This is a genomic window from Paraburkholderia sp. GAS199 (assembly GCF_050436585.1).
Classification (GTDB): Bacteria; Pseudomonadota; Gammaproteobacteria; order Burkholderiales; family Burkholderiaceae; genus Paraburkholderia.
In genome coordinates, this window is the sequence record NZ_JBNDMM010000004.1 from 1 (window position 1) to 56,767 (window position 56,767).

52 protein-coding genes, 1 tRNA gene and 1 rRNA gene (1 of these 54 cut by a window edge) are annotated in these 56,767 nt (G+C 62.8%); 32 read left to right on the plus strand and 22 right to left on the minus strand.

The window, feature by feature from the left end; translation table 11 throughout:
• From rrf to P3T18_RS16995, 4 genes are all read left to right on the plus strand, one after another.
• Positions 1-83: ribosomal RNA gene (gene rrf, locus P3T18_RS16980) — 5S ribosomal RNA — on the plus strand; the annotation flags it as partial.
• 633 nt (positions 84-716) lie between these two features.
• Positions 717-1,556, plus strand: coding sequence for a translesion DNA synthesis-associated protein ImuA (imuA, locus tag P3T18_RS16985; protein ID WP_429301128.1), 840 nt, complete (start codon positions 717-719; stop codon positions 1,554-1,556).
• Complete coding sequence (locus P3T18_RS16990) at positions 1,456-3,225, plus strand: Y-family DNA polymerase (RefSeq protein WP_429301129.1); 1,770 nt, start codon at positions 1,456-1,458, stop codon at positions 3,223-3,225. Before imuA ends, P3T18_RS16990 begins: the two co-directional genes overlap by 101 nt.
• A gap of 5 nt (positions 3,226-3,230) precedes the next feature.
• Positions 3,231-6,683 carry an error-prone DNA polymerase gene (locus P3T18_RS16995; protein WP_429301130.1) on the plus strand — a complete coding sequence of 1,151 codons (3,453 nt, stop codon included), beginning with the start codon at positions 3,231-3,233 and terminating at the stop codon, positions 6,681-6,683.
• Positions 6,684-6,760: 77 nt separating this feature from the next.
• Here the strand turns inward: P3T18_RS16995 and P3T18_RS17000 are convergent, their stop codons facing one another.
• Together P3T18_RS17000 and P3T18_RS17005 are read right to left on the minus strand one after the other, a co-directional pair.
• Positions 6,761-7,669 carry a dTDP-4-dehydrorhamnose reductase family protein gene (locus tag P3T18_RS17000; RefSeq protein WP_429301131.1) on the minus strand — a complete coding sequence of 303 codons (909 nt, stop codon included), beginning with the start codon at positions 7,667-7,669 and terminating at the stop codon, positions 6,761-6,763.
• A gap of 12 nt (positions 7,670-7,681) precedes the next feature.
• Positions 7,682-7,900: a heavy-metal-associated domain-containing protein gene (locus P3T18_RS17005; RefSeq protein ID WP_429301132.1), complete on the minus strand. Its 219-nt coding sequence runs from the start codon at positions 7,898-7,900 to the stop codon at positions 7,682-7,684.
• 133 nt (positions 7,901-8,033) lie between these two features.
• On the opposite strand from P3T18_RS17005, the gene cueR reads away from it, so the two are divergent.
• The 4 genes from cueR to P3T18_RS17025 all read left to right on the plus strand — a co-directional run bounded on the left by cueR (position 8,034) and on the right by P3T18_RS17025 (position 10,792).
• The gene (gene cueR / locus P3T18_RS17010; RefSeq protein WP_429301581.1) at positions 8,034-8,456 is read left to right on the plus strand and encodes a Cu(I)-responsive transcriptional regulator; all 423 of its coding nucleotides are present in this window, start codon (positions 8,034-8,036) and stop codon (positions 8,454-8,456) included.
• 295 nt (positions 8,457-8,751) lie between these two features.
• Positions 8,752-8,898, plus strand: coding sequence for a DUF3563 family protein (locus tag P3T18_RS17015; RefSeq protein ID WP_429301133.1), 147 nt, complete (start codon positions 8,752-8,754; stop codon positions 8,896-8,898).
• Between the two features lie 226 nt (positions 8,899-9,124).
• Positions 9,125-9,475, plus strand: a complete 351-nt coding sequence (locus tag P3T18_RS17020) for a hypothetical protein (protein ID WP_429301134.1) — start codon at positions 9,125-9,127, stop codon at positions 9,473-9,475.
• 267 nt (positions 9,476-9,742) lie between these two features.
• Entirely contained in the window at positions 9,743-10,792 is a 1,050-nt protein-coding gene (locus tag P3T18_RS17025) for an ABC transporter substrate-binding protein (RefSeq protein ID WP_429301135.1), read from the plus strand.
• A gap of 43 nt (positions 10,793-10,835) precedes the next feature.
• Here the strand turns inward: P3T18_RS17025 and P3T18_RS17030 are convergent, their stop codons facing one another.
• Positions 10,836-11,681, minus strand: a complete 846-nt coding sequence (locus P3T18_RS17030) for a 23S rRNA (adenine(2030)-N(6))-methyltransferase RlmJ (RefSeq protein WP_429301136.1) — start codon at positions 11,679-11,681, stop codon at positions 10,836-10,838.
• Between the two features lie 208 nt (positions 11,682-11,889).
• Positions 11,890-12,861, minus strand: coding sequence for a potassium channel beta subunit family protein (locus tag P3T18_RS17035; RefSeq protein WP_429301137.1), 972 nt, complete (start codon positions 12,859-12,861; stop codon positions 11,890-11,892).
• A 214-nt stretch (positions 12,862-13,075) separates the two neighbouring features.
• Between P3T18_RS17035 and P3T18_RS17040 the strand changes: the two genes are divergently transcribed.
• Both P3T18_RS17040 and P3T18_RS17045 read left to right on the plus strand, forming a co-directional pair.
• Positions 13,076-13,873 carry a 3-hydroxybutyrate dehydrogenase gene (locus P3T18_RS17040; RefSeq protein WP_429301138.1) on the plus strand — a complete coding sequence of 266 codons (798 nt, stop codon included), beginning with the start codon at positions 13,076-13,078 and terminating at the stop codon, positions 13,871-13,873.
• Positions 13,874-13,883: 10 nt separating this feature from the next.
• Complete coding sequence (locus P3T18_RS17045) at positions 13,884-15,119, plus strand: DUF3734 domain-containing protein (RefSeq protein ID WP_429301139.1); 1,236 nt, start codon at positions 13,884-13,886, stop codon at positions 15,117-15,119.
• Between the two features lie 114 nt (positions 15,120-15,233).
• On the opposite strand, the gene P3T18_RS17050 is transcribed toward P3T18_RS17045, so the two are convergent.
• Complete coding sequence (locus P3T18_RS17050; protein WP_429301140.1) at positions 15,234-16,433, minus strand: amino acid aminotransferase; 1,200 nt, start codon at positions 16,431-16,433, stop codon at positions 15,234-15,236.
• A 457-nt stretch (positions 16,434-16,890) separates the two neighbouring features.
• On the opposite strand from P3T18_RS17050, the gene uvrB reads away from it, so the two are divergent.
• The 5 genes from uvrB to P3T18_RS17075 all read left to right on the plus strand — a co-directional run bounded on the left by uvrB (position 16,891) and on the right by P3T18_RS17075 (position 22,629).
• On the plus strand, positions 16,891-18,981 hold the full coding sequence (uvrB, locus tag P3T18_RS17055; RefSeq protein ID WP_429301141.1) for an excinuclease ABC subunit UvrB: 2,091 nt from the start codon (positions 16,891-16,893) through the stop codon (positions 18,979-18,981).
• 350 nt (positions 18,982-19,331) lie between these two features.
• On the plus strand, positions 19,332-19,880 hold the full coding sequence (locus tag P3T18_RS17060) for an iron transporter (protein WP_429301142.1): 549 nt from the start codon (positions 19,332-19,334) through the stop codon (positions 19,878-19,880).
• Between the two features lie 122 nt (positions 19,881-20,002).
• Positions 20,003-20,335 (plus strand): cupredoxin domain-containing protein, encoded by a 333-nt coding sequence (locus P3T18_RS17065; protein WP_429301143.1) that lies wholly within the window; start codon positions 20,003-20,005, stop codon positions 20,333-20,335.
• Positions 20,336-20,380: 45 nt separating this feature from the next.
• Positions 20,381-21,226: an FTR1 family iron permease gene (locus P3T18_RS17070; protein WP_429301144.1), complete on the plus strand. Its 846-nt coding sequence runs from the start codon at positions 20,381-20,383 to the stop codon at positions 21,224-21,226.
• Positions 21,223-22,629, plus strand: coding sequence for a 4Fe-4S binding protein (locus P3T18_RS17075; protein ID WP_429301145.1), 1,407 nt, complete (start codon positions 21,223-21,225; stop codon positions 22,627-22,629). The genes P3T18_RS17070 and P3T18_RS17075 overlap by 4 nt, the downstream gene beginning before the upstream one ends.
• Before the next feature lie 302 nt (positions 22,630-22,931).
• Here the strand turns inward: P3T18_RS17075 and hemP are convergent, their stop codons facing one another.
• The 4 genes from hemP to P3T18_RS17095 all read right to left on the minus strand — a co-directional run bounded on the left by hemP (position 22,932) and on the right by P3T18_RS17095 (position 25,243).
• Positions 22,932-23,189, minus strand: coding sequence for a hemin uptake protein HemP (gene hemP, locus P3T18_RS17080; protein WP_429301146.1), 258 nt, complete (start codon positions 23,187-23,189; stop codon positions 22,932-22,934).
• Between the two features lie 127 nt (positions 23,190-23,316).
• Positions 23,317-23,799 (minus strand): SRPBCC family protein, encoded by a 483-nt coding sequence (locus P3T18_RS17085; RefSeq protein WP_429301147.1) that lies wholly within the window; start codon positions 23,797-23,799, stop codon positions 23,317-23,319.
• A 64-nt stretch (positions 23,800-23,863) separates the two neighbouring features.
• A complete protein-coding gene (locus P3T18_RS17090) occupies positions 23,864-24,262 on the minus strand; it encodes an OsmC family protein (protein ID WP_429301148.1) in 399 nt (132 codons plus the stop codon).
• 102 nt (positions 24,263-24,364) lie between these two features.
• A complete protein-coding gene (locus P3T18_RS17095) occupies positions 24,365-25,243 on the minus strand; it encodes a pirin family protein (protein WP_429301149.1) in 879 nt (292 codons plus the stop codon).
• A 122-nt stretch (positions 25,244-25,365) separates the two neighbouring features.
• Between P3T18_RS17095 and P3T18_RS17100 the strand changes: the two genes are divergently transcribed.
• The gene (locus P3T18_RS17100; RefSeq protein WP_429301150.1) at positions 25,366-26,355 is read left to right on the plus strand and encodes a LysR family transcriptional regulator; all 990 of its coding nucleotides are present in this window, start codon (positions 25,366-25,368) and stop codon (positions 26,353-26,355) included.
• A gap of 383 nt (positions 26,356-26,738) precedes the next feature.
• Here P3T18_RS17100 and P3T18_RS17105 read toward each other — a convergent pair whose 3' ends face one another.
• The 9 genes from P3T18_RS17105 to P3T18_RS17145 form a co-directional block, all read right to left on the minus strand.
• A complete protein-coding gene (locus tag P3T18_RS17105; protein WP_429301151.1) occupies positions 26,739-27,158 on the minus strand; it encodes an ExbD/TolR family protein in 420 nt (139 codons plus the stop codon).
• Positions 27,159-27,174: 16 nt separating this feature from the next.
• Positions 27,175-27,906 (minus strand): MotA/TolQ/ExbB proton channel family protein, encoded by a 732-nt coding sequence (locus P3T18_RS17110; RefSeq protein ID WP_429301152.1) that lies wholly within the window; start codon positions 27,904-27,906, stop codon positions 27,175-27,177.
• 26 nt (positions 27,907-27,932) lie between these two features.
• Positions 27,933-28,667, minus strand: a complete 735-nt coding sequence (locus tag P3T18_RS17115; RefSeq protein ID WP_429301153.1) for an energy transducer TonB — start codon at positions 28,665-28,667, stop codon at positions 27,933-27,935.
• Between the two features lie 254 nt (positions 28,668-28,921).
• Positions 28,922-29,158 (minus strand): (2Fe-2S)-binding protein, encoded by a 237-nt coding sequence (locus tag P3T18_RS17120; RefSeq protein ID WP_429301154.1) that lies wholly within the window; start codon positions 29,156-29,158, stop codon positions 28,922-28,924.
• 216 nt (positions 29,159-29,374) lie between these two features.
• Complete coding sequence (gene murI, locus P3T18_RS17125) at positions 29,375-30,280, minus strand: glutamate racemase (protein WP_429301155.1); 906 nt, start codon at positions 30,278-30,280, stop codon at positions 29,375-29,377.
• A 121-nt stretch (positions 30,281-30,401) separates the two neighbouring features.
• Positions 30,402-30,881, minus strand: a complete 480-nt coding sequence (gene bfr / locus P3T18_RS17130; RefSeq protein ID WP_429301156.1) for a bacterioferritin — start codon at positions 30,879-30,881, stop codon at positions 30,402-30,404.
• Positions 30,882-31,075: 194 nt separating this feature from the next.
• Positions 31,076-32,599: a fumarate hydratase gene (locus P3T18_RS17135; RefSeq protein WP_429301157.1), complete on the minus strand. Its 1,524-nt coding sequence runs from the start codon at positions 32,597-32,599 to the stop codon at positions 31,076-31,078.
• 54 nt (positions 32,600-32,653) lie between these two features.
• Positions 32,654-33,265, minus strand: a complete 612-nt coding sequence (locus P3T18_RS17140; RefSeq protein ID WP_429301158.1) for a TIGR00645 family protein — start codon at positions 33,263-33,265, stop codon at positions 32,654-32,656.
• Positions 33,266-33,520: 255 nt separating this feature from the next.
• Complete coding sequence (locus P3T18_RS17145; protein WP_429301159.1) at positions 33,521-34,414, minus strand: DMT family transporter; 894 nt, start codon at positions 34,412-34,414, stop codon at positions 33,521-33,523.
• A gap of 589 nt (positions 34,415-35,003) precedes the next feature.
• On the opposite strand from P3T18_RS17145, the gene acs reads away from it, so the two are divergent.
• The 12 genes from acs (at position 35,004) to P3T18_RS17205 (ending at position 48,018) form a co-directional block, all read left to right on the plus strand.
• The gene (gene acs / locus P3T18_RS17150) at positions 35,004-36,986 is read left to right on the plus strand and encodes an acetate--CoA ligase (protein WP_429301160.1); all 1,983 of its coding nucleotides are present in this window, start codon (positions 35,004-35,006) and stop codon (positions 36,984-36,986) included.
• Positions 36,987-37,086: 100 nt separating this feature from the next.
• Positions 37,087-37,500: a DUF4212 domain-containing protein gene (locus tag P3T18_RS17155; protein WP_429301161.1), complete on the plus strand. Its 414-nt coding sequence runs from the start codon at positions 37,087-37,089 to the stop codon at positions 37,498-37,500.
• A gap of 4 nt (positions 37,501-37,504) precedes the next feature.
• Complete coding sequence (locus P3T18_RS17160; protein WP_429301162.1) at positions 37,505-39,523, plus strand: sodium:solute symporter family protein; 2,019 nt, start codon at positions 37,505-37,507, stop codon at positions 39,521-39,523.
• An 84-nt stretch (positions 39,524-39,607) separates the two neighbouring features.
• Positions 39,608-39,698: transfer RNA gene (locus tag P3T18_RS17165), tRNA-Ser, on the plus strand.
• A 182-nt stretch (positions 39,699-39,880) separates the two neighbouring features.
• Positions 39,881-40,204 carry a hypothetical protein gene (locus P3T18_RS17170; RefSeq protein WP_429301163.1) on the plus strand — a complete coding sequence of 108 codons (324 nt, stop codon included), beginning with the start codon at positions 39,881-39,883 and terminating at the stop codon, positions 40,202-40,204.
• A gap of 157 nt (positions 40,205-40,361) precedes the next feature.
• On the plus strand, positions 40,362-40,790 hold the full coding sequence (locus tag P3T18_RS17175; protein WP_429301164.1) for a GFA family protein: 429 nt from the start codon (positions 40,362-40,364) through the stop codon (positions 40,788-40,790).
• Positions 40,791-41,159: 369 nt separating this feature from the next.
• Positions 41,160-41,396 carry a DUF2934 domain-containing protein gene (locus P3T18_RS17180; protein ID WP_429301165.1) on the plus strand — a complete coding sequence of 79 codons (237 nt, stop codon included), beginning with the start codon at positions 41,160-41,162 and terminating at the stop codon, positions 41,394-41,396.
• Between the two features lie 264 nt (positions 41,397-41,660).
• Complete coding sequence (locus P3T18_RS17185; protein WP_429301166.1) at positions 41,661-42,923, plus strand: MFS transporter; 1,263 nt, start codon at positions 41,661-41,663, stop codon at positions 42,921-42,923.
• A gap of 163 nt (positions 42,924-43,086) precedes the next feature.
• Positions 43,087-44,007: a LysR substrate-binding domain-containing protein gene (locus P3T18_RS17190; RefSeq protein WP_429301167.1), complete on the plus strand. Its 921-nt coding sequence runs from the start codon at positions 43,087-43,089 to the stop codon at positions 44,005-44,007.
• Between the two features lie 165 nt (positions 44,008-44,172).
• Entirely contained in the window at positions 44,173-45,480 is a 1,308-nt protein-coding gene (locus P3T18_RS17195; protein ID WP_429301168.1) for an MFS transporter, read from the plus strand.
• Between the two features lie 71 nt (positions 45,481-45,551).
• Positions 45,552-46,799 carry an amidohydrolase family protein gene (locus tag P3T18_RS17200; RefSeq protein WP_429301169.1) on the plus strand — a complete coding sequence of 416 codons (1,248 nt, stop codon included), beginning with the start codon at positions 45,552-45,554 and terminating at the stop codon, positions 46,797-46,799.
• 121 nt (positions 46,800-46,920) lie between these two features.
• A complete protein-coding gene (locus P3T18_RS17205; protein ID WP_429301170.1) occupies positions 46,921-48,018 on the plus strand; it encodes an asparaginase in 1,098 nt (365 codons plus the stop codon).
• A gap of 29 nt (positions 48,019-48,047) precedes the next feature.
• On the opposite strand, the gene P3T18_RS17210 is transcribed toward P3T18_RS17205, so the two are convergent.
• Positions 48,048-49,004: a chemotaxis protein gene (locus P3T18_RS17210; RefSeq protein ID WP_429301171.1), complete on the minus strand. Its 957-nt coding sequence runs from the start codon at positions 49,002-49,004 to the stop codon at positions 48,048-48,050.
• A 445-nt stretch (positions 49,005-49,449) separates the two neighbouring features.
• On the opposite strand from P3T18_RS17210, the gene P3T18_RS17215 reads away from it, so the two are divergent.
• The 3 genes from P3T18_RS17215 (at position 49,450) to P3T18_RS17225 (ending at position 53,055) form a co-directional block, all read left to right on the plus strand.
• Positions 49,450-50,010, plus strand: a complete 561-nt coding sequence (locus tag P3T18_RS17215; RefSeq protein ID WP_429301172.1) for a DUF4142 domain-containing protein — start codon at positions 49,450-49,452, stop codon at positions 50,008-50,010.
• A 172-nt stretch (positions 50,011-50,182) separates the two neighbouring features.
• Positions 50,183-51,925, plus strand: a complete 1,743-nt coding sequence (locus P3T18_RS17220; protein ID WP_429301173.1) for a tetratricopeptide repeat protein — start codon at positions 50,183-50,185, stop codon at positions 51,923-51,925.
• Positions 51,926-52,029: 104 nt separating this feature from the next.
• Entirely contained in the window at positions 52,030-53,055 is a 1,026-nt protein-coding gene (locus tag P3T18_RS17225) for an aldo/keto reductase (protein ID WP_429301174.1), read from the plus strand.
• Positions 53,056-53,149: 94 nt separating this feature from the next.
• Here P3T18_RS17225 and P3T18_RS17230 read toward each other — a convergent pair whose 3' ends face one another.
• On the minus strand, positions 53,150-53,893 hold the full coding sequence (locus P3T18_RS17230; protein ID WP_429301175.1) for an SDR family oxidoreductase: 744 nt from the start codon (positions 53,891-53,893) through the stop codon (positions 53,150-53,152).
• A 135-nt stretch (positions 53,894-54,028) separates the two neighbouring features.
• Here P3T18_RS17230 and P3T18_RS17235 point away from each other — a divergent pair, with 135 nt between their 5' ends.
• Positions 54,029-54,937, plus strand: a complete 909-nt coding sequence (locus tag P3T18_RS17235; protein ID WP_429301176.1) for a LysR family transcriptional regulator — start codon at positions 54,029-54,031, stop codon at positions 54,935-54,937.
• 29 nt (positions 54,938-54,966) lie between these two features.
• On the opposite strand, the gene P3T18_RS17240 is transcribed toward P3T18_RS17235, so the two are convergent.
• Positions 54,967-55,650, minus strand: coding sequence for a glutathione S-transferase family protein (locus P3T18_RS17240; RefSeq protein WP_429301177.1), 684 nt, complete (start codon positions 55,648-55,650; stop codon positions 54,967-54,969).
• Between the two features lie 159 nt (positions 55,651-55,809).
• Positions 55,810-56,767: the 3' portion of a glutathione S-transferase family protein gene (locus tag P3T18_RS17245; RefSeq protein WP_429301178.1), read on the minus strand. It continues 44 nt past the right edge of the window; 958 of the gene's 1,002 nt are visible here — the last part of the coding sequence; its start codon lies beyond the right edge, outside the window — the gene reads right to left on this strand; the stop codon is at positions 55,810-55,812.

Sequence of the window (56,767 nt, forward strand, 5' to 3'; positions counted from 1 at the left end):
CTTCCCATCCCGAACAGGACCGTGAAACGACTCCACGCCGATGATAGTGCGGATTCCCGTGTGAAAGTAGGTAATCGTCAGGCTCCCTAGCAGCAGACAGAAACCCCGCCCCAAAAGGCGGGGTTTTTGCGTTTGGGACGCACAAAAACAAAGCAAAGCGCACGTCTGTCAAACCGGCCCCTGAAGCCGCGCGTGGCACAAAGCAAATTTGTTTGTCGCCAATACCATAGGCTTTGGATAGCACTGCAGTCGTAGTCTGCCAATAATTGGTGCGGCGGCCGCCCCTATTGCGCGGCAATAGCACAGCCATGACAAACACGTTCGACTAGAACTCTTCCCACTAGCCTCCTTTGGCATGGAGGCCTTCAATCCGCCACATAGCTAGTCAAAAATTCTCATGCTTCTGCGTTCACCGCCCACTCGGTGAGGCGCACTACAGCTAGTTAGCGCGTCGCACAGATTTGCGCTAAATCCGTTCAGAGATCCGCGTTGCTCAAGCACCCCGTTCATCCTGAATCGTCGGCAGACCCACTTCACGCCCACCTCGTCAGGCAACCTGCCAATAGCTACAACGCCTCGCCGAATCCGCTCCCACCACCTCGCCGTTTCCTTAACATTCACCCCAAAATACTGTATAAATATACAGTAAAACTCGTTGCCGTTTGCTTGCCTGATGCCGGGCAGGGCGGAGCTTTCCCTATTGAAAGAGCGTGTCTATGGCAGCAGCAATTCAGCTTGCAACGACTACGCTGTCGTCGCAATTACGGCGTCAGGTGTGGCAGGGCAATGAACTCGCCGGGTCGGATGCGAGAGTGATCCCTACGGGCTACGCCGAGCTGGATCAGTCGCTGCCCGGGCGGGGCTGGTCGGCGGGTGGGCTGACGGAGCTTTTGATCGAGCATGAAGGTGTGGGCGAAGTGCGCCTGCTGGCTCACACCCTTCGGCATCTGACGGCCCAAACCGGACGGCATGTCATGCTGGTCGCGCCGCCTTATGCGCCATGCGCGTCGGCGCTGCGCGCATGGGGCGTCGATATCGAGCGCGTCTTATGGGTGCGTTCGGGCGAAGACCAGGCTATCTGGGCTGCCACGCAAGCTTTAAAACAAAGTGGCATCGGCGCGGTGCTGGTATGGCTGCGCAATGCCCGTGCCGATAAGGTCCGGCGTCTGCAAGTCGCGGCTCAGGAGTCGGCGTCGCTGGCATTCGTGATCAGGCCGAGCGAGGCGGCGACGCAATCCTCGCCGGCTCCGCTGCGGATGCTTTGCGCGCCGATCTTGCCAGCCAATGCGCAGACGATCAACCGTCGTCAGTGGCTGAAGGAGATCGGCATGTCCATCGACATCTTCAAACGCCGCGGGCCACCGCTCGCCGAACCTGTGCAACTCCTCCTGCCGTTACAAAGTGTCTCGTTGCCGGAAAACGGAGCCGGTAGCAAACAACAACGAGAGATTAAACATGTTGTGGATCGCGGTCACATTGCCACTCTTGCCACTGGAAGCGGTGAAGCCTCTCGTCCCGTTCCCGGATGGTTTGCCCGCGCAATCGAATCGGCATGAGCCGGACGATCAGGCGGAGCAGCAACCCGATGGTGAAAACGCCATCGGGCGGCTCTGCTATGCGCTGGCCGATCACGCGCACATCCTGCTGCCTGATCTCGACGCATCGCGCGCCGGCGTTCAGGCCGGTCACTCGCGCTCGCATGCATTGGCGTTGGCGCCGGGTCTCAACATGCTCGTCGCCGATACACAGCGCGAGACTCAGGCGTTCGAAGCGATGGCGCTTGCCTTGCTGACCTACACGCCGAAGGTATCGCTGGCCGAGGCGCATACCTTGTTGCTCGAAGTCGGCTCGGGTCTGCGGCTGTTCGGCGGATTGCGCAAGCTGCTGGCGCGCGTGTCGGCCACGGCGGCAGAGTTCGGCTATACGATGCGCATCGCCTGTGCACCCACGGCGTGGGGTGCATGGTTGCTGGCGCAAGCGCGCGTTGCTGGACAGGGACGTTGCTGGCGCGTGGTGAAAAACACCTCGCTGGCGCGCATGCTCGATCGCTTGCCGGTTTCGTTGCTGCCGGTTGCGCAGGCACATCGCGATGCCTTCGTGCATGTCGGTTGTCAGACGCTGGAGCAGTTGCGCCAGTTGCCGCGCGCGGGTGTCGTGCGTCGTTTCGGCGGCGGTATCCTCGATTTGCTCGCGCAGGCATACGGCGCGCATCCGGATCCGCGCGAGTCGTTTCGTGCGCCGGCATCGTTTCATGCGCAACTGGAGTTGCCCTCGCGGGTCGATAACGCCGACGCGCTGCTATTCGCCGCACGGCGTCTGATCGTGCAACTGGCCGGCTGGTTGAGCGCGCATCATGCGGCGCTCAGCGGCTATACGCTGCTGCTCGAACACGAACTGGCGTCCCGTCACGCACCGAAAACGTCGAGTCTGAAGGTCGCGTGGGCAATTCCATCGCGCGATGCCGAGCATCTGATCTGGCTGTTGCGCGAAAAGCTGAATCAGACGGTGCTGGTGGCGCCGGTGATCGAACTGAAGCTGGTCGCAGATCAGATCAGCGAGTTTTCCGGACAATCCGACACCTTGTTTCCCATGCCGGAATCCGACGGCGAATCGGTCGCGCGTCTGCTTGAGCGCTTGAGCGCACGGCTGGGGCCGGAGAACGTATTGCAGATGTCGGTGCAGGACGATCACCGGCCCGAGCGAGCCATGCGTGTGGAGGCGTATCAGGCACAAGCGTTTTCGGGCAAGAAGCGGGGGGCCGCGAAAACCCGCGGCAAAGCAAAGGCGGATCGAACCTGGCTGACGGATGAGTTGCAGCAGGCGGCGTCGAAAGAAGACCACGCGGCTACCCGCATACCCGAGCCATCTCCCCAGATGCCGCGCTGGCTCGAAGAAATGGCGCTCGCTCGACAGGCTCACGCGGCTTCGGCGCAAGCGGACGAATCTCAGGCTGCGCTGGACTTGCCGGCTAGCGTGTTGCCGTCGCAACCGCGACCTGTGTGGATGCTGGAAAAGCCGCTGCGTCTGCTGATGCGCGACCAACGCCCGATCTATCGCCGTCCCCTGAAAATGCTGACTCGCACCGAGCGGATCGAAGCAGGGTGGTGGGACGGTGAGCGCGTCGAGCGTGACTATTACGTCGCCGCCGACGACCGCGGACATATGTTCTGGGTGTACCGCGAATGCCGGACTGGCGAGTGGTATTTGCAGGGCCTGTTCGGCTGAAGCTCATGACAACGTCATCGTCACCGTCGAAAGTTCCGCCGGAAGCGCCGCCTTCCACTCATCTGCCGCCATATGCGGAATTGCATTGCCTGACCAATTTTTCGTTTCTGCGCGGCGCTTCGCATCCGCACGAGTTGATCGAGCAGGCCATGTCGCGCGGCTATAGCGCGCTCGCGATCACTGACGAATGCTCGCTGGCGGGCGTCGTGCGCGCTTACTCGGCGTTGCAGGAAATCAGGCAGAAGTACGCCGACGAGGAGCCGCCGAAACCGATTCCGCATCTGATCATCGGCAGCGAACTCAATCTGACCGACGAAGAAAACCAGCCGTTCTGCACACTCGTCGCATTGGCGACCAATCGTAACGGCTACGGCAATCTGTCCGAACTGATCACGCTGGCCCGCTCCCGAGCGGACAAAGGCAGCTATCGACTGGGGCCGTCGGATTTCACCGAGGCGCTACCGCATCTCGAGCACCTCAAGAATTTGCCCGATTGCCTGCTGCTGCTCGTGCCGCAACGTACGGCTACGCTCGCGCATACGTTGCATTGCGCGCATTGGCTGGCGTCGTTCGCGCCCCATCGCGCGTGGCTCGCGCTGGAACTCTGGCAAACCGGCAGCGACGAACTTCAGATCGACGCCCTGCGCATGATTTCAAAAGCCAGCGGCTTACCGCTGGTCGCCGCGGGCGGTGTGTTGATGCATGCACGTTCGCGCAAACCCTTGCAGGACACGCTGACGGCAATCGGTCTCGTCACGCCGCTCGCGGCATGTGGTCACGCGCTCGAAGCCAACGCCGAACGGCACATGCGCAATCGCGTGCGGCTCGGCCAGCTCTATCCGCACGACACGCTCGAAGAAACACTGCATATCGCCGCGCTATGCCATTTCTGTCTGAGTGAACTCAAATACGAGTATCCGGAAGAACTCGTGCCGGCCGGCGAATCGCCGTCGAGTTATCTGCGCAAACTGGTCATGGCCGGCGCGGTGGAACGCTGGCCAAACGGGATGGATTTGAAGCGCATCGACCAGATCGAAAAAGAACTGGGTTTGATCGCCGACCTGAAATACGAAAAGTATTTTCTGACGGTGCACGACATCGTGAGCTTCGCGCGGTCGAGAAATATTCTGTGTCAGGGGCGTGGGTCGGCGGCGAATTCGATCGTGTGCTACTGCCTTCACGTGACGGAAATCGATCCCGTGAGCATGAACATGCTGATCGAACGTTTCATCTCGCGCGCACGGAAAGAGCCGCCCGATATCGACGTCGATTTCGAACATCAGCGCCGCGAAGAAGTGATTCAGTACATCTACGCGAAGTATGGCCGTCATCGTGCCGCGCTCACCGCGTCGCTGATTACTTATCACGCGCGCAGTGCGCTGAAGGACGTCGGCAAGGTGCTGGGACTCGAGGTGTCGCTGATCGAGCGCATCAGCAAATCGCAGCAGTGGTGGGACGGCCCCGAGGCCGTCGCGAAATATCTCGCGGAAGCGGGTTTCGACGCCACCTCGCACATCACGCAGAATCTGATTCGCCTGACGAAGGAGTTGCGCACTTTTCCGCGTCATCTGTCGCAGCACGTCGGCGGCTTCGTGATCGCAAAAGACAAACTGTCGCGGCTCGTGCCGATCGAAAACGCGACGATGAAAGACCGCAGCGTGATCGAGTGGGACAAGGACGATATCGACGCGCTCAAGCTGTTGAAAGTCGACGTGCTGGCGCTCGGCATGCTGTCCGCGATCCGGCGCGCGCTGGAGTTCGTCGCATTGCGTCGCGGCTTTCCACGGTTCAGGGTGCAGGATATTCCGCGTGAAGACCGGGCCGTCTACGAGATGTGCGGCCATGCCGATACGATCGGCGTATTCCAGATCGAATCGCGCGCCCAGCAAAGCATGCTGCCGCGCCTGAAGCCGAGCAAATACTACGACCTCGTGATCGAAGTCGCGATCGTGCGGCCGGGGCCGATTCAGGGCGGCATGGTGCATCCGTATCTGCGTCGCAAGCAGGGTCTCGAGCCCATCGATTACGCGAAGGACGAGTTGCGTCCGGTGCTCGAACGCACGCTCGGTGTGCCGATTTTTCAGGAGCAGGTGATGCACCTCGCGATGGTCGCGGCGCAATATACCGGCGAGCAGGCGGACCAGTTGCGCCGCGCAATGGCCGCATGGCGGCGCAGCGGCAACCTCGCGAAGTACCAGAAGGATCTGAGCGACCGCATGTCGGCGCGCGGCTACGAAAAAGAGTTCATCGAGCGCATCTGCAATCAGATCGAAGGTTTCGGCGAATATGGTTTTCCTGAAAGTCATGCCGCGAGCTTCGCCTTGCTCGTTTATCTGAGCGCCTGGATCAAGCGCTACGAGCCGGCGGCATTTCTTGCAGGATTGCTGAACAGTCAGCCGCTGGGTTTTTATTCGCCGTCGCAACTGGTGCAGGACGCCAGACGTCATGGCGTCAAAGTCTTGCCGCCCGATGTAACCTTGAGCGATTGGGAAACGACGTTCGAAAATAGTGCGTGCGAAGGGCAGCGCATTTCGTCGAGCGAGACCTGTCTGCGGCGTCAGCAGTCCGTGCTGTCGGCGCAGCAGTTACGCGATCTGGCGCTGGGTCGGCTGAGCTTGAGCCGAACCGTGAGGCGCGCGGCACAGCGCCTGAGAGCTCGCGTTTTTCAGGCGTCCAGCACGTATGGCGCGCGAGGTCCTGCGGTGCGTATCGGCATGCATCTGATCAAGGGACTATCGCAAGCGGCAGCGGAGCGCATCATGGCAGCTCGCAACGACACGCCATTTTCCGACGTCGACGATCTGGCGCGGCGCGCAGTACTGAACCGGCGCGACCTCGAAGCGCTGGCGGCAGCGAACGCGCTGGTCAGCATCGCGGGGCATCGGCGCGAAGCATGGTGGGCCGTGACCGCACAGCATTCCGTACCTCGCTTGCTGCGCGATGCGCCGATCGCCGAAGCGCCACTCGTTCTGCCGCCGGCTGCCGAAGGCCGCGAAATCGTCGACGATTACGGCAGCATCGGCCTCACGCTCAATCGTCATCCGCTCTCGCTATTGCGGCCGCGTCTGAGCAAGCAGCGTTTTCGCACGGCGGCCGAACTGGCCGCGTGCCGGCATGGCACGCTGGTGCGCGCGTGCGGCATCGTCACCGTGCGGCAGCGGCCGGGCACGGCGAACGGCACGGTATTCGTTTCTCTCGAAGACGAAACCGGCGCGGTCAACGTGATCGTGTGGCCGTCGCTGGTGGAAAAGCAGCGCAAGGTGCTGCTTGGGGCGTCGTTGCTGGCGGTCTACGGCGTTTTGCAACGCGACGACGGTGTTGCGACCGGCCATGCGGATAGCGGCGGCAAGCGTCTGCGAAAAAACCAGGGCGAAGTGATCCACCTCGTCGCGCATCGTCTGGAAGATCACAGCGAATGGCTCGGTGAACTCGCGACCACGAGCCGCGATTTTCACTGATGCCGTCTGATGCCGACTCCACCGCGCCCGATCACTATCCACCCAAGCTCAACCCAAGCCGTCGGGCAGGCCGCCGTTCAGCCTCGCCAGGGAAATGCGCTCAATACCTGACGAATCGCCGTGTCGAACGGCGTGCGGCGGCCGATGCCGAGCGCTTCCAGCCGGCTCGAAGCCAGATGACAGTTGTGCGGCCGCGGCGTCGCGTCGGTCGGCGTGGGTTGCGGAGTCAGTCGCGCATCGAGTTGCAGCGCCTCGGCCAGACGCACGGCGATCTCGTACTTATTCATCGGTTCGTCGCCCGACCACTGCACGATGCCGCGCAGCGCCTCGCCGTGCGCGTGGCGTTCGAGCATCTGCCGTATCACGTAAGCGACGTCCGGCGTGAAGGTGGGGTAACGGATCGCCCAGGCGTCCATCGGCGCGGCCTTGCCGTCCGCTGCGGCGGACGCGGCGATTGCGGGCACGAGACTCGTCACCGCCGACTCCGACCAGCTGACGATCGGCCCATACAGCAGCGGTAAGCGCAGCACGCAGCCCAACTCGGTCGTGTCGGCCAGCGCGCGTTCGCCTTCGAGTTTGCTGCGGCCGTAGGCATTCAGCGGCGCAGGCTCGGCGTCATGCTGGTACGGCGGATGGCGGCCGTCGAAGACGTAGTCGGTGGAGATCGACAACGTCCAGGCGCCACACCGGTTTGCCGCGGCGGCCAGGGTGCGGACCGCGTCGACATTCAGCGCGCGGGCCAGCGCCGGATCGTGCTCGCACACATCTGGCCGGCGTTCCGCCGCCGCAATCACGAGCGCGTTCGGCGCCTCGCGCTCCATAAACCGCTCGACGGCTCCGGCGTCGCGAATGTCCAGCGCGACCGTATCGGGACGCGGCCGGCTGAAAGTCGTGGCGACGACCTGCCAGGGCGTCTGCTGCGTCAGCTCGTCGACGAGCGCCCGGCCGACCAGCCCGGACGCGCCAATCACGGCAACCTTGAACATACCGGCGCCCGCCTAGCGCGCGGCGCTGGTGGCGACGCCGGTCACGGTATAACCGGCTTCGTCGATTGCTGCCTTCAGCGACTCGACCGCTTCGGTCGAGTCCACGGATACGCGGCCGGCGGCAAGATCGACCTGAACGTGCGCCGTTGCGTCGTGTTCGCGGATCGCGTTGGTGACCGCTGCAACGCAATGCTGACAGCTCATGCCTTCAACCTGGAATTCGATCGTCATCGGGAATACCTCGAAAATGTGCGGGTGCGATGGTTGAATTATGCCCGTCGATGCGTAATTGAGTGGTAGACCCTCCCACCATGGGAAGGCGTACGATCTGCTTATCGATCGAACTACCTCTCTGGACACCATGATGAACATCGGAGAAGCGGCCCGTGCCTCGGGCGTCACGGCCAAGATGATCCGCTATTACGAAAGCGTCGGTCTGCTCGCGCCGGCCACGCGGACGAGCGCGGGATACCGGGTTTACGGGCCGCCGGAAGTGCATTCGCTGCGCTTCATCCGGCAAGCGCGCCGGCTCGGTTTTCTGGTGGAAGACATTCGCCGCCTGCTTGCGCTCTGGCACGATCGCTCGCGCGCCAGCGCGGAAGTGAAGTCCATTGCGATCGAACACGTGGCGGACCTCGACCGGCGTATCGCGGAACTGACCGAGATGCGCGATACCCTGGCCCATCTCGCCGACCATTGTCACGGCGACGACCGCCCGGATTGCCCCATTATCGAGCGCCTGGCTGACAACGATCTGGTCACGGGCCACGGATGTCATCCGGTTTAATGGTGCCAGGTGCAACCCGCCTGCGACAGGCTGCGCTGCGGCGTCTAAGAGCACAATAATGGTGCAAATTTATAAAGTGCCGCATCGGTTTCATTTCTAATGACAAATTGAAACAAATTAAATCAACAACTTAGATGCACCAAACGAGTGCGACATTCCAAAACGGAATGCACGTCATGCGTGCATTTCACTAGCGAGGTTGCACCGGAAGTCTATAATTCGGGTTAACCCTTTTTAAGGGAAATCCCTGATGCACAACTCACCGGGGATTCATTTCTGATCCTTGGAGAACATCATGTTTGCATACGTACTTGAAAAGCTGAGCACCTGGTTTGAATCCGCAGAACGCACCCGCCGCGAAGCCTACCTGGCATCGTCGTCGGATATCGTTCAGCTCGAGCAACGCATTCGTACGCTCGAAACCAACGGCTACTCGCTGTAAGCAGCCATTGCGTCACGTTTGACCCGGCAGCGCGTTTCGCGCAGCCATAGCAGTCAGTGTCGAGCCCCGTCAAAGCGGGGCTTTGTCGCATCTGGAGCCTGCAAAATGCGCGGCAGCCGATACTTGGCGTTAGTTCATGGCCGATATCGACTAGCCTCGGGACCGCGGTCGCGGTAAGGTAAAGTGTTTTCGCGTCATCGGCATTCCAAATCTAACCGGTCCGCTCATGCCTTCTTTCCGCTCGCTTCGTTTCTCGCCGGCTGCCGCCGTGGCCGCGTTTCTCGCTACGGCGCTCGTCGTGCCGTCCGCGTTCGCTGCATCGAGCAATACGCGTAAGCCGCTCGTCCTCGACACACAAAGCGGCATCAGCGACGGCCAAAGCGGCACCGTGTTGCAAACCGCGCCGCTTTCGCACCAGCCGATCGTCGGCGCGCAGCCCATCGCGGCGCCCGCGGAACTCGCGCCGAATTCGTCGATTCCCATCGTGGTGGCGCCGTATGTGCCGGTGCCGGTCGGCGGTGGCTCGCCGCAACCTCAACCGCAGCCGCGTCCTTATCCGGCTCCGCGTCCCCAATAAGCCGCCGTTCGCCCTTTCCGGCAGGCGGCCGGTCTTCCAACTCCTCGATCTAACGCGGCGAACCTCGTGGCCGCCGCGCGTCGTCGCGCGCGCAAAACTTCGCTCGGGGGCGGCGCACATCTGCGGTGTCATTCGGGTTTCGGCGCATGGCGTGGGCGAAACCGTCCGACGACAATCGTCGAGCGATCTTTCGCCGGCGCCGGAGTGAGTCCGGCACGGCGCGCTTCGTCACCGCGTAGAACGAAAACAGAACAAGGAGACATGGAAATGCCCATTCACTGGATGCACCGAGCCGCCATCACCTGTGCCACGCTGGTCGCGCTGTCCGCGTCCGCCGTACTGCCCGGCGTCGCGAATGCCAAGGACGTGCCGGAAAAGCCCACGCTGACCATGGCCGTCGGCGGATTACCCGGCCTTTACTATCTGCCGGTGCTCGCGGCGCATCAGTTGGGCTATTTCAAGGACGAAGGTCTCGACGTCACGCTGGAAGATTTCGCGGGCGGATCGAAAGCGCTCGAAGCGGTGGTGGGCGGCAGCGCCGACGTCGGCGCGGGCGCGTTCGAACACACGCTGTTCATGCAGGCCAAGGGCCAGCGTTACCGTGCGTTCGCGCTGATGGGACGCGCGCCGCAGATCGTGGTGGCGGTACTCAAATCGAAGGCCGATCAGCTCAAAACGATGGCGGACTTCAAGGGCGCGAAAGTAGGGGTGAGCGCGCCGGGGTCGTCGACGGATCTGGTTCTGACCGTTGCCTTGCGCAAGGCCGGCGTGCAGCGCAACGAAATCTCAGCGATCGGCGTGGGTAGCGGCGCCACCGTGCTGGCCGCGGTGAGCGGCGGTCAACTCGACGCGCTCTCGAACGTCGATCCCATGATGACCAAGCTCGCCCGCAGCGGCTCGATCAAAGTGCTGGTGGATACGCGGACCGTAAAAGGAACGCAGGAGGTATTCGGCGGGACCATGCCGGCGGCGACGCTCTACGCCCCGGAGTCGTTCATCCAGAAGAATCCGAAGACGACGCAGGCCCTCGCCAACGCGATCGTGCGTGCGGACCGCTGGCTGCAGACCGCAAGCGACGCCGATTTGCTGAAAATGGTGCCGCCGGCCTATCTGCTCAACGACTCGGCGCTCTACGTCGAAGCGTTTCACAACGTGCGCGACGCCTATTCACCGGACGGCCTGATGCCCGCGGACGGTCCGGCCACTTCGCTGCGCGCGCTGTCGTCGTTCGATAACCGTCTCGATCCGTCGAAGATCGATCTGAACGCCACCTATACCAACGACTTCGCCCGCAAGGCCGCTGCGCAAATCAAGTGAGCGGACTGGAGCGCGCAGCGTGCTGCGCGCTCCGGCAAACGGCTCAATCGCCGCGATACTCGACCTTGAACTGCGCGGCCTTGTCCTCGCCGAGCGTCTTGACGAGCCAGGGCATCTGATCTTTGAGCATCTTGGCCAGCGTGTACGGCGGGTTGAGGATGAACATGCCGCTGCCGAACAGGCCGAAGCCGTCTTCCGGCGGATTGCTGACGGTCAGGCTGACGTGCAGCCAGTTGCGCTCCTGCAGCTTTTTCAACTGTTCGGGAAAGCGCTGCGATTCGGGACGTCGCACCTGCGGATACCAGACCGCGTACGTGCCGGTGGGGAAGCGCTTCAGACTCTCTTCGACGCAGCGCAACGTGCGCGTGTAGTCGCGTTTGTCTTCGTACGAAGGGTCGAGCAGCACGAGGGCGCGGCGCGGCGCCGGCGGCAGCAGCGCGAGAATGCCCTCGAAGCCGTCGCCGGCATAGAGCATGGCGCGTCGGCCCGCGTCGCGGAAATTGTGGCGCAACACGTCGATTTCGGTAGTGTGAAGCTCGAACAGACGCATGCGGTCCTGTTCGCGCATCTGCCGCCATGCGATATACGGCGAGCCCGGGTAGAAACGCAACTGTCCGTCCGGATTCAGCGCGCTCACTTCTTCGACGTAGTCCGAAAACAGCGGCGGCAGGTCGTTCCGTTCCCAGAGGCGGGCAATGCCGGTCTGGAACTCGCCGGTCTTGGTCGCATAGCCTTCCTTCAGCGAATAGACGCCGGCGCCCGCGTGCGTGTCGATATACCAGTAGGCTTTGTCCTTCTGGCCGAGGTAACGCAGGAGCTGCAACACGACGGCATGTTTGAGAACGTCGGCGTGGTTGCCTGCATGAAAGGCGTGGCGGTAGCTGAGCATGATGAGGAGACGCTGAAAGAGGGCGCGCTGGTCCGGGACGGAGCCGGCGACGCGAAAGCAGGGCGGCTGCACGACGCAATACGAGAGCGGTGTGCGGCGCGGTCGCGTATTGTACGCGACGCCGCGCCGCCCACTGCCGCGCGTCTCCTGCAGGACCCGGCCCGACGGTACGCCGGGCCGGGTTCGTCATGGCCGCATGGAGCGGCGCTCAGTCGTGCGCGTCGCCGATGACCGCCTCGATACGCTCCTTGATCTCCGGCGTGATTTTTTCGGCCACCTCCGCCGACTTCATGTTTTCCGCGATCTGTTCGACACGCGATGCGCCGGTGATCACCGTGCTGACATTCGGGTTCTTGAGAATCCAGCCGATCGCGAGTTGCCCGATCGTGCAACCCAGTTCGTCCGCCACCTCGCCGAGCTTGCCGACCACATTGTTCTTGCCGGCATCCGTGACCTGCTTGCGCAGCCATTCGTAGCCTTGCAACTGCGCGCGGCTATCGGACGGCACGCCGTCGCGATACTTGCCGGTGAGCAGTCCCGAAGCAAGCGGACTCCAGGTGGTGAGACCCAGCCCGATGTCTTCGTAAAGACGCTTGTATTCCTCCTCGACGCGCTTGCGATGGAACAGGTTGTACTGCGGCTGCTCCATCACGGGCTTATGCAGATGATGGCGCTCGGCGATTTCGTAAGCTGCGCGGATTTCGTCGGCGCTCCACTCGGACGTGCCCCAGTACAACGCCTTGCCGCGCGCGATCATGTCGCTCATGGCCCAGACCGTTTCTTCGACCGGCGTGTTCGGGTCAGGACGATGACAGAACACGAGATCGACATAATCGAGTTGCAGCCGCTTGAGCGATGCGTCGATCGCGTTCATCAGGTATTTGCGGTTCAGCGTGTGGTACTGGTTCGGCGCTTCATTGAGGCCCCAGAAGAATTTCGTGGACACCACGTAGCTCACGCGCGGCCAGGCGAGTTCCTTGAGAGCCTGCCCCATGATTTCTTCCGACTGGCCGGCTGCATAGACCTCGGCGTTGTCGAAGAAATTGACTCCGGCATCGCGCGCGGCGGCCAGCGACTCACGCGCCGCGCGATGGTCCACCTGGTTGCCGTAGGTGACCCACGAGCCGATTGACAGTTCGCTGACCTGCAGGCCGGAACGGCCCAGACGTCGATAATTCATGCATTCCTCCTGTGAATGGGGTGCTGCCCGAATCCCGCTGAAACATCCAGTTTAAAGAGATTGGATTCGACGTGCTGAATTGCCGCATGGTTCATGCACAATAGCAGCGTTGGCCGCAGTGCAGCATTCGGCCGGACGGTCTATGCCGTCTGGCCGACTTCACGCCGCCCGCGGCCCGTGGTCTTATTGCTCATCAACTGCATGGAGGTTCTGGATGTCCTCATTGAACACGAATCTGAATGGCAAGGTCGCGGTGGTCACCGGCGCCGCGAGCGGCATCGGTAAGCAGATCGCGCTGACGCTTTCCGCGGCCGGCGCGGCGGTCGCGATCGCCGACCTGAACCAGGACGGCGCAAACGCCGTGGCCGAAGAAATAAAAAAAGCCGGCGGCAAGGCAATTGGCGTGGCGATGGACGTCACCAATGAAGACGCCGTCAACCAGGGCATCGACAAGGTCGCGGCCGAACTCGGTTCGATCGACATTCTCATTTCCAACGCCGGCATTCAGATCGTCAATCCGATCGAAAACTATTCGTTTTCGGATTGGAAGAAAATGCAGGCAATTCACGTCGACGGCGCCTTCCTCACCACCAAGGCCGCGCTCAAGCACATGTACAAGGACGACCGCGGCGGCATCGTGATCTACATGGGCTCGGTGCATTCGCACGAAGCTTCGCCGCTGAAGTCGGCGTATGTCACGGCCAAGCATGCATTGCTGGGTCTCTCGCGCGTGCTGGCGAAAGAGGGCGCCAAACATAACGTGCGCTCGCACGTGGTGTGTCCGGGTTTCGTGCGCACTCCGCTCGTCGACAAGCAGATTCCCGAGCAGGCCAAGGAACTCGGCATTCCGGAAGAAGAAGTCGTGAAGCGCGTCATGCTGGGCGGCACGGTAGACGGCATTTTCACCACGGTGGAAGACGTCGCGCAAACGGTGCTGTTCCTTTCCACGTTCCCGACCGCCGCGCTGACCGGCCAGTCCTTCATCGTGAGCCACGGCTGGTATATGCAATAAGGAGGCACGCATGGCGCAACGCAATCTCAAACGGGCGCGCGCCGGTGCGCCCGGCGATGGGGGCGACGGTGCGGGTGCCGCACCCGCCGAACGCCCCAGCCGGCACATTCACGTGCCGAAATACGAAACCGTTGCGCTCATGCTGCAAGGCGGCGGTGCGCTGGGCGCCTATCAGGCCGGCGTCTTTCAGGGACTTTACGAAGCCGGCATCGAGCCCAACTGGCTGGCCGGCATTTCGATCGGCGCGTTGAATACGGCGATCATTGCCGGCAATCCGCCGGAAAAGCGCGTCGAGCGGCTGCTGCAGTTCTGGGAGACGATCTGCCAGCCTGCCTTCGGGCCGCCGTTGCCGGCGTTCATCGAACACGCGCTTTTCAATTCCAGCGACGCCATCCGCAAAGCCTTCACGGCCACGCAGGCAATCGGCGCACTCGTGGAAGGCCAGAAGGGTTTCTTCGTGCCGCGTTTTCCGCCGCCGTTGCCGACCGTGTCCGGACCGCCGCAAATGGCCAGCTACTACGACACCACGCCGTTGAAGGCGACCTTGGAAGCGCTATGCGATTTCGATCGCATCAACTCGCGCGAGATGCGGGTGTCGGTGGGTGCGGTCAATTGCGGCACGGGCAATTTCGCTTACTTCGACAACACGCATACCACGCTGCGGCCCGAGCATTTCATGGCGTCGGGTGCGTTGCCGCCGGGTTTCGCGGCTGTCGAGATAGACGGGCAGTACTACTGGGACGGCGGCCTGATGTCGAATACGCCGCTCTACGAGGTGATTCAGTCCACGCCGCGTCGCGACACGCTCGCCTTTCAGGTCGATTTGTGGAGCGCGATCGGGCCGGTGCCGGACAACATCACCGACGTTCAGGGGCGCATGAAAGACATTCAGTATTCGAGCCGCACGCGTCTCGTCACCGACATGCTGCAGCGCTCGCAGCGTTTCAGGCACGTGCTGCGCGAAGTGCTCGACCGTGTGCCGTCCGAGCAGCGCGAAGATCCGTGGTGCAAGCTGGCCGAGGACCTGTCGTGCTCGAAGCGCTACAACGTGATCCACCTGATTTATCGTCACAAAGAGTACGAAGGGCACTACAAGGACTTCCAGTTTGGTCTGTCGACCATGCGTGAGCACTGGGAAAGCGGTCTGGACGACATTCGCCATTCGCTCTCTCAACCCGACTGGCTGGAAATGCCCGACAACGATGCGGGTTTCGTCACGCACGACATTCATCGCGATTCGCGCTGATCGTCGAGCAGGTCTTTCAATCGACGTCGGCAATAAAAAACGGCGCCCGAAAGGGCGCCGTTTCTACGAGCAGACTCGAGCGGCACGTGGCAGTTGCACGCGCGCCGCAAAGCCTTACTTCAGAACGTGAGCGATTGCGTTGGCCACCACGTCGAGGTTGCGCGTATTCAGCGCAGCCACGCAGATGCGGCCCGTGCCGACTGCGTAAATGCCGAACTCTTCACGCAGACGATCGACTTGCGGCGACGTCAGACCCGAGTACGAGAACATGCCGCGTTGCGCATTCACGAAGCCGAAATCGCGATCCACGCCGCTTGCCTTCAGACGCTCGACGAGGCCGTTGCGCATTGCGCGGATACGATCGCGCATTTCGCCGAGTTCCGTCTCCCACGTAGCACGCAGTTCCGGCGAAGCCAGCACTGCCGCGACCACCGAGCCGCCGTGCGTCGGCGGGTTGGAATAGTTGGTGCGGATCACGCGCTTGAGTTGCGAGAGCACGCGAGCGGATTCTTCCTTGCTCGCCGTGATGATCGACAGTGCGCCGACGCGTTCGCCGTACAGCGAGAACGACTTCGAGAACGACGAGGACACGAACACGTTCAGCTCCGCTGCCGCGAACAGGCGCACTGCTGCAGCGTCGGAATCGATGTTGTCGCCGAAACCCTGATAGGCGATGTCGAGGAACGGCACCAGATTGCGCGCCTTCACCACCTCGACGATCTGCTTCCATTGCTCGACGTTCAGGTCGACGCCGGTCGGGTTGTGGCAGCATGCATGCAGCACGACGACTGTGCCGGCCGCGTAGCTGTTCAGCGCGCTCAGCATGCCGTCGAAATTCACGCCGTGCGTCTGCGCGTCGTAGTACGGATATGAAACGACTTCGAAGCCGGCGCCTTCGAACAGCGCGCGATGGTTTTCCCAGCTCGGATCGCTGATCGCGACCTTGCCCGACGGATTCAGGCGCTTGAGGAAGTCGGCGCCGATCTTCAGCGCGCCCGTGCCGCCCAGTGCCTGCGCCGTCACGACGCGGCCCGCGGCGATCAGCGGCGAGTCGTTGCCGAGCAGCAGCTTCTGCACGGCTGCGTCGTAGGCGGCGATACCTTCGATCGGCAGATAGCCGCGCGGCAGCGCAGCTTCGACACGTGCCTTCTCTGCGTCGCGCACGGCGCGCAGCAGCGGAATCTTGCCTTCTTCATTGAAGTAGACACCCACGCCAAGGTTGACCTTGGTGGCGCGCGCATCGGCGTTGAAAGCTTCGTTCAGGCCCAGAATCGGGTCGCGGGGAGCAAGTTCGACGGCGGAGAACAGAGACATGATGGGTCGGCAGCAGTAGTGAAAAGAAGGGCGGCTTCGTGCGCGGGGCGGCCCGGCTCGGTGCGTCTGGCGGAGAAAAGGCAGCTAAACGGCGGGCGGCGGCGAACGAGCGCAGCTTGGCATTGTAACGAATTCGCGGGCCTTTTTCGGGCCGGACGCATGGCTATCCTGAAATATTTGCTTGAAAAACAGGCACTGCGGCGCCACTTGCAGTGAGCGGAAGCGTCCGCGACGGCGGCCGGATATGCCGGTGCGCAAATCGCGAACAACACCGCAAGCCAACCGTCGAGCAGGCCATCGGCGCGCTGCAAGGCGCCCGCAAGGCCGGCCTTCAACCGTGTGCCCATCCGACGCAGACCCAACGCAGACCCAGCGCCAACCCGGCGTAGACCCGCTCCATCGGCGATTGCCGCAACCCGTTAGAATAGTTCTTTGCCCAAGGCCCGGTGCCGTCCCCATGTCCGAACAACCTCTGACCGAAGTCGACGATACGCTGGACGAATCCAAGTTCGTCACGTTCGACGGCTCGCCGTTCCAGCTCTATCAACCGTATCCGCCCGCCGGCGACCAGCCCACCGCGATCGACACGCTGGTCGAAGGCGTCGAAGACGGCCTGTCGTTCCAGACGCTGCTCGGCGTGACCGGTTCCGGCAAGACCTTCACGATGGCCAACACCATCGCGAGGCTCGGCCGCCCGGCGATCGTGTTCGCGCCGAACAAGACGCTCGCCGCGCAGCTGTATTCGGAATTCCGCGAGTTCTTCCCGCGCAACGCGGTCGAGTATTTCGTTTCGTACTACGACTACTATCAGCCGGAAGCGTACGTCCCGCAGCGCGATCTCTTCATCGAGAAAGATTCGTCGATCAACGAGCACATCGAGCAGATGCGGCTGTCGGCCACCAAGAGCCTGATGGAGCGGCGCGACGTGGTGATCGTCGGCACGGTGTCGGCCATTTACGGTATCGGTAATCCGTCCGAATATCACAAGATGATTCTGACGCTGCGCACCGGCGACAAGCTCGGCCAGCGCGACATCATCGCCCGTCTGATCGCGATGCAGTACAACCGCAACGAGGCCGATTTCCAGCGCGGTTCGTTCCGCGTTCGCGGCGACACGATCGACATTTTCCCGGCGGAGCACGCCGAAATGGCGGTGCGCATCGAATTGTTCGACGACGAAATCGAAACCCTGCAACTGTTCGATCCGCTCACCGGCCGCGTACGGCAGAAGATTCCGCGTTTCACGGTGTATCCGTCGTCGCACTACGTGACGCCGCGCGATACCGTGGTGCGCGCCGTCGAGACGATCAAGACCGAATTGCGAGATCGCCTCGAATTCTTCTATGGCGACGGCAAGCTCGTCGAAGCGCAACGTCTCGAACAGCGCACGCGTTTCGATCTGGAAATGCTGCAGGAACTGGGCTTTTGCAAGGGCATCGAAAACTACTCGCGGCACTTTTCGGGCGCCGCGCCCGGCGAACCGCCGCCGACGCTGGTCGACTACCTCCCGCCCGACGCGCTGATGCTGCTCGACGAGTCGCACGTGCTGATCGGCCAGCTGAACGGCATGTACAACGGCGACCGCGCGCGTAAGGAAAATCTCGTCGATTACGGCTTCCGGCTGCCGTCCGCGCTGGACAACCGGCCGCTCAAGTTCAATGAGTTCGAGCGCAAGATGCGGCAAGTGATTTTCGTCTCGGCCACGCCGGCCGATTACGAAAAGAAAACGACAGGGCAGGTGGCCGAACAACTGGTGCGGCCAACCGGTCTCGTGGACCCGGAAATCGAGGTGCGACCCGCGCGCAGCCAGGTCGACGACGTGCTCGCCGAGATCAACGAACGCGTCAAGGTGGGCGACCGCGTGCTGGTCACCGTGCTGACCAAACGGATGGCCGAGCAGCTCACGGAATTCCTGTCCGACCACGGCGTGAAGGTGCGCTATCTGCATAGCGACATCGACACGGTCGAGCGGGTGGAAATTATCCGCGACCTGCGCCTCGGCACCTTCGACGTGCTGGTGGGGATCAACCTGCTGCGCGAAGGGCTGGATATTCCGGAGGTGTCGCTGGTGGCGATTCTCGACGCGGACAAGGAAGGCTTCCTGCGCGCCGAGCGCTCGCTGATCCAGACCATCGGCCGGGCAGCGCGCAATGTCAACGGCAAGGCTATTCTCTACGCGGACAAGATCACGGATTCGATGCGCCGCGCGATCGACGAAACCGAACGTCGGCGTACCAAGCAGATTGCCTTCAACGTCGAGAACGGCATTACGCCGCGCGGCGTGGTCAAGCGTATTCGCGACATCATCGACGGCGTTTACAACGTGGACGACGCGCGCGCGGAGTTGAAGGAACAGCAGACGCGCGCGAAATTCGAGGACATGTCCGAGAAGCAGCTTGCAAAGGAACTCAAGCGTCTCGAGAAGCAGATGATGGAGCATGCGAAGAATCTCGAGTTCGAAAAGGCCGCGCAGACGCGCGATCAACTGGCGCTGCTGCGTCAGCGGGTATTTGGCGCCAACGTGGGCGACCACGTGTCGGGCGCCTGATCGCTCGCAGCCGGTCTTGTCTGGTCCACTCCGGCGCGAGCGATTTTTCCAGTCTGTCTGAAGGGCGTGGCGCATTGCCGCGCCCTTTTTTCATTCAGCCGCCCGGCCGGCTGCACCGCCCGGCGCAGCCGTGCCAGCGCGCTGTTGCATCGTTGCCGCCAAGGCCCGTTACTACAAGGCTGACGAGCCGATAGGGCGCGGCCACGCAATTGTTCTCCTGGTCGATCGATGTTAAACTTGCCTCAATATTGAGAATGGTTCGCATTAACGTTCGTAAGAACGTCTGGGCCTAGCCCGGCGGCGCCATTCCAGTGAATCCAATTCCAGGCAGATAAAAACAAGGAGCATCAATGCGGATTTCTTCATTCGTGCGCGGTAGCGCGGCGGCAGTTGCCGCAGTGGCGGCGTTTTCGGCGACGGCAGCGGAATACCCGATCGGCAAGCATCAGATCCAGGGCGGCATGGAAATCGGCGCGGTGTATCTGCAGCCGATCACGATGGAACCCGAAGGCATGATGCGCAAGGCGTCGGATTCTGATGTCCATCTGGAAGCCGACATTCACGCAGTCAAGAACAATCCGACCGGTTTCGCCGAAGGCGACTGGATGCCGTATCTGCAAGTGCATTACGAGTTGACCAAGGTCGGCTCGAACCAGACCCAGAAGGGCGACATGATGGCGATGGTCGCCAACGACGGTCCGCACTACGGCGACAACGTCAAGCTGCAAGGCCCGGGCAAATACCATCTGAAGATGACGATCGAAGCGCCGGCGCAAACCGGTCACATGGCATTCGGCCGTCACGTCGACAAGGAAACCGGCGTGGGTCCGTGGTTCAAGCCGATCACGCTCGAATACGACTTCGCTTACGCCGGCATCGGCAAGAAGGGCGGTTACTGATCGGCGCGCTTCATGCGCCTCGCTGCGACTGAACGCGTGGCGGCGCGCATGAAGCGGGTGCGAATCCATGCTGTAGACGACGCCAGGCTCGCCGCCTGGCGCCGCGTTTTCTGGAAAGGCTAATGAGAATCGACCGAAAGATCGCCGTGTTCGCCATGCTGGCGTCGCTGGCCGGCGCCGTTCACGCGGCCGACCTGCCGACGTTCAACCTGGAAATGAACGACGGCAAACTCAACCCCGCGCGCATCGAAGTGCCGGCCGGGCAGCGTATCAAGATCGCGATACGCAACACGGGCAAGGGCGCGGCGGAGTTCGAGAGCGTTCAGTTGCGCAAGGAGAAGGTGCTCGCGCCGGGCGGCGATTCGTTCGTCGTGATCGCGCCGCTCGAGAAGGGCGAATACAAGTTCTTCGACGATTTTCACCAGCAGGCGCAAGGCGTGATCGTCGCCAAGTAGCGCAGGCACGGGCGCACAAACGCCCCGCAGTGGAAGGAGAAACAGATGGGTCAGATTTTGTTCATCGTGTGGCGGGAAAGCGTCGAGGCCTTGCTGGTCGTCGGCATTCTGTACGCGTGGTTGAAAAACGGCGACGACGATGCGCGCCGCGGCTTGCCGTACCTGTGGGGCGGCGTAGTCGCGGGTTTGATCGCGGCGGTGGCGCTGGGCGCCGCGCTGGTGGGTTTCACCGAGGTGCTCTCGGGCGACGCGCAGGATTACTTCCAGACCGCGATGGTGCTGGTCGCCTGCGTGCTGATCGTGCAGATGGTGCTCTGGATGAAGCAGCACGGCCGCACGCTCAAGCGGGACATGGAACAGTCGCTGCAAAAGAGCCAGCGCGATTCGAACTGGTGGGGCGTGGCGCTGCTGGTGGCGCTCGCCATCGCACGTGAAGGCAGCGAGACGGTGATCTTTCTGTACGGACTCGGCTTCGGTCAGTCCGGTCACGTCGACGGCGCCCAGATGCTCGCCGTCGTGATCGGTCTCGGTCTCGCGCTGCTGACTTTCTACCTGCTGCAACTCGGCGGCAAGATCTTCTCGTGGCGGCTGTTTTTCCGTGTCACTGAAATCATGCTGCTGTTCCTCGGCGCGGGGTTGTTCCAGACCGGCGTCGACAAGCTGATCGACAAGGAAATCCTGCCGACCCTGGTCGACCAGATGTGGAACTCGTCGTGGCTGCTGGACGACTCGAGCACCTTCGGTTCGCTGGTCTCGACGTTGACGGGTTATCGCGCGCATCCGGCGCTGATGAACCTGATCGCGTATGCGGTGTATTGGGGCGTGGTCTATCTGCTGGTGCGGCGCGCCGGTCGCAAACCCGCGCAGCAGGCGGCAGGGCGCGCGGCATGAGTACCGCGATGAGCCGCCCGAGCCGCCTCGCGGCGGCCGGGCAGTGGATGCAACGTCACGGCGCACTGATTCGCGGCATTCAGTGGGTCGTGGTGGCGGTGTACGCGTTTCTGATTCTGGTGCCGGCAGCCATGCCGTTGCCCGACGACACGGCGCATCTGTGGAACAACCTCACGCTTGCCGCGCAGTTCGTGTTCTGGGGCATCTGGTGGCCGTTCGTGCTGCTCTCCATGGTGATGCTCGGGCGAGTCTGGTGCGGCGTGTTGTGCCCGGAAGGCGCGCTCGCCGAATTCGCGAGCAAATACGGCCGCGGCCGCGCCATTCCGCGCTGGATGCGTTGGGGCGGCTGGCCCTTCGTCGCGTTCGGGATCACCACCATCTACGGTCAGATGGTGAGCGTTTATCAGTACCCGAAAGCGGTGTTGCTGGTGCTCGGCGGCTCGACATTCGCCGCGATGATCATCGGTCTGCTCTATGGGCGCGAGAAGCGCGTGTGGTGCAAGTATCTGTGCCCCGTCAACGGGGTTTTTTCGCTTCTGGCGCGGCTCGCGCCGTTCCACTACAAGGTCGACGAAGACGCGTGGCGCCGCTCGTATAAAGACGGCGAGCACGGTCATCGTGTCATTCCGATCAATTGCGCGCCGCTGGTGCCGCTGCGCAATATGAAGGGCGCCGCCGACTGCCATATGTGCGGCCGTTGCAGCGGCCATCGCGATGCGATCTCGCTGACGTGGCGCGCGCCGTCGTCGGAAGTCGTGCAGCTCGGCGACAAACAGGCGAACCCGTGGGACACCGCGTTGATTCTGTACGGCCTGCTCGGCATCGCGATCGGCGCGTTCCATTGGACCGCTTCGCGCTGGTTCGTCGATCTCAAGGTGTTTCTGGCCACGTGGCTGGTCGATCACGACATCATCTGGCCGCTCGACACCAACGCGCCGTGGTTCCTGTTCACGCATTACCCCGAGCAGAACGACGTGTTCTCGTGGCTCGACGGCACCATGGTGATCGGCTACATCCTCGCGACGGCGCTCGTCTACGGCACCGCGTTGCTGCTTCTGCTGATGGGCGCGACCCGTATGCTCGGACGCTTCAGCACGGTGCGTCTGCATCACCTGACGCAAGGGCTGATTCCGATTGCCGGCGCCGGCGTGTTTCTCGGTTTGTCCGCGACGACCTTGTCGCTGCTGCGCGCGGAGCATGTGTCGCTGTGGTGGGCGTCTGATATGCGTATCGCCATACTCGCGATCGCCAATCTGTGGAGCGCTTGGCTCGCGTGGCTCGTCACGCGCCGTTATAGCGAACGTCTGATTCAACGCGGTCTCGCGATGCTGTGGTTCGTGGCGGCGCTCGCCGTAGTGGATAGCGCGTGGTGGCTGATGTTCTGGGGTTGGGCGTCGAAGTAATGCGCTGAATCTGGCGCAGCGGGTGGGCGTCGCAGATCGCAAAAAAGCCGTGGAACGAATGTCGTTCCACGGCTTTTCTGTTTTCAACGCTGAATTTTGCTTGCGATGCAAGACGCTTCGTCTCGTGCATCCGCTCTGGATGGGAACCAAAAAAAGTGGCGTGGCTTGCTCGACGGCTGGCTTGGTGTCTGCACGAAGGGGTCTAGTTCTCACGTGCAAGCCGTCGTGGCTGGCTAATGCCGAACACCTCTCGAGGAGGTGGTCCCCACAATACCCGGTACTAACTGCTCATTCGTTGCTGCTTACTTCGTCAGGATCAGCTTGCCGAGACGTGTTGCGCGGAGCTGATACGTCTCGCCGTTGTGCGAGATGCTGACGTGACTGTGTCCTTGCAGCAGGGCATCGCTGCGTACGACCCGATCCGGCTGTTCTGTCGCGCTGTTGCGAGCCGCGGCAGGCTTGGCGTCCGCCACCGCCGTCGACGATGTTTTCGGACGGCTGGTCAGTGCTGCCGCCGGGCGGCGCAGGCTGAGAGTGGAAGAGCGGTTCAGATCGGTCATTTCGTTCTTGCTGTTCGTCGATTCGATGGACTAATTCTAAATGATAACTATTCCTATTTACAAGCAAAGAAATTGATCGAATTCTGGTTTCGATAGCCGCATGCGCGGGACGAGGCCCGCGCGCGGTTTAGTGCAGCGAGCCCGGTTCCTGTTTGGTCTGCACGAACTGGCGGATCAGGCGAACGGTGTCGATGTCGTTTTCACGATAAGCCGACTTCACGATCTCCTGCGTCTGCACCGCGTCCTGATCGTCGGAGACGGGCAGGGTGGTAGCGTATTCGAAGCGCAGGAAGAGCTGCAGTTCGTCCGGCTGCTCGATCGTCATGGTCAGCGAGCCGCCGACGTGGTCGGCCGTGGGCAGGATGTCGTAACGCACGCTCTGGCTTTCGAGCAAGGTGACGCGATCGCGGACGGTCGCCTGACCGTAATGCAATTCCCGCTCGAGCACGTTGTCCTGACGCGAGAGGATGGTGCAGCTGTCCAGCCCGATCACGAACAGCTGCGGCTGTTCGGCGCGCAGCACGAGACCTTCCCACAACTGCTCGCGGGTCATCGAGTCGACAAAAGGATTCAACGGGTCGTTGATCTGGATGAGGTGTTCGAAATTCAAGACGACGGCTTCCTATGAAAGCATGGCAATACGCGTGGCGAGCCCGGTGAACCCGGCGAGAGCGTCAAGCGACGGCGAGACCCGAGCGGACCGTGATCGGATGCGTGAGGATCTTGTGAACTGGGCACGCATTGGCGATTTGCAAGAGACGTTCCTGCTGCTCGGCGGAGAGATCGCCTTCCAGCACGATCTTGCGGTCGATGGTGGCGCCCGCGTCGCCGGTTTCGATCGACAGCGTGACGCGCACGTCCGCGAGCGGCCAGCCTTTGCGTTCCGCGTACATTTTCAACGTAATCGACGTGCATGCGCCGAGGCTCGACAGCAGCAATGCCACCGGCGACGGTCCGCGGTCACCGCCGCCCAGCGATTCGGGTTCGTCGGCGAGCCACGTGTGCTTGCCGTCGTCGAGAAGAACCTGGAATTTTGTCGAACCGATATGGGCGGTGACGGGGGTGTCTGCCATGCGCGCTCCTGAACAGGGACGAAAGTCGCCGCGCAACGCGCGGGGTGAATCGCTATTGTGAACGAAATTCACGGCATTCGCGGCCTGCCTGCCGAGCCCGCATCAATGCGTGATCGCGCCCATCCGTCCTGCCTGGTAATCCACGACGGCCTGACGGATCTCGTCTTCCGTGTTCATCACGAACGGGCCATAACGCACCACGGGCTCCCTGAGCGGCACGCCGCCGAGCAGCAGCACTTCGAGCGGCTCGGCACCCGCCGTCAGCGTCACGGCGTCGCCGTCGTTGTGGAACACCACCATCTTCTGCGCGTCGATTTCCTGACGGGCCTCGCCTTCGCCGTAAAAGCCCTTGCCCGACAGACTGTAGGCGAACACGCGATACTCCGGCGGCACGGGTTGCGTGATCGTTGCGCCCGGTTGCAGCGAGAAATGCTGATACAGAATCGGCGTGCGCGTTTCGATGGCCGCCTTCACGCCGAGCGCTTCGCCCGCGATGACCTTGACGCGCACGCGGCCGTCCGCCGAGGTCGCCACCGGGATGCTCGCGGACGGCATTTCCTGATAGCGCGGCGCGATCATCTTGTCGCGACGCGGCAGATTCACCCACAACTGCAAACCGTGCACGCGTCCACCGGTACGGACGAAGGACGGGTCCGGCATTTCGCTATGCACGACACCCGCGCCCGCGGTCATCCATTGCACGTCGCCGGCATGCAAGGTGCCGGAATGGCCGGCCGAGTCCTTGTGCCCGAACTGGCCTTCCAGCACGTACGTGACGGTCTCGAAGCCGCGATGCGGATGATCCGGCGCGCCTTTCGCCTCGCCCGGCGCGTAGTCGATCGGGCCCATTTCGTCGAGCAGCAGGAACGGGTCGAAGTCCATCAATAGACGGGTCGGGAACGGCCGGTGGACGATGAAGCCGCCGCCCTCGGTCGTGCGAACGGCGGGAAAGGTGCGTTCGATCGTGCGTGTCGTGTTCATCAAAGTCACCTCGGAAAATCGGGAATAGCGTTATTTTTGAAACATGGAGCTATTATAGGGACCGTTTTACGCGGTGCCAGCCGCCGCCACGCAATGGATTGTTCTATTACTGGAACGATGAGATGAAGATCGATTCACACAACCTGAACGACCTGATGTACTTTTCGCAGGTCGTCGAACACGGTGGTTTTTCGGCGGCGGAGCGCGTGCTCGGCATTTCGAAGTCGCGTTTGTCGCGCCGGCTGACGGAACTGGAAGCGTCGCTCGGCGTGCGTTTGCTGCAGCGCTCCACGCGCAAGCTGGCGCTGACGGAGGCCGGTCAGCTTTTCTATCAGCATTGTCAGGCGATGCTCAGCGAGGCGCAGGCGGCGGTCAACGTGGTGCAGCAATTGCGCTCGTCGCCGCGCGGCACCGTGCGCGTGAGTGTGCCGGTCACCATCTCGCAGACCATCCTGTCGCAGATCCTGCCCGAATTCATGCATCGCTATCCGGAAGTGCGCGTAGTGATGCGCGTCACCAACCGCGTGGTCGATCTGTTCGAGGATTCGATCGACGTTGCGCTGCGCGTGCGGTCCGCGCCGCCGGAGAACGCCAACATCGTCGTGCGCCCGCTATGGCGCACGCAGCAGATGCTGGTCGGCGCGCCGAGTCTGTTGCAGCAGAATGCGCCGCCGCTCACGCCTGCCGACCTGAACGGCTTCGAGACGCTGGACGTGCCGACCGGCGACGGCCGGCACGTCTATAACCTCATCGCGCCCGACGGCACGCGCCACGTGCACGAACACGAGCCGCGCCTCGTGACTGCCGATCTCATGACGATCCGCGAGGCCGCGCTGGCCGGCGTCGGCATTGCCGCGTTGCCGGAGATGATGTACGGCGCGGCGTTGCGCGCGGGGCAGTTGTCGCCGGTGATGCCGGGCTGGACCTTCCCGACGCCGCAGTTGTACGCCGTGTTCGTGTCGCGTCAGGGCATGGTGCCGGCGGTGCGGGCGTTCGTGGATTATCTGGTGGAAATGCTCGACCCGGACGAGGGCAAACACATCATGGGGGAGTGTCCGACGCGCGCTGAAGAGCGCGCGGCCGCGCAGCCGAAACTGGCCATCGTGTCATAGCATTTTCTGCGCGGCGCAACATCGCTTTTAGCATTTAAGCGTCGCCTGTCATGAGTACTTTCAATGGCGGTTTGCTTGCGTGCGCGCGCTCACGGACCTATATTGAAATCCCTTCGCTAAGGAGTCTCTTATGCGAAAACTCATGGCCGCTATGATAGTCGGCCTGATAGGGCTGACCGCGCTGTCCGTGTCGATCACGGCTGCCGCATGCGGTGATTCGAGTTATCAGTCTTCGACCGATGGCAAGTGATCCCGCCGCCCGAAGGCGCCGAGTGCGCACAAAAAAAGGCCTTCATCTGACGATGAAGGCCTTTTACTTTGTACTTCGATTTTAGCCCTTGAAACAGGGCTGTTTTGCGTTTCTCGCGAGCGTGGCGGCGCGCTTATTTCGCTTTCGGCTGCGTCACGAAACCGATCTTCGTGAGGCCGCCCGCCTGTGCCGCCGACATCACTTCGGCCACTTTCTCGTAGGGCACCTTGCGGTCCGCGTCGAGATGCAATTCCGGCTGCGGATTGGCTTGCGCAGCCTGCGCGATCCTGGCCTGCAGCGCGACGTCGTCGACCTTCTGGTCGTCCCACAGCACGTCGCCGGCCGCGTCGATCGACACGGTGACCTGCGCGGGCTTGGTGTCTTCCTTCTGGCTGCTCGCGTGCGGCAGGTCGATCTTGACTGCGTGACGGATCACCGGAATCGTCACCATGAAAACAATCAGGAGAACCAGCATGACGTCGACGAGCGGCGTCATGTTGATTTCGTTCATCAGGCCGTCGTCATCGTCGCCGGCGAAAGGGCTCATTGCCATCGGATTGCCTCGTCGATCAGTTGACGCGGGTGGCAAGGCGCAGGCCGTCGCCACGCTTGGACGACGACAGACGCGCGCCCGTCACGAAGAATGCGTGCAGACCATGTGCAAAACGGCTCAGCTTGGAGACGATGGCCTTGTTGGCGCGCGTCAGGGCGTTGTAGCCGAGCACGGCGGGAATCGCGACGAACAGACCGAACGCGGTCATGATCAGCGCTTCGCCGACCGGACCCGCGACCTGGTCGATCGACGACTGGCCGCTCGCGCCGATCGCCAGCAACGCGTGATAAATGCCCCACACCGTGCCGAACAGGCCGACGAACGGCGCCGTGCTGCCGATCGAAGCCAGAATCGCGAGGCCGCTCTGCATGCGCGACACGCTTTCGTCCATGGTGTCTTTCAGGCAGCGCGTCACCCAGTCCGACACGTCCATGCGGTCGTGCAGATGCGGTTGCGTCTGATGATGATGGTCGGCGGCTTCCTGGCCCGACAGCGCGAGCGCGAGGAACGGATTGTCCTGCGGCGTCGAACTGCCGGCGCCCAACTTCTTTACGCCGTCGGCGAGATCGTCCGAATGCCAGAACGACTGCTCGGCATTCTTCGTGAGACGGTTCAGGCGCATCACGTTCCAGCCCTTGATGGCGATCACGCTCCAGGACATGACCGACATGATCAACAGCGCCAGTGCGATACCGCGCGTCACAAAATCCCCTTGCGCCCACACGTGCGCCAATCCGTAGTTCTGCATTGCAATTCCTTTTTATAAAAGCGGCTTCAATCGTTCAGATTGAAGTTGTAAGGCTGGGTGGCGGTGGCCCGAATGGCCTGGCCGTTCTCGAGATAGGGCTTGCACGCGCTGGCATGCGCGGCGGCAATGGCGGCATCGTCCAGACGGCTGAAGCCGCTGCTCTTCTTGAGCGAGATGCTCTCGACCTTGCCGGTCGGCCCGATGACGAAGGTCACGAAGGCCGTGCCGGTTTCGCCGCGGCGCTTGGACAGGGTCGGATATTCCGGCGTCACCATGCTGCAGTCGATGTGCGAGACGTTCTTCGGCACCGTAATGTCCATGGTCGGACGACCGACGGCCGGTGCAGCCTGAGCGGGCGGCGCAGCGGGAGCCGGCGGCGCGGGCGTAGGCTCGGCGGCGGCCACCGGCGTCGGCGACGGCGCTGCAGCGACCGGCAAGGGCGTCGGAGTCGGCTTCGGCGTGGGTGTCGGCTTGGGCTGGACCTTCGGCTTGGTGTGGACCGGCGGCGTTGGCTTGGGCGGCGGCGGGGCGATCGATTGCACGGCGACCGGTGCGGCGACAGGCGCCGGCGCCAGCAACTCCGCGGTCATGACCTTCGATTCGATCACCGGCTGGATGGGTTCGTGCCGCAACGTCAGGATGACGGCAAGCAAGGCGACGTGAATCGCCGCGACCGCGGCAGTCGCGCCCAGGGTGCGGGAATTCATTCGGGTGGACGAGGCCGGCGGGGCGCCGGCTGAAACGGGATGCGAGGCCTGCATATTAGCGTGGCGTCGTGCCGTCGATGCGGCACGTCAGACAAGGCAGCGTCATGTTCGGAAGATCAGCAGCGAAATGCACAAAGTAGTCACGAAACCAATCAGCAATTCCATCTCGAACTCCTTTTAACGGGTGAGCGGGGTAGCTGGCTGGTACGGATACTGGCTTGCTGACGGCAGTGGTATTGGACACCAGGCGTGTGAAACGCCCGAGGCAGCCATCTCGACGCGGCGAGGCCGCGTCCTGGGATTCGGCCTCAGGCCGCCTTGCGTTCGTAGAACGTCAGCGGCACGGCTTGGGTTTGATGCTCGAAGCCGCAACGGCTCGCACACACGCCGCTTTGCATCATGACGTCGCGCACGGAATCCGCGCACTTGCCACAGCACGAAGCGACGCCCAGCTCGAACTGAAGCTTGTCGAACGAATCGACGCCTTCCGCGATCGAGGCACGGATCTTTCGGTCAGAAACAGACTTGCAGACACAGACAATCATGGCGTGGCGTCATAGCTAACGTTAATGCGAATTATTATCATTTTGTTTGGGCCGTTTGGCAAGCACCCTTAATCATTTTTTGTAACAAAACCAGACTGTTAGAAGGGTTTCGTGAGGGTGGCGGCATGCCGTGGACCAGCGAGAACGCGCGAGAAACTGACCGAAAAGTGCCTGTGGAGGCCGCTGGAGCGCTGCAAAACCCGTAGATCGGGCCGTTTATGCGGCTTGGGAATCCGGCGCCGCCGTGCGGCGCGAAGGAATGACCACGCGTTCGACGGCGGCCTCTATTTGCAGGAGCGAGCGCGTGAGTTGCTGCTGATGGCAGCCGTCGGAGGTCGAATAAAAGCGGGGCAGAACGGGCGCGGCAGTTTCGGCCGGGCGGTCGGCACGCAGACCGTGCTGCGCGAGCACGCGTTCCAGTTGGCGCGCAATGGCGACGCTGGTATCGATCAGCATCAGCCGGTCGCCGACGATGTCGCGAATGGCGGCGTCGAGGAAAGGATAGTGGGTGCAGCCGAGCACGAGTGTGTCCGCGCCGGCGTCGAGCATCGGTTCGAGATAGCCGCGCAGGAGCGCGCGCAATTCCGTGGAGCCCACATCGCAGCGCTCGACCGCCTGCACGAGCCCGTGACCGGGTTGGCACAGGAAACGGCAGTCGGCGGCGTAGCGCTCGAGCAGCGTCTGGAAGCGGGCGCTCCGCAGCGTCGAGTAAGTGGCGAGCACGCCTGCCACGCGGGTTTTCGACTGTAGCGCCGCCGGCTTGATGCCCGGTTCGACGCCGATCAGTGGAATCGACAGTTTCTCTCGCACCAGGGCGATGGATTGCGCCGTGGCCGTATTGCACGCCACGACCAGCGCCTTCGCGCCTTGTCCGACGAGCCACTGGCCGATTGCCAGCGTACGGTCGGCGATGAAGTCGTCGTCCCGTTCGCCGTACGGCGCGTAAAGCGAATCGGCCACATACAGGATGGCTTCGTCCGGCAACTGGGCGCGCACGGCGCGCAGCACCGACAAACCGCCCAGCCCCGAATCGAATATGCCGACCGGCGCGCGCGAATCGCCGCCCGCGTTGGATAACGAGGCGATATCGGCAGGCGTGGGCGAGGCGGAGAGAGGCGGCACGATGCTCAACGAAAAGTCAGAAGAACAGGGAGGTGCGCAAGTATATCGCCCGCGCGTCGCTCGTTTCCACGCATGTTGCGATCGTGCGGCGGCGCGGGCCAGGTGATGCTTGCAACGTCGATCAGTTTTCGATCGGACCCATTGCCGTTTGCTGGTAATTCTGAATGCCGATTTTGTCGATCAAATCGATCTGGGTTTCGAGCCAGTCGATATGCTCTTCCGTGTCGTCGAGAATCTTCGTGAAGATTTCGCGCGAAATGTAATCACGCACCGATTCGCAATAGGCGATTGCTTCTTTGCAGGTGCTTTGTGAAATCTGTTCGAGCTTCAGATCGCAGTTGAGAATCTCTTTGGTTTCTTCGCCAATCAGCAATTTGTGAAGGTCTTGCAGATTCGGCAAACCGTCGAGCATGAAAATACGTTCGATGAGCCAATCTGCGTGCTTCATCTCGCCGATCGATTCGTCGTATTCGTGCTTGCCCAGCTTTTCGAGGCCCCAGTGGCGATACATCCGCGCGTGCAGGAAGTACTGGTTGATTGCAGTGAGTTCGTTTTTCAACTGGGCGTTGAGATACTCGATGACTTTCTTATCGCCTTGCATGATTTGTCCTTGTAGGGCATTTGGAATTTCCCAGAACAATAAACGGCGAAAGCCAAAAAGCCAAGGCAAAAAAACACTTTTTCGCCTTGATTTGCAAGGTTTTTTGCGTGTTGCGTACCGTTCTCATTTCGTAATAAAAAAGCCGGGGCACAGGGCCCCGGCTTTTCAGTTTTTTAAACTGATGTCAATAGCAATCAGACCGTCGCGACCGGAATCTTGCCGATCTTTGCTTGCCATTCCTTAGGCCCGGTCTGGTGCACCGACGTGCCGTTCGAATCGACGGCAACCGTAACCGGCATGTCCTGCACGTCGAACTCGTAGATCGCTTCCATGCCCAGGTCTTCGAATGCAAGCACCTTGGCGCTGCGAATCGCCTTCGACACGAGGTATGCCGCGCCACCCACGGCCATCAGATATGCGGCCTTGTGCTTCTTGATTGCCTCGATGGCGACCGGACCGCGCTCGGCCTTGCCGATCATCGAGATCAGGCCGGTTTGCGACAGCATGGTTTCGGTGAACTTGTCCATGCGCGTAGCGGTGGTCGGGCCTGCCGGGCCGACTGCTTCGTCGCGCACCGGATCGACCGGGCCGACGTAATAGATCACGCGGTTGGTGAAGTCGACCGGCAGCTTTTCGCCCTTGGCGAGCATGTCGGCGATGCGCTTGTGCGCGGCGTCGCGGCCCGTCAACATCTTGCCCGACAGCAGCAGCGTCTGGCCCGGCGCCCACGAAGCGACTTCTTCCGGCGTGAGCGTGTTCAGATCGACGCGCTTGCTCTTTTCGGTGTCCGGTTCCCACTGCACTTTCGGCCACGCGTCGAGCGACGGCGCTTCGAGCTTCGCCACGCCCGAGCCGTCGAGCGTGAAGTGAGCGTGACGCGTTGCCGCGCAGTTCGGGATGATCGCGATCGGCTTGGACGCGGCGTGCGTCGGCGCGGCCATGATCTTCACGTCGAGCACGGTGGCGAGACCGCCGAGGCCTTGCGCGCCGATGCCCAGCGCGTTGACCTTCTCGTGCAGTTCGACGCGCAATTCTTCGATCCAGTCTTGCGGGCCGCGAGCGATCACGTCCTGAATGTCGATCGGGTCCATCAGCGATTCCTTGGCCATCACCATCGCTTTTTCAGCGGTGCCGCCGATGCCGATGCCGAGCATGCCCGGCGGGCACCAGCCCGCGCCCATGGTCGGGACGGTTTTGAGAATCCAGTCGACGATCGAGTCCGACGGATTCAGCATCGCAAACTTCGACTTGTTTTCCGAGCCGCCGCCCTTGGCCGCGACCTGCACGTCGACCGTGTTGCCCGGCACGATCTCGTAGTGGATCACGGCCGGCGTGTTGTCTTTCGTGTTCTTGCGGCCGCCTTCGGGCGGGCTCACGATCGACGCGCGCAGCACGTTGTCCGGGTTCAGGTAACCGCGGCGCACGCCTTCGTTGATCATGTCGGTGACGCCCATCGTGGCGCCGTCCCAACGCACGTCCATACCGACCTTCACGAACACTGTGACGATGCCCGTGTCCTGGCAGATCGGGCGCTTGCCTTCGGCGCACATGCGGCTGTTGGTCAGAATCTGCGCGATGGCGTCTTTCGCGGCCGGGCTCTGTTCGAGTTCGTACGCGCGGCCGAGCGCCTGGATGTAGTCGAGCGGATGGTAATAGCTGATGTACTGAAGCGAATCAGCAATACTCTGAATCAGATCTTCCTGTTTGATGACGGTCATGGCTAGCTCAGTGGGGACAATGGACGCTTGTTTTCCAATCGCAGGGCTATGCGATCAGTCGTGCGTCTTCAGGGGAGTGGAACCGTTGCCGGAACCCAGCGGATGCAAACCCGCGGGTTCCTGAAAATGTTTCGGATGCGTATGCGTGGTCATGCGGTCGACCAGTGCCATCACCAGCGCCGAGACGAGGAAGGCGACGTGAATGATCACCTGCCACATGATCGTATGCGTGCTGTTCTGGTCGGGGCTGATGAAGGTCTTGAGCAGATGGATCGACGAAATGCTGATCAGCGCCATGGAAAGCTTCACCTTCAGCACGCCCGCGTTCACGTGATCGAGCCATTCCGGTTCGTCCGGATGGCCTTCCACACCGAGGCGCGACACGAAGGTTTCATAGCCGCCGATGATCACCATGATGAGCAGGTTCGAGATCATCACCACGTCGATCAGGCCGAGCACGACCAGCATGATGCTGGTTTCGTCGAGCGTCATGGAGGCCGTGACCAGATGCCAGACCTCTTTTAGGAACAGCACCACGTACACGCCCTGAGCCACGATCAGGCCGAGATAGAGCGGCACCTGCAGCCAGCGGCTCATGAAAATGATGGCGGGCAGCGGACCCATCGGGCGGCGCGGACGGGTCGGGTCGGGGCGCGAGGCGGACATAGGCAAGAGTCAGAGGAAACGCGAGTGACGGAACGCGGGTTCATCGTGCCGGCGCGGCGCGCACAGCAGACACGCGCGGATCGGGCATGCAGGCCAGCGGCGCCGACGCGGACAGGCCGGTGAAGCTCGCGTCAGGCGCGCTATTGTACAGCGTCGCCCGGATACGCTGCGCCGTGGCGGGCAGGGCCTGGACGGGGGCCGCAGCGGGCGAGGGCGGCGTCGGAGCAAACACGACGGCGCCCACGCGCGCAGCGGTCACGAAGCGAGCGGCGGCGTGCGTCGGGGTTTGAGGCTCGCGAGCCCGATGCCCGCCACCACGCAGGCGAGCGCCACGCCATGCGCGAGCGTGGGCCGCTCGCCGAGAAACACGATGCCGTAGATCGCCGCGGCCACCGGCAGCACGGCGCTGAATACGCCGGCGAGGCTGCCCGGCACGTGGCGGATGCCTTTCATCCAGAGCCAGAAGGAGAAGATGCTGGCCGACAGTCCATACCAGAGCACCAGCGTCCAGATGCCGGCCGGCACCGCGCGATAGTCGAAATCGACGAGCGCGCTCGCGCCCGGCGGCAACATCAGCAGCAGGCCGAAAAGATGCGTGTAGGCGCAGATGTCGATGGGCGCGAGGGTTTGTGTCAGGCGGCGCGACAGGATGATGTAAAGCGATTCGCAGCACACTGCGCCGAGCACCATCAGATTGCCGCTGAGCGACGTCTCGCCGTTCGCGCCGCGATCCACATGCGCGAGATTGATGACCACCACGCCGACGATCGCCAGCGCAATGGCGCCGAGCGCGCGCCCATTGGGACGCTCTTTCAGGATCAGCCACGAGAACAGCGCGACCACGGCGGGGATCGTGCTCGTGATGACGCCGGCCGCAACCGCGCTGGTGCGGTGCACGCCGTTGAGCATCAGCAGCGTAAACCCGAAGGTGCCGAACAGCGCCTGCAGGAACAGATTCACCCATTCGCCACGCCTGACCCGGCGCATTTTCGACACGCGCAGCAGCGGCCACAGCACGGCGATCGCGATCACGAAACGCAGCAGCGCGAAGAGCGGGACGGGGACGAACTCGACGATCGATTTACCGATTCCGACATTGCTGCCGACCAGCAGCATCGAGGTGATGAGAAGCAGGGAGTAACGATTCAAGCTGGAATCCAGACGGCTAGTTCAGTTAGCATTGTAAGAGCGCCGTCGAGCCAGCGTAAAGCTAACGGAGCGGGTAACCCAAAGGCAACGCGAAGCGGGTTGAAGGGGCGCCGCAAGGAGCGCACAGCGGCAGCTGTGTGCACCGTGGCACCGTGGCACCGTGGCATTGCGCTTGCGCCGCCGTTCCGCGAAACACGCCATGCCTTGTGGATGCCGTCTTCGCCACACGAATGACGCGCAGCGCGTAGCATGCTGCCCACGCATCGCCAATGCGGCCGCCTAAGGGTTTTCGCTGGCATGCGCGAGCCGGTCACGTAAGTGGCCGGTAAGTTGCAGCGCTTATGTTTGAACACGAGGTTGGACCTTCGCGCGGTCCGTCTGCGAGACTGCCCGATGCTGCGCTGCCGCATGAAGTCGCGCAACGCTCTCGGACAGCGGCACGATGCTCTGCAATTCGACGCGCGAAGTCTGGAGACACTACGCCGCTCCCTGCGCATGACGCGTTCATGCGCGGCGGCGTCACACTACATGGCGCGCCCAGAGGCGCGTCGGCAAGGTTTTACGTTTCATCTTCACCAAGGGGTTGTCGATGTCTGCGATTGAATCGGTTCTTCAGGAACGCCGTGTTTTCCCGCCCTCCGCGCAAGCCGCGGCGGGCGCCGCGATCTCCGGCATGGACGCTTACCGGGCGCTGACCGCCGAAGCGGAACGCGACTACGAAGGTTTCTGGGGGCGCCTCGCCCGCGAAACGCTGAGCTGGCACAAGCCGTTCACCAAGGTGCTCGACGAGTCGAACGCACCGTTCTACACGTGGTTCGAAGACGGCGAAATCAACGCCTCGTATAACAGCATCGATCGTCACGTCGAGGCCGGCAACGGCGGGCGCGTCGCGATCGTGTTCGAAGCCGACGACGGCACCGTCACCAACGTCACATATAGCGATCTGCTGCAACGCGTATCGCGCTTTGCCAACGCGCTGAAAAAGCGTGGCGTGAAGAAGGGCGATCGCGTCGTGATCTATATGCCGATGTCGATCGAAGGCATCGTCGCGATGCAGGCGTGTGCGCGCATTGGCGCCACGCATTCGGTGGTGTTCGGCGGCTTCTCGTCGAAGTCGCTGAACGAGCGGCTGGTCGACGTGGGCGCGGTCGCGCTCGTCACCTCCGACGAACAGATGCGCGGCGGCAAGGCCTTGCCGCTCAAGAACATCGCCGACGAAGCCATCGCGATGGGCGGCTGCGACGCGGTGAAGAGCGTGATCGTCTACAAGCGCACCGGCGGCAAGATTGCCTGGAACGAAGGCCGCGACCTGTGGATGCACGAACTCACGCAGGCCGAGTCGGATCAATGCCCGCCGGAATGGGTGGGCGCCGAGCATCCGCTGTTCATCCTCTACACGTCGGGCTCGACCGGCAAGCCGAAGGGCGTGCAGCACAGCACCGGCGGCTATCTGCTGTGGGCCGCGCAGACCATGAAGTGGACCTTCGACTGGAAGCCCACGGACGTGTTCTGGTGTACCGCCGACATCGGCTGGATCACGGGGCACAGCTACATCACCTACGGGCCGCTCGCGCTCGGCGGCACCCAGGTCGTGTTCGAAGGCGTGCCCACGTATCCGAACGCGGGCCGCTTCTGGGACATGATCGCCAAGCACAAGGTCTCGCTGTTCTACACGGCGCCCACGGCCATCCGCTCGCTCATCAAGGCAGCCGAAGCCGACGCCAAGGTGCATCCGAAAAGCTACGATCTCTCGTCGCTGCGCATCATCGGCACGGTGGGCGAGCCGATCAATCCGGAAGCATGGGTGTGGTATCACGAGAACGTCGGCGGCGGCCGTTGCCCGATCGTCGATACGTGGTGGCAAACCGAAACCGGCGGCCACATGATTACGCCGCTGCCGGGCGCCACGCCGCTCGTGCCGGGTTCGTGCACGCTGCCTTTGCCGGGCATCATGGCGGCGGTCGTCGACGAAACCGGACAGGACGTACCGAACGGGCAGGGCGGCATTCTGGTCGTGAAGCGTCCGTGGCCGTCCATGCTGCGCAACGTGTGGGGCGACCCGGATCGCTACAAGAAGAGCTATTTCCCCGAAGAACTCGGCGGCAAGCTCTATCTCGCCGGTGACGGCGCGGTGCGCGACAAGGAAACGGCCTACTTCACGATCATGGGCCGGATCGACGACGTGCTCAACGTGTCGGGTCACCGGCTCGGCACGATGGAAATCGAATCGGCGCTGGTGTCGAACCCGCTCGTCGCGGAAGCGGCCGTGGTGGGGCGTCCCGACGACACGACCGGCGAAGCCGTGTGCGCGTTCGTCGTGCTCAAGCGCGCGCGTCCGGAAGGCGAGGAAGCGGTGAAGCTCGCCAACGAACTGCGCGCGTGGGTCGGCAAGGAGATCGGTCCGATCGCCAAACCGAAGGACATCCGTTTCGGCGAGAACCTGCCCAAGACGCGCTCGGGCAAGATCATGCGCCGTCTGCTGCGCTCGCTCGCGAAGGGCGAAGCGATCACGCAAGACGTCTCCACGCTCGAAAACCCGGCGATTCTCGACCAGCTCGGCGAGTCGCTCTAAGCTTTCGCCAGTCGCCGGCCCGGCCGTTCGAGCCGGGCGCCGAAGCCACCGCGCGGTCAATCCCGATTGCCTGCCCGGTGGCTTTTTGATACATAGGCGCATGGCCGCGCCGCGTCATCCCTCTCACGCTACGTTCAACCCTACGCCCGAACCGCCTCCGGTCTCGGCCGCGATGGCGTTCGCCCATCGCAGGTACTGGCGCTTCAACCTCGTGCTGATCGCGGCGCTCATGACCGTGGGCTTCGTCGTCTCGTTCGTCGTGCCGCTGGTTGCGCCGGCACTCGCGGACGTGCGCGTCGGCGGCTTTCGCTTGCCGTTCTATGTCGGCGCGCAGGGCGCGATCCTGATGTACGTCGCGTTGATCGTCGTCTATATCGTGCTGATGCGGGGCGCGGACCGTCGCCTCAAACGCGCTTTCGATGCGGATGCAGTTGCGGATGCAATCGCGGACGCAGTCACAAACGCCGACACGGTCACTCAGCGCAACGCCGACATCCGCGTGACCGGACACTGAGCCGATGACGCTGACCCACCGCCTGATCCGCTCCTACGCGCTTTATACGCTCGGCTTCCTGTTGTTCATCTACGTGATGTGGCGCATCGAGCGCACGACGGGTCCCGGCGTGTGGATCGGCTACGTGTTCCTGTTCGTGCCGATCGCGGTGTACGCGGTGATCGGACTGTTGTCGCGCACCTCGGACCTCGTCGAATACTACGTGGCCGGACGGCGCGTGCCGTCCGCGTTCAACGGTATGGCAACCGCCGCCGATTGGCTCTCCGCGGCATCGTTCATCGGCCTCGCGGGGTCGATCTACGTGAGCGGCTACGACGGCCTGGCGTATCTGATGGGCTGGACCGGCGGCTACTGCCTCGTCGCGTTTCTGCTTGCGCCTTACGTGCGCAAACTCGCCCGCTATACGATTCCCGATTTTCTCGGCACGCGCTTTTCGAGCAACGCCGTGCGCGGACTGGCCGCGCTCGCGGCCATCCTGTGCTCGTTCGTGTATCTGGTCGCGCAGATCCAGGGCGTTGGCCTGATCGCGACGCGCTTCATCGGCGTGGATTTCGCGGTCGGCATCTTCTGCGGGCTCGCCGGCATTCTGGTCTGCTCGTTTCTCGGCGGCATGCGGGCCGTGACGTGGACCCAGGTCGCGCAATACATCATCCTGATCGCGGCCATTCTGATTCCGGTGTCGATGATCGCGCACAAGGACGGCCTCGGCTGGGTGCCGCAGTTCAACTACGGCCGCCTGATGGAGCGCGTCGAAGTGCTGGAAAAGCAGGTGCGCGATGCGCCGCTCGAACAGACCGTGCGCGACGATTACCGCCGGCGCGCCGCGCAGATGCAGGCGCGTCTCGATGCGTTGCCGCAGTCGTTCGTCGACGAGAAACAGCGTCTGTCGCACGAAGTTGCCGAACTGCGCCGTCATAACGGGCCGTTGCGCGATATCAAGGAACGCGAGCGTGCGCTCGACCAGTTTCCGCGCGACGCCGCCGCGGCGCAGATCGTCTGGTCGCAGCGACGCGACGAGATGCTGATGCGCGCGGCCGCGCCGGTGCCGATGCACGAGCCGTTTCCCGCCGCCACCGACGACGAGCGCCGTATTCACGAACGCAATTTCCTGTCGCTGCTGCTGTGTCTTTCGCTCGGCACGGCCAGCCTGCCGCATATCCTGACGCGCTACAACACCACGACCTCGGTCGCGTCCGCGCGTCGCTCGGTCGGCTGGACGCTTTTTTTCGTCGCGCTGTTTTATCTCACCGTGCCGGTGCTGGCCGTGCTGATCAAGTACGAGATTCTGAGCAACCTCGTCGGTCATCATTTCGCCGACTTGCCGCAGTGGCTCACGCAATGGCGCAAGGTCGAGCCAAGCCTGATCAGTCTCGCCGACACCAACAACGACGGCATCGTACGCTGGAGCGAAATCCAGATGCAGCCCGACATGGTGGTGCTGGCGGCGCCGGAAATCGCCGGACTGCCTTACGTGATGTCCGGACTGATCGCGGCGGGCGCGCTGGCGGCGGCGCTGTCGACCGCGGACGGCCTGTTGCTGACCATTGCCAATGCGTTGTCGCACGACGTCTACTATCACATGGTCGATCCGTCCGCATCGAGCCAGCGTCGCGTAACGATCTCCAAGATTCTGCTGCTGGGGGTGGCGCTGTTTGCGTCCTACGTGGCGTCGCTGAATACCGGCAACATTCTTTTTCTGGTGGGCGCGGCGTTTTCGCTGGCGGCGTCGAGTCTCTTTCCCGTGCTGGTGCTGGGCGTGTTCTGGAAGCGCACCACGCGTCTCGGCGCCGTGGCCGGCATGGTCGCCGGGCTGGTGGTGTGCATCTATTACATCGTCTCCACCTATCCGTTTTTCACGCAGATGACGGGCTTCGCCGGTCCGCGATGGTTCGGCATCGAGCCCATCAGTTCGGGCGTGTTCGGCGTGCCGGCAGGTTTCCTGGTGGCGATCGCCGTGAGTCTGATCGACCGTAAGCCGGACGCCTACACGAGGGCGCTGGTGGACTACATCCGGCATCCATAAGTAGCGCGATACGCGCCGATCTTTGCTGCTTTGCGCATGGGTCTGGCGCAAGGCTCGAAGTTTGCTATAATTCGGCTCCCCGCCGGAGAGATGGATGAGCGGTTTAAGTCGCACGCCTGGAAAGCGTGTATAGGTTAATAACCTATCCGGGGTTCGAATCCCCGTCTCTCCGCCACAGTTCCCCAGCCTTTGCGGCTTTCGAAATCAGCGCTGCGCCACCAAGTTGGCTTCGCATCATGACTTCCCAACGCAAGGGCTATCAGCGTTCCGGTCTTCGCCGGCTTACGCAAATTCAGACAGTCAATCGCCGGTCGGTTCGTGCTCTGTTTTTCGGAGCAGGCGTCTCACACGAACGACATGCCGCAACCGTTCTGTCTGGTAGATAGCGCACGGCCATCAAGTTTTCCGGCCCGTTGCCGACAACGAGTCATGAAATATTTCTTCGATTACGCCCTTGCCGAACGATACGGCTACGGCATGGCTGTATTTATCGCCGCCGAAACTTCCAACTTGCAGCGCGCCATCGACGCGACCAATGTGCGCCGCGAGCGCGCCGGCCGTCGTTTGCTCGAAGACGCCCTCGTCGAGGACGTTCTCTCGGTCCTGCAGAAAAAAGGCTACCTCAGCGTCGTGACGGATAGCGACCGCGCGGACCTTTCCGGCGCGGGCGCCACGGGCTGACAGTCTCGAAGCAGCGCACGAGCCGCCGAAGCCGCCAGGTTCCGGCGGCTTTTTGCATTGCGTCGACGACACACGCCTGGGAACGTCGATTGCGGCCTGAACATGGCATGCCTTGGCGCCCCGTTTGCGCCGAACTTCGCATGAAGAGGAGGGCAGAATGGCGGCACACACCGAACCAGTCGATTCCACCGAATCTATTGGGCAGACCGGCGGCTGCGCGTGCGGCGCGTTGCGCTTTCGCGTCGACGCGCGGCCGAGACGCGTCTCGATCTGTCACTGCATGACCTGTCGCCGGATACATGGCAGCGCGTTCGGTGCGTACGCCATGTTCGAGCGCGGTGCCGTGACCATTTCCGGACCCACCCGCGCCTGGCAAAGCTCGCCCGAGGCGCAGCGCCATTTCTGTCCGACCTGCGGATCGGTCGCTTTCATGGACTTTCCCGCCCGCGACGAACTCGACATTCCGCTCGGCGCATTCGATCGCCCGGGTCTTTACGAACCGACTTACGAATTGTGGTGCTGTCACAAGGAACCGTGGCTGCCTGATGGCGTGCGCACCGAGTACGACGAAGAGCGGGTCAGATGATCGAAGCCGGCCCGGACGCGGGCTCAATTCGTTTGCTCGGGATAGCTAAGAAATTCAAGGCGTGAAGCAATATCTACAGGCGGCGCGCGATCGGCATAAGCGTTCGGACGGCGTTCGGCCGTTGTAAAAGCACGCCGCGTGATGCGGCTCAATGTGCTGGACTGCGCGTCGAAAACGGCGGGACATACTCCACAAAATGCACCCCGCAAAATGCGAATGTCGCATTGGCGCGTGCAAGGTACGCCGCTTGCGGCGTCCACGCTAGCCTTGTTTTGCGCGCAGTCGGATTGCGACCCGAGGCCAGCTTCGGCGCATCGCGCGCCGACCTTCACAGCGCGTCGATTCGCGCATCTCGAAGGAGAAACGACCATGGATAGCGACCTCGAAGCCCGCATTCGCACGCGTGCCTATCACATCTGGGAAAACGATCCGTCGCCGGACAGTAATCCGGAAAAGCATTGGGAAGAGGCACGCCGGCAGATCGAAGCGGAAGACGGCGATGGACAGGCAGCGCCCGAAGGCGGAGAAGACCAGTCGGCGGAACGTGAGCGGGGCGCGCGAGCGGCACCGGAGGAGCAATTGCAGGACACATCGGGACGCCGCTGAAATTTGAAAACGTCGGTTTCGCCGACGGCAAGAGTCGTTGCCGGGCGCGTTCATGGACACGCCCGGTCGACGTTCGCTGCACGGGCGTTTCCCGGCACAAAAAGCGGTACGTCAAACGCAACGCCAGAAAAGCCGCACCACAGCGGACGCAAAATAGCGGACACAAAACCGCACGCGCCAAAGAAACCCACAGCAGGACCCGCAGCAAAACCCGCGCGCTTGCACTAAACTAGCTGCCGCCCATGCCCGCCCGCACGAGACCCGATGCCTCCCGCTTCTCCTGAACCTTCCGCGCCTCTACCTTTCAGTTTGCCGAAGCACCCCGCCTTCCAGCGATTCTGGTGCACCCGGATTCTTTCATCACTGTCGTTCCAGATGCTCGCCGTCGCGATGGGATGGCATATCTATGCGTTGACGCATAGCGCTTTCGCGCTGGGCCTCGTCGGCCTTGCGCAGTTCCTGCCGATGTTCGTGCTGACACTGGTGGTCGGTCACGTTGCCGATCGTTACGACCGTCGGCGCATCGCGGCTGTCTGTCAAAGCCTCGAAAGCGTCGCCGCATTGCTGTTCGCGTGGGGCACCTTCGGCGGCTGGATTTCCGCGCCGGTGATCTATGTGCTGGCCGCATGCGTCGGCGCGGCGCGTGCATTCGAATCGCCCGCGGTGGCGTCGCTGTTGCCCGCGGTCGTGCCGCGTGGAGAATTGCCCCGTGCGACGGCGTGGGCCACCTCCGCGAATCAGACCGCGCAGATCGCCGGACCGGCGCTGGGTGGTCTGCTTTACGGCGTCGGGCCGGGGGCGGCTTATCTTGCGTGCATGGTGTCGTTCGGCGCGGCCGCCCTGGCCGTGTGGGCGATTCCCTTGCAGGCCAAACCGGTCAGCCGGGCACCGGTCACGCTCGAATCGGTGTTCTCGGGCATCGCCTTCATCCGTCGGGAACCGGTGATACTCGGTGCGCTGTCGCTCGATCTTTTCGCTGTACTGTTTGGCGGCGCGACCGCGTTGTTGCCGGTGTTCGCGCGCGATTACCTGCATACGGGGCCGCTCGGTCTCGGCCTGCTGCGCTCGGGCACGGCTATCGGCGCGCTCGCGGGCACCATCTGGCTCGCGCATTTTCCCCTGCGCAACCGGCCCGGCGCGGCCATGTTCGGCGGCGTGATTGCGTTCGGCGCGGCAACCCTCGTATTCGGCCTGTCGCATCAGTTCTTCGTGTCGCTCATCGCGTTGATGGTGCTGGGCGCGTCCGACACCATCAGCGTGGTGGTGCGGCTCTCGCTCGTCCAGTTGCGCACGCCCGATGAAATGCTGGGCCGCGTCAGTGCGGTCAACTCGCTTTTCATCGGTACGTCGAATCAACTGGGCGAATTCGAATCCGGCGTGACGGCGGGGTGGTGGGGCGCGCGTCCGGCGGTGCTGGTCGGCGGTATTGCGACTATCGCGGTGGCCTTGCTGTGGATGCGTTTCTTCCCCGAACTGAAGCGCACGCGTTCACTCGAGCGCGAAGAGGAGCTGGCGCCGAGCCAGTGACGCGTTAAGCTTTTCCGTGGCGCTACGACGTGTGCGCCACTACCGCTTTAAAAGCACGAACGGGCCGTCCGCGCGCGCTTTGCTCCCGCCATCGGCGCATCGTTTCGACGCCCGCCTGCACCCGCTATGATGATGTCAACGTTATACGCAACGGACACTCATCATGCGCATCGCCCCCTTACCTCCGCTGCAATGTCTGATCGCATTCGAATCGGCCGTGCGGCATGCCAGCTTCACCAAAGCCGCCGCTGAATTGCATCTCACGCAAAGCGCGATCAGTCGTCAGATCGCGCAGCTGGAAGATTTCCTCGGCCGTTCGCTGTTCGTGCGCGAGCATCGCGCCTTGCGTCTGACCATCGCGGGCGAGCAGTACGCGAAGCATGTGCAACTGCTGCTCACCAACTGTTCCGAAGCCACACTCGACGTCATGAAGCGCTATGGCGATCAGGAATTGACGATTGCCTGTTCGTCCGGCGTGGCCGTGCTGTGGCTCACGCCGCGCCTCGGCGCGTTTCGCGCCGCGCATCCCAACGTGCGCATCAGGATGATCGTGCGCGACGGTCTCGCGTCTCTGTCTCCCGCAGAATTCGACGTGGGTCTGTACTACGTTCGCCAGCGCGCCGAAGCGCATTTCACCGCTCGCCGCATTTTCGACGAAGAGGTGTATCCGGTTTGCTCGCCGGACTATCTGGCGGGCCGCGTGCTCGAACCCGCCGACCTCGCGCACGAAACGCTGCTCATGCAGGAAGACGGCCAGCGTCAATGGATGTCCTGGTCCGAATGGTTCCGGCTCAACGGCGTAGTCATGCCGACCGCGCCGCAGGCCGTGGTCGTCAATCATTATCCGCAGCTCGTGCAGATGGCGATTCTCGGCCAGGGCGTGGTGCTCGGCTGGCGGCATATGATCGACGGTTGCCTGAACGAGGGCCTGCTGGTGCGCGCCACGCGTGCGTCGGCGAGTCACGGCGGCGGCTATTACGTGGTGTCGCCGAACGACCGCGCGCAGAATCAGGCGGCGCGCGTTTTCACACGCTGGCTTTTCGAGCAGGCCGAGGCGCAAATGGGGCGCGCGGCTGCCGCGTAAAAATGTTCGCATGCGCTACACGCATGCATGCATGCGAATCTTTCGTTTCGAAAACAAATCGACTCTCTCTACGATCGGCTTTATGCATGCGAAAGCGCCGTCGGTTCAAGGCGCGACGCATTGCTTACCGATACGCCGGACAGGCAGCCCGAAGAGGAAGAGACCATGCAAGGAACGCTTTCATCTCACGCAACGACCACCGTGGACTCGCTCGCGAGTCAGCGGCGTCGAGCGATTATCGCCACTGTGCTCGGCAACGGGCTCGAGTGGTTCGACTTCACCGTCTACAGTTTCTTCGCGGTCATCATCGCCAAACTGTTTTTTCCGACCGGCAATGAACTGACCTCGCTGCTGCTCGCCGTGGCGACTTTCGGCGTGGGCTTTTTCATGCGGCCGGTCGGCGGCATCGTGCTCGGCGTCTATTCCGATAAGGTCGGACGAAAAGCCGCGCTCTCGCTGACCATCCTGTTGATGGCGGGCGGCACGGCCCTGATCGGCCTCGCTCCGACTTACGATCAGATCGGCGTGTGGGCACCCGTGCTGATCGTCGTCGCGCGTTTGCTGCAAGGTTTTTCGGCCGGCGGCGAAATGGGCAGCGCCACCGCGTTTCTGACCGAGTACGCGCCGGCCGGCAAGCGTGCGTATTACTCGAGCTGGATTCAGTCGAGCATCGGTTTCGCCGTGCTGCTGGGCGCCGCGGTCGGCACCTTCGTCACGTCGAATCTGAGCGCCGATGCGCTGCATTCCTGGGGTTGGAGAATGCCGTTCCTGCTCGGCATCCTGATCGGACCGGTCGGCTATTTCATTCGCAGCCGCATGGACGAAACGCCGGCTTTCAGCGCCGTGGCGGAAGAAGCGAAAAAAGATTCTCCGCTCTCCGAAGTATTTCGCACGTTTCCGCGCGAAACCTTCGCGAGCTTTTCGATGGTGATTTTGTGGACGGTTTGCACCTACGTGCTGCTGTTCTACATGCCGACGTATTCAGTGCGGACTTTGCATCTGCCGCAATCCACGGGTTTTCTCGCCGGCATGTTCGGCGGCGCGATGATCATGTGTTTCTCGCCGGTAGTCGGCAAGCTCGCCGATCGTTTTGGTCGCCGCCGCTTTCTCTCGGGTTCGGCCGCGTTGATCCTGTTGCTCGCATGGCCAATGTTCGCGTTCATCAATCACGCGCCCGGTCTTGCTTCGTTGATGGTGTTTCAGGGCGTGTTCGGCCTGCTGATCGCAACCTACACGGGCCCGATTCTCGCTGCGTTCTCCGAACTGTTTCCGACCAAAGTGTTGTCCACGGGACTGTCCGTTGCGTACAACTTCGCGGTGACGATTTTCGGCGGCTTCGCGCCGTTCTTCATCACGTGGCTGATCGCGTCGACCGGCAGCAATATGGCGCCCGCCATCTACGTGATGATCGCCGCGGGCATCAGTCTGATCGGCACCTTCTACGTGCGCGCTCCCGGCGGCGGCCACGCCTGAAACAAAGCCTGAAACAACGCGCCGGTTCGCAGAAGCCGGCGCGACCCGTTCATCCAGTCAGGAACCTAGCAATGAGCATTACGGTAATTAGCGGTGGCAACGTACTCGACCTCGTTCGCGGCGAGTTGCGCGAACATCATCATGTGGTGATCGAAAACGGTCATATCGTCGAAGTCACGGATCGCCCGGTCGATCTGCCGAATGCGCGTGTGATCGACGCACGCGGCAAGACGGTGATGCCCGGCCTGATCGACTGTCACGTGCACGTGCTGGCTTCGCGCGCGAACCTCGGCGCCAACGCGGCGCAGCCGAATATTCTCACCGCGATCCGCGCGCTGCCGATTCTCAAGGCCATGCTCGGCCGCGGCTTTACGACCGTGCGCGATGCCGGCGGCGCGGATTGGGCGCTGACGCAGGCGCTCGAAAGCGGCCTGATTCCGGGGCCGCGCATTTTCCCGTCGGGCAAGGCGCTCTCGCAAACCGGCGGCCACGGCGATTTCCGTCCGCGCGGCGACGTGCTCGAACCGTGCTCGTGCGCGTTTCGTGCCGGTGCGATTGCGCGAGTCGTGGACGGCGTGGACGCCGTGCGTCTCGCCGTGCGCGAAGAGATCCAGAAGGGCGCCACACAGATCAAGATCATGGCGTCGGGCGGCGTGGCATCGCCGACCGATCCGATCAGCAACACTCAGTATTCGGAGGACGAAATCCGGGCGATCGTCGCTGAAGCGGAAGCGGCCAACACCTACGTGATGGCGCATGCGTACACGGGCCGCGCGATTTCGCGCGCCATTCGTTGCGGCGTACGCACGATCGAGCACGGCAATCTGGTGGACGAGGCCGCGGCAAAACTGATGGCCGAACACGGCGCATTCGTCGTGCCGACGCTCGTGACCTACGACGCGCTCGCCACGCACGGCGCGGATTATGGCCTGCCGGCCGACTCGATTGCGAAGATCGAAACCGTGCGCCAGGCCGGGCGCGACTCGCTGCAGATCTACGCGAACGCCGGCGTGCGCATGGGTTTCGGTTCCGATCTGCTGGGCGAAATGCACACGTTCCAGAGCGACGAGTTGCGTATTCGCGCCGAGATTCTTGGCAATCTCGAAGCGCTGCGTTCGGCCACGACAATCGCCGCGCAAATCGTCGACACGAGTGGCAAACTCGGCGCGATCGAAGCCGGTGCGATCGCCGATGTGCTGGTGGTCGACGGCAATCCGCTCGACGATATCAGCGTGTTGACGGGCCAGGGCGAGCGCCTCGCATACGTGCTGCAACGTGGCGAAGTGGTCAGCGAACGCGGCGAAGTGCACTCGCGCTGATCGGGCGCGGGTCGTGTGACGGACCGATGTGGGCTTCGTGGACACTGCCGGCGACTGTAAAATCGCCAGCGGAGACACGATGCATCCACACATTCCGGCCGACGACCAGAGGAGCCCCGACATGAGCACGAGCACGACCAACAACGCAGGTCCGATTGCGGCAACCGTTTATCGGGGTGACGCTATCGAGAATACGCACCTCGCGCACGTTGCTGTGGTCGACGCTCGCGGCCAGCTTCTCTACTCGTTCGGCGATCCCCGGCGCGTCACGTTGGCGCGCTCGGCGGCCAAGCCCGCGCAAGCACTCGCCGTACTCGAAACCGGCGCACTCGAACGATTCGGTTTCGACGAAGCCGATCTCGCCTTGATGTGCGCGTCGCACAGCAGCGAGCCGCGCCATATCGAGCGCACGCAGCAGATGTTGGCAAAATCCGGCGCGAGCGAAGCAGACTTGCGTTGCGGTGGTCATCCGCCGCTCTCGGATGCGGTGTACTTCGACTGGATCAAGCGCGATTTCAAACCGGGCGGCGTATGCAGCAACTGTTCGGGCAAGCACGCCGGCATGCTGGCCGGTGCATGTTCGCTCGGCGCTGCATTGAGCGGCTACGAATTGCCGGAGCATCCGTTGCAGGTGCGCGTGAAGCACACGGTCGCGCAAGTTTGCGATTTGCCGGACGACGGCGTGCAATGGGCCATCGACGGCTGCAATCTGCCGACTCCGGCGTTCCCGCTCGACCGGCTGGCCAGACTGTTCGTCAAGCTCGCCGCCGCGCAGGACGCATTCGCCGCGCAACCGTCGGCGCAATCCTCCCTTGAACCGCGCACGGTCGCCCTCGCTCGCATCTATCGCGCGATGACGACGTATCCCGAACTGGTGGGCGGAGAAGGGCGCTTCTGCACGCTACTGATGCGCGCGTTCGACGGCGCGCTGGTCGGCAAGGTCGGCGCCGACGGCAGTTATGCCATCGGTGTGCGCGCCTCGGCGCAGACAGCGCGAATTGGTGGTGACAAAGGTGCCATCGGCATTGCGGTCAAGGTGGAAAACGGCAATCTCGGCGTGCTGTATGCGGTGGTTGCCGAAGTGCTCGCGCGCCTCGACATCGGCACGGCGGAACAGCGCGCGGCACTGTCGGCGTTTCACGCGCCCAACATGGTCAACACCATGGGCGTGAAAATCGGCCACCTCGCGCTGTCGGTGGATCTCGAAGCGCATCGCTGAACGACAGCGCTGCGCCGCTGATCCACTAGTCAGGCAACCAGCGCGTTGCGGATCGCGTCGGCGAGTTCGGAGGCGGCGAACTTCGCCACGTAACCGTTCGCGCCCGCGTTCTTGACGTGCGCCTCGTTGGCCGCGCCCGTCAGCGAAGAATGAATGATGACGGGGATGTCGCGCGTGCGTTCGTCGGCCTTGATCTGACGCGTCAGCATGAAGCCGTCCATTTCCGGCATCTCCAGATCGGTCAGCACCAGCGCGATACTGTCCTTCACGCGTTTGCCTTTCGATTGCGCGTCGCGTGCGATCGTCTGCAAGGTGTGCCAGGCTTCCTCGCCGGTTTTCGTCATCACGTAGTCTGCGCCGATCGCGCTGAGCGCCTGCTCGATCAGCTTGCGCGCAAAGCCGGAGTCGTCGGCGGCAAGAATCTTCGCGCCGGGCTTGATGCCGAGCGCTTCACCAACCGAAGTCGGATCGACACTCGGGTGCTGCGACGGAAACACGTCGCGCAGTACCTGTTCCACGTCGATCACCTGAGCGAGCCGCGAGTCGCCCGTGTTGCCGTCGATCCGCGCAATGCTCGTCACCAGATTGCCGCCCGCCGCGCCTTCCGCCGACAGCACCTGATTCCACTCCAGCCGCACGATGTCGTCCACTTCCTCGACCGCGAATGCCTGGGTGGAGCGCGCGAATTCCGTCACCAGCAGGATATTCAGACCGCGTGTCGGCTCGCAGCCCATCAGGCGCGGCAAGTCGATCACGGGAATGATCTGCCCGCGAATATCCACGGCGCCCATGACGTACGGCGACGAGCCCGCGATCGGCGTCACCGCCGGCATCGTCGAGATTTCGCGCACCTTGAAGACGTTGATGCCGTAAAGCTCGTGCGCGTCGCTGCCGGGCACGGAACCCAGCCGATACAGCAGCAGTTCGAACTTGTTCGAACTCGTCAGGTTGGTGCGCTCGTCCGTCACACGGTGGTCTACTGCCATCGAAAACTCTCCAGGGATTGCGGTGTCGGACGTGCCACGCATGCGCGAGATCAGGCCCCAGCGCGCTTCACATCCGCGCCATCTCTTTTGTTATCGGCGCAGACGGCAGAAAGTTCAGCGATTTTCCAGTGTGTCGGGCGTTTTTGCTGGTTAACACGCATGCACGAACGGCGCGCGGGAAACGTGGGCAGTCGCAGGCACAGTCGCGCGGCAATCATATGAAGGTTACCTAAGGTTACAGAAGCGACAGCGTCGTTTCACATGCCCCGTCAGGCCACTTCTAGAATTCACGACGATGAAGTGGGGACTCGCCGCCACGGCGCGAACAGGAAAGGCGACTGCAAGCTTCTGCGCAATCGTTTGCGCGCGGTTTGTCTTGCCGACACGGCAATAGCGCTTGTACGCCCCACTCGCATTCATTCGGCTTTCATTTCAAGGAGAACGTATGATCCGCTTGCCTCTCGCCCTCAGCAGCGTTTGTATCGCCAGCCTGCTCACCGTCGCCAGCGTGGCGAACGCCCAGACAGCTGCCGCGCCGGCTGCTGCGGACGCCGGCCGTCTGCATGCCGCCGACCAGGCATTCGTCGCCGACGCGACCAAGGGCGTCTCGACCCAGCGCGATGCAGCACGCATCGCAACCGCGCGTTCCACCGACCGCGACGTGAAGGCCTTCGCCGAGCGCGTCTCCACCGACAACGCGAAAATCTCCGACGCGTTGCGCGCAGCCAGCCCGCGCGGTGTCGACGTGCCGAAGAACGATCCGGACGCGGCCGTGCTCGCGAGCATCAACAACTTGCGTGGCGCTGATTTCGACAAGACGTACATCGAGCAGGTGGCACTGGCCGGCGAACAGAAAACGCTCGCGGCGTTCCAGGCGGAAATTGCCTCGGGCCGCGACGAGCAGTTGAAGGCTGCCGCGACCAAGGCCTTGCCGACCATCCAGGAACACTATGCGATGGCGCAGGACCTGGCCAAACGCAAGCATCTGGCGACGTCGGCGCAATAAGCGCTTGCGTGCGGGCACGCATCGGCGCCGGATCGAAGCCGGCCTTTTTCGGCGATAATCGGCAGCGATGTTTCGACGTCCGGTTGATTAGCGCGCTGCATGAAGCAGCGCTGCTTACGACTTGTGTCGATCACGCTTCCGATCTCCTTCGAATCCGATGCAGGCTCACCGCATGAGCAAGCCAGCCAATCTTCCGCAGCAGTTGGACCATATGCTTCGGCAAGCCGTCGCGCTTCAGCAGAACGGCGCGCTTGCCGAAGCCGAAGAACTCTATCGCGAGATTCTCGAACTCAAACCCCGTCACGTCGACGCGCTGCAATTGCTCGGCGCCATCGCCCTGCAAACCGGACGTTTGCCGCAAGGCATCGAGTGGCTGAAAAAAGCGCTCGCCATCGACGCCAGACGTGCGCCGGTCCATTCGAATCTCGCCTATGCGCTCAACGCATTGGGACGTTTCGCCGAAGCCCTCAGCAGCGCCGATCGCGCGCTCGCCCTGCAACCGAAATTCGCCGACGCGCTGAACAATCGCGGCAACGCGCAGGCGGGTCTCGACCGGCCACTCGACGCACTCGCGAGCTTCGATCGCGCGCTCACCGCGATGCCGGATTTCGCGCAGGCCTGGAACAATCGCGCGTGTGTGTTGCGCGATCTCGGTCGTCCCGCCGACGCGCTCGACAGCTGCGATCACGCGCTCGCCCTGCAACCCGCGTATGCCGAGGCATGGAGCAATCGCGGCAATGCGTTCAGCGATCTGAATCAGCCCGCCGAGGCCGAGCGCAGTTACCGTCGTGCGCTCGAACTCGCACCCGCATTTGCCGACGCATGGAATAACCTCGGTCTCACGCAGGTCGATCTCGGTCTGCACACGCAGGCGCTCGAAAGTTACGGGCAGGCGCTGAACATCGACGCCGACGCCGCGGAAACGCACTGGAACAAAGCGCTGTGTCTGTTGCAACTGGGGCAATTCGAAGCGGGCTGGCGCGAATACGAATGGCGCTGGGCGCGCAATCGCATCAAGGCGGCACGGCGCGTGTTCGCGCAACCGCTATGGCAAGGCGAGTTTTCGCTCGAAGGCAGGACGATTCTGCTGCACGCCGAACAGGGTCTCGGCGACACCTTGCAGTTCTGCCGCTACGCGCCGCTCGTGTCGGCGCTCGGCGCGAAGGTGGTGCTCGAAGTGCCGCGCGAACTGATGCGGCTCATGGACACGCTCGACGGCGTGGATCATCTGGTCGAAGACGGCGCCACGCTGCCGCCGTTCGATTGCCACTGTCCGTTGTTGAGTTTGCCGCTCGCGTTCGTGACCTCGCGAGGCACCGCGCTCGAGAGCATTCCATCGCACACGCCTTATCTCTTCGCCGATCCGGCAGCGTCCCGGCAATGGCGCGCGCGGATCGATGCGCACGCGCAAGGACGTCTGAAGGTCGGTCTCGTGTGGGCGGGCGGCAATCGACCGCATGTCGCCGAACTTCGCAAGAACGACGCTCGCCGCTCCATCACGTTCGAGCAGATGATGCCGCTTCTCGACATTCCCAACGTGCAGTTTTTCAGCGTGCAGAAAGGGCCGCCCGCCGACCAGCTGACCGCGCATCCGCGCTGTGAGGAAGTCGTGGACCTGACCGCCGAACTACACGATTTCGCCGACACGGCTGCGCTCGTCGCGAATCTCGATCTGGTGATATCGGTGGATACGTCCACGGCGCATCTGGCCGGCGCGCTCGCCGTGCCCGTGTGGATTCTGAATCGCTTCGACACCTGCTGGCGCTGGCTGCTCGATCGCGCCGACACACCGTGGTATCCGCAAGCGCGGCTGTTCCGTCAACCGGCATTAGGCGACTGGACCAGCGCGATCGGCGCGGCGCGCGCTGCACTCGCCGAACTCGCCGCAAGCCGCGACGCACAACGAAGTTCCTGACGCGACCTGCAGGCTCCACCTCTGCGTGTTTGCCGACGAAATTTTTCCGACGCGCGTAGACTGGTCGTCCCGTTTATCGACGTCAACGCCATGGAGAGTCATCAATGGAATACCGACATCTGGGTGCATCTGGTTTCAAAGTGCCGGTCCTGAGTTTCGGCACGGGCACGTTCGGCGGCAAGGGCGAATTCTTCGAAGCGTGGGGCGCCACCGACGTCGCCGAGGCGCGTCGTCTGATCGACATCTGTTTCGATGCCGGCGTCACCATGTTCGATAGCGCGGACATCTATTCGGGCGGCGCGTCCGAATCGGTGCTCGGCGAAGCGCTCAAGGGCAAGCGCGACAAGGCGATCATCTCGACCAAGGCCACGTTCCGTTTCAACGACGAACCGAACAACGTCGGCTCGTCGCGCTTTCATCTGATTCAGGCCGTGGACAATGCGCTGAAGCGCCTGCAAACCGACTACATCGACCTGTTCCAGTTGCACGGTTTCGACGCGAAAACGCCGGTTGCCGAAGTGATGTCCACGCTCGACGATCTCGTGCGCGCGGGCAAGATCCGCTACACGGGCGTATCGAATTTCTCGGGCTGGCATCTCATGAAGTCGCAGGATGTCGCGGACCGTTATGGTTATCCGCGCTACGTCGCCAATCAGACGTACTACTCGCTGATCGGCCGCGATTACGAATGGGAACTGATGCCGCTCGGCGTCGATCAGGGTGTGGGCGCGGTGGTGTGGAGTCCGCTCGGCTGGGGACGTCTGACAGGCAAGATCAAGCGCGGTCAGCCCTTGCCCGATACGAGCCGTCTGCACAAAACCGCCGACATGGGGCCGCCCGTGCCGGACGAGTATCTGTTCCGCGTGCTCGACGCAATCGAAGCCGTCGCGGAAGAAACTGGCAAGACCGTGCCGCAGATCGCGTTGAACTGGCTGTTGCAACGGCCGACCGTTTCCACCGTGCTGATCGGCGCACGCAACGAGGAACAGTTGCGGCAGAACCTCGGCGCGGTCGGCTGGAATCTCACGCCCGAGCAGATGGCGAAGCTCGACGCCGCGAGTGCAGTGCGTCCCGCGTATCCGTACTGGCATCAGGAAGGGTTTGCGGAGCGCAATCCGAAGGCGGTCTGAACGCGCGATGAACGTGCCATACGCGTGAGATTCGGATGAGCGCGAAGCGATGGCGCGGGCGCAAGCCCCGCGCCATCGTCGAGCTTAGGCGGCCTTACGCGAGGCCGCCGTTGGCGCGCAGGATCTGACCGTCGACCCAGCCCGCATCGGGACCCGCGAGGAACGACACCACGGCAGCGATGTCTTCCGGCTGGCCGAGACGCTGCAGCGGCGGCATCTTCGTGAAGGTCTGAATCTGCTCTTCGGTTTTGCCGTCGAGAAACAGCGATGTGGCGACCGGTCCCGGCGCGACTGCATTCACGGTGATGTTGCGGCCGCGCAGTTCCTTGGCAAAGACATGCGTGAAGGCTTCGACGGCTGCCTTCGTGGCGTTGTAGATCGCGTAGCCCGGCATGTTCAGCGCCAGCGTCGTGCTGGAGAAATTGACGATGCGGCCGCCGTCGTTCATGCGCGCGGCTGCTTCGCGAAGCGTGTTGAAAGTGCCGCGCACGTTGATGTCGAAGGTCTTGTCATAAACGGCGTCGCTGGTCTCGGCGAGCGGCAGGGTCGAGAGCACGCCGGCGTTGTTCACCAGCACGTCCACCTTGCCGAGTTGCTGCTCGGTGGTCTCGAACAGGCGGCGCACGTCGTCCGGCTTCGAGACGTCCGCTTTCACGGCGATGGCCTTCGCGCCGTTCTCCGACAATTGCGCGGCAAGCGCGTCGGCTTCCTTCGAACTGGACGTGTAGTTGATCACCACGGCGAGGCCGTCTTCGGAAAGGCGCTGCGCGATCGCCGCGCCGATGCCGCGCGATGCGCCTGTCACGATGGCAACGCGAGTGTTATTGAGGGTGTTCATGATCCGGCTCCTTGTCAGCGGTTAAACAGTGCATCCATCATGAACGCTTTCTCTGTTGAGATAATCCCTCTAGAATTGGCATGACCATTCCATTTGCTTTAACAAATGGAGTTTTTGTCGTTCGGGAGACCGGGTTTGGATCGATTCGAAGAAATGCGGGTGTTCGTGCGGATCGCCGAGCGGCAGAGCTTTACGCGCGCCGCGGACGACCTGCAGATTCCGCGCGCCACCGTCACCAATCTGATGAAGCGCATGGAGCAGCGGCTCGGCGCGCGGCTGCTGGAGCGCACCACGCGCACGGTGCGGCTGACGCAGGACGGCGAGGCGTATTACCGCCGTTGCGTGCGTCTGATCGCCGATATGGAAGAGGCCGAAGGCTCGTTTTCGAATATCGCGCCCAAGGGGCTGCTGCGGGTGAATCTGCAAGGCACGCTGGCGCGATACTTCGTGGTGCCGGCGCTGCCGGCGTTTCTCGCGCAGTTTCCCGACATCGAACTCACAATCGGTGAAGACGACCGGCTGGTCGATCTGGTGCGCGAGGGTATCGATTGCGTGCTGCGTGCGGGCAATCTGCAGGATTCGTCGATGGTGGGACGGCGGGTGGCGCAACTGCCGCAAGTCACGGTGGCCAGTCCTGCGTATCTCGAGGTCCACGGCGAGCCGACCGATCTCGCCGCGCTCGAGTCGCATCGCGCGGTCAATTATCTGTCGAGCGCGACGGGCAAACCCGTGCCGCTCGAATTCATCGCCGGTGGCCGCACGAGCGAACTGTTCCTGCCCGCGGCTGTGTCCGTCACCGGCGCAGACCTGTACACGGGTTCGGCGGTGGCGGGGCTCGGCATCGTGCAGGTGCCGCGCTATCGGGTGGCGCAGGAACTGGCGGCGGGTCGCCTGAAAATCATTCTCGACGATTTTCCGCCGCCGCTCATGCCGGTCTCCGTGCTGTATCCGCAGAACCGGCAGTTGTCGTCGCGCGTGAGAGTGTTCGCGCAGTGGCTGCGCGATATCTTCGAGGCGGCGAGCGCCATCACCGGTTCGGCGTAGTCAGCCGGCGGGCAGGGCCGACGGGTGCATCACGCTGTCAGGTCGGCGGTATTGCCGAACAGCGCGCGGCGCGTTTCTTCATCGAACTCGGCTTTCAGCGTGAGCTTTTCCTTGAGCGCCTGGGCGCGCGCCGCAGCGGGACGCGCCGAGATTTCGTCGACGAGACGCTTCACGTTCGGATAGCCAGAGAGGCCGGCTTCGCCGAGGATGTAGCCCGCGAAATTGGCCCAGCCCCACAGCGCCATATCGGCAATCGAGTAGGTCTCGCCGGCGAGATACGGCGACTGCGCGAGACGTGCGTCGAGCACGCGATAGTGCCGTTCCACTTCCTTCAGATAACGATTGCGCGCGTAGGGCAACGGCGTCGGTGCGTGATGCAGGAAATGCACGGCCTGGCCCGAGAACGGCGACAGTCCCGTGCCGACGAACATCAACCACGACAAAGCCTGGGCGCGTGCGGCCGGATCGGCGGGCAGGAAGCGGTCGTGCTGCGTCGCGAGATGCAGGAGGATTGCTTGCGAGTCGAATACGGTGACGCCGCCGTCGACGATGGCGGGCACTTTCGCGTTCGTGTTGATCTTCAGGAATGCTTCGTGATGTTGCTCGCCTTTGAATGTATCCACGGCGATCAGCTCGAACGGCGTTTGCAGTTCTTCGAGCAGCAAAGCGACTTTCATCGGATTCGGCGACGGATGGAAATAGAACTTGAGCATGATGTTTCCTTGCAGTTGAAAAGTGAGGGACGAGGCGGGTCGCCACCCTGCGTTGTTCGCGCAGGGCAGTGAGAAAGAATCGGCGCGCGCCTCGGAGCGCGCCGCAGTGTTCAGGAAATGCCGGTGGCTAGACCGTTGCGACGGTGAGCGCCGCAGCCCTTAGGCGCGAGGTGTCGCGAAAGCGCCCGGACGTGCGCGCTCATGCGGCGCGGTGAAGTCGAGCAGCGGGCCGAGCGGCACGATGCCGGTGGGATTGATGCTGCGATGGCTCTCGTAATAATGGCGCTTGATGTGCTCCATATTCACGGTCTGCGCGATGCCGGGCAGTTGATAGATATCGCGCGTATAAGCGGAAAGATTCGGGTAGTCCGCGATACGGCGCAGATTGCATTTGAAGTGGCCCACGTACACCGCATCGAAGCGGATCAACGTGGTGAAGAGCCGGATGTCGGCTTCGGTGAGTGCGTCGCCCGTCAGATAACGCTGCTTCGCGAGCTTTGCTTCGAGCCAGTCGAGCGTGTCGAACAGCGGCGTGACCGCTTCTTCGTACGCCTGCTGCGTGGTGGCGAAACCCGCACGATAAACACCGTTGTTCAGCGTCTCGTAGACCCGCGCGTTGATCTCGTCGATCGTTGGACGCAGCGGCGCCGGATAGTAATCGCCGGGGCGCGCGCCGAGTGTGTCGAACGCCGAGTTCAGCATGCGAATGATCTCCGACGACTCGTTGTTCACGATCGTGGCGCGCTTTTTGTCCCACAAGACGGGTACGGTAACGCGGCCGCTATAGTGCGGATCGGCGGCGGTGTAGACCTGGTGCAGCAGCTTCGCGTGATGGATGTCGTCGGGCACGACGCCGGGTCCGTCGGCGAAGGTCCAGCCGTTTTCCAGCATCAGCCAGTGAACCACGGAGACGCTGATCATCGAGTCGAGACCTTTGAGCGCGCGCAGAATCAGCGTGCGATGCGCCCACGGACACGCCAGACTCACGTACAGGTGATAGCGTCCGGCTTCCGCTTCGAAGCCGCCTGTGCCGCTCGGGCCGGCCGAGCCGTCGGCGGTGATCCAGTTGCGGAACGCCGCGTCCTTGCGCACGAAACGTCCGCCCGTCGACTTCGTG

Coding starts and splice junctions, on each gene's coding strand:
- imuA (WP_429301128.1), top strand. CDS start 717: ATGGCAGCAGCAATTCAGCTTGCAACGACTACGCTGTCGTCGCAATTA.
- P3T18_RS16990 (WP_429301129.1), top strand. CDS start 1,456: ATGTTGTGGATCGCGGTCACATTGCCACTCTTGCCACTGGAAGCGGTG.
- P3T18_RS16995 (WP_429301130.1), top strand. CDS start 3,231: ATGACAACGTCATCGTCACCGTCGAAAGTTCCGCCGGAAGCGCCGCCT.
- P3T18_RS17000 (WP_429301131.1), bottom strand. CDS start 7,669: ATGTTCAAGGTTGCCGTGATTGGCGCGTCCGGGCTGGTCGGCCGGGCG.
- P3T18_RS17005 (WP_429301132.1), bottom strand. CDS start 7,900: ATGACGATCGAATTCCAGGTTGAAGGCATGAGCTGTCAGCATTGCGTT.
- cueR (WP_429301581.1), top strand. CDS start 8,034: ATGAACATCGGAGAAGCGGCCCGTGCCTCGGGCGTCACGGCCAAGATG.
- P3T18_RS17015 (WP_429301133.1), top strand. CDS start 8,752: ATGTTTGCATACGTACTTGAAAAGCTGAGCACCTGGTTTGAATCCGCA.
- P3T18_RS17020 (WP_429301134.1), top strand. CDS start 9,125: ATGCCTTCTTTCCGCTCGCTTCGTTTCTCGCCGGCTGCCGCCGTGGCC.
- P3T18_RS17025 (WP_429301135.1), top strand. CDS start 9,743: ATGCCCATTCACTGGATGCACCGAGCCGCCATCACCTGTGCCACGCTG.
- P3T18_RS17030 (WP_429301136.1), bottom strand. CDS start 11,681: ATGCTCAGCTACCGCCACGCCTTTCATGCAGGCAACCACGCCGACGTT.
- P3T18_RS17035 (WP_429301137.1), bottom strand. CDS start 12,861: ATGAATTATCGACGTCTGGGCCGTTCCGGCCTGCAGGTCAGCGAACTG.
- P3T18_RS17040 (WP_429301138.1), top strand. CDS start 13,076: ATGTCCTCATTGAACACGAATCTGAATGGCAAGGTCGCGGTGGTCACC.
- P3T18_RS17045 (WP_429301139.1), top strand. CDS start 13,884: ATGGCGCAACGCAATCTCAAACGGGCGCGCGCCGGTGCGCCCGGCGAT.
- P3T18_RS17050 (WP_429301140.1), bottom strand. CDS start 16,433: ATGTCTCTGTTCTCCGCCGTCGAACTTGCTCCCCGCGACCCGATTCTG.
- uvrB (WP_429301141.1), top strand. CDS start 16,891: ATGTCCGAACAACCTCTGACCGAAGTCGACGATACGCTGGACGAATCC.
- P3T18_RS17060 (WP_429301142.1), top strand. CDS start 19,332: ATGCGGATTTCTTCATTCGTGCGCGGTAGCGCGGCGGCAGTTGCCGCA.
- P3T18_RS17065 (WP_429301143.1), top strand. CDS start 20,003: ATGAGAATCGACCGAAAGATCGCCGTGTTCGCCATGCTGGCGTCGCTG.
- P3T18_RS17070 (WP_429301144.1), top strand. CDS start 20,381: ATGGGTCAGATTTTGTTCATCGTGTGGCGGGAAAGCGTCGAGGCCTTG.
- P3T18_RS17075 (WP_429301145.1), top strand. CDS start 21,223: ATGAGTACCGCGATGAGCCGCCCGAGCCGCCTCGCGGCGGCCGGGCAG.
- hemP (WP_429301146.1), bottom strand. CDS start 23,189: ATGACCGATCTGAACCGCTCTTCCACTCTCAGCCTGCGCCGCCCGGCG.
- P3T18_RS17090 (WP_429301148.1), bottom strand. CDS start 24,262: ATGGCAGACACCCCCGTCACCGCCCATATCGGTTCGACAAAATTCCAG.
- P3T18_RS17095 (WP_429301149.1), bottom strand. CDS start 25,243: ATGAACACGACACGCACGATCGAACGCACCTTTCCCGCCGTTCGCACG.
- P3T18_RS17100 (WP_429301150.1), top strand. CDS start 25,366: ATGAAGATCGATTCACACAACCTGAACGACCTGATGTACTTTTCGCAG.
- P3T18_RS17105 (WP_429301151.1), bottom strand. CDS start 27,158: ATGGCAATGAGCCCTTTCGCCGGCGACGATGACGACGGCCTGATGAAC.
- P3T18_RS17110 (WP_429301152.1), bottom strand. CDS start 27,906: ATGCAGAACTACGGATTGGCGCACGTGTGGGCGCAAGGGGATTTTGTG.
- P3T18_RS17115 (WP_429301153.1), bottom strand. CDS start 28,667: ATGCAGGCCTCGCATCCCGTTTCAGCCGGCGCCCCGCCGGCCTCGTCC.
- P3T18_RS17120 (WP_429301154.1), bottom strand. CDS start 29,158: ATGATTGTCTGTGTCTGCAAGTCTGTTTCTGACCGAAAGATCCGTGCC.
- bfr (WP_429301156.1), bottom strand. CDS start 30,881: ATGCAAGGCGATAAGAAAGTCATCGAGTATCTCAACGCCCAGTTGAAA.
- P3T18_RS17135 (WP_429301157.1), bottom strand. CDS start 32,599: ATGACCGTCATCAAACAGGAAGATCTGATTCAGAGTATTGCTGATTCG.
- P3T18_RS17140 (WP_429301158.1), bottom strand. CDS start 33,265: ATGTCCGCCTCGCGCCCCGACCCGACCCGTCCGCGCCGCCCGATGGGT.
- acs (WP_429301160.1), top strand. CDS start 35,004: ATGTCTGCGATTGAATCGGTTCTTCAGGAACGCCGTGTTTTCCCGCCC.
- P3T18_RS17155 (WP_429301161.1), top strand. CDS start 37,087: ATGGCCGCGCCGCGTCATCCCTCTCACGCTACGTTCAACCCTACGCCC.
- P3T18_RS17160 (WP_429301162.1), top strand. CDS start 37,505: ATGACGCTGACCCACCGCCTGATCCGCTCCTACGCGCTTTATACGCTC.
- P3T18_RS17170 (WP_429301163.1), top strand. CDS start 39,881: ATGCCGCAACCGTTCTGTCTGGTAGATAGCGCACGGCCATCAAGTTTT.
- P3T18_RS17175 (WP_429301164.1), top strand. CDS start 40,362: ATGGCGGCACACACCGAACCAGTCGATTCCACCGAATCTATTGGGCAG.
- P3T18_RS17180 (WP_429301165.1), top strand. CDS start 41,160: ATGGATAGCGACCTCGAAGCCCGCATTCGCACGCGTGCCTATCACATC.
- P3T18_RS17185 (WP_429301166.1), top strand. CDS start 41,661: ATGCCTCCCGCTTCTCCTGAACCTTCCGCGCCTCTACCTTTCAGTTTG.
- P3T18_RS17190 (WP_429301167.1), top strand. CDS start 43,087: ATGCGCATCGCCCCCTTACCTCCGCTGCAATGTCTGATCGCATTCGAA.
- P3T18_RS17195 (WP_429301168.1), top strand. CDS start 44,173: ATGCAAGGAACGCTTTCATCTCACGCAACGACCACCGTGGACTCGCTC.
- P3T18_RS17200 (WP_429301169.1), top strand. CDS start 45,552: ATGAGCATTACGGTAATTAGCGGTGGCAACGTACTCGACCTCGTTCGC.
- P3T18_RS17205 (WP_429301170.1), top strand. CDS start 46,921: ATGAGCACGAGCACGACCAACAACGCAGGTCCGATTGCGGCAACCGTT.
- P3T18_RS17210 (WP_429301171.1), bottom strand. CDS start 49,004: ATGGCAGTAGACCACCGTGTGACGGACGAGCGCACCAACCTGACGAGT.
- P3T18_RS17215 (WP_429301172.1), top strand. CDS start 49,450: ATGATCCGCTTGCCTCTCGCCCTCAGCAGCGTTTGTATCGCCAGCCTG.
- P3T18_RS17220 (WP_429301173.1), top strand. CDS start 50,183: ATGAGCAAGCCAGCCAATCTTCCGCAGCAGTTGGACCATATGCTTCGG.
- P3T18_RS17225 (WP_429301174.1), top strand. CDS start 52,030: ATGGAATACCGACATCTGGGTGCATCTGGTTTCAAAGTGCCGGTCCTG.
- P3T18_RS17230 (WP_429301175.1), bottom strand. CDS start 53,893: ATGAACACCCTCAATAACACTCGCGTTGCCATCGTGACAGGCGCATCG.
- P3T18_RS17240 (WP_429301177.1), bottom strand. CDS start 55,650: ATGCTCAAGTTCTATTTCCATCCGTCGCCGAATCCGATGAAAGTCGCT.